The sequence below is a fragment of the Streptomyces aculeolatus genome (assembly GCF_020400605.1).
GTDB classification, from domain to species: Bacteria; Actinomycetota; Actinomycetes; order Streptomycetales; family Streptomycetaceae; genus Streptomyces; species Streptomyces aculeolatus.
This window is the reverse complement of record NZ_JAINRD010000040.1, coordinates 1-42,098: the sequence shown is the minus strand read 5'-3', so window position 1 is coordinate 42,098 and position 42,098 is coordinate 1. Positions and strand designations below refer to the sequence as shown.

The following is a 42,098-nucleotide window of genomic DNA, read 5'->3' as shown; positions in this document are numbered from 1 at the left end:
CGGCCGCCCCCGCCCGCCCGCCCCCCCGGCTCCCCACCCCCCACCCACCCCCCACGGGAAAGGTTCGCCATGCGCAAAGCACGCACAGGAAGGATCACGCTGGCCGCGTCCGTGGCCGCCGCCGCGGCGCTCGTCGCCGTGCCCGGCGGCGCCCACGGCGCGCCGGAGGCGGGCGCCGACCTGCCGTTCGTCTCGATCGAGGCGGAGGCGGCCGACACCAACGGCAGCCCCGTCGGCCCCGACTACACCCAGGGCACCCTGGCCTCGGAGTCCTCCGGTCGCCAGGCGGTGGAACTCGACGCCCAGGGCGAGTACGTCGAGTTCACGCTCACCGCGCCGGCCAACGCCGTCAACGTCGCGTACAGCGTGCCCGACGGCAAGTCCGGCAGCCTGGCCGTCTACGCCAACGGCACCAAGCTGGACGCGCCGCTCGCCGTCACCTCCAAGTACTCCTACATGGACACGCCCTGGATCCCGGGCGCCAAGACCCACCACCTGCTGGACAACTCCCGCGTCCTCCTCGGGCAGGACCTGAAGGCGGGCGACACCGTGCGGCTGCAGGCCGACGACCTCGCCGGCGGCCCGTACACCGTGGACGTCGCCGACTTCGAGCAGGTCGCCGCGCCCGCGGAGCAGCCCGCCGGCTCGGTCTCCGTCGTCGACAAGGGCGCCGACCCGACCGGTGCGGCGGACTCCGCGGAGGCGTTCCGCGCGGCCGTCGCCGAGGCGAAGGGCGGCGGCACGGTGTGGATCCCGCCGGGCGACTTCAAGGTCGGCTCGGAGCTGTCCGGCGTCGAGAACGTCACGCTCAAGGGCGCGGGATCCTGGCACTCCGTGGTCCGCAGCTCCCGCTTCGTCAACCAGTCGGGCTCGGCGGGCAACGCGCACCTCGCCGACTTCGCCGTCATCGGCGAGGTCACCGAGCGCGTCGACGGCAACCCGGACAACTTCGTCAACGGCAGCCTCGGCGCCGGCTCCACCGTCTCCGGGATGTGGCTCCAGCACCTGAAGGTCGGGCTCTGGCTGACCGGCACCAACGACGGCCTGGTGGTCGAGGACAGCCGCTTCCTCGACATGGCGGCCGACGGCCTGAACCTCAACGGCAGCGCCAAGGGCGTGCAGGTGCGCAACAACTTCCTGCGCAACACCGGCGACGACGCGCTCGCCATGTGGTCGCTGAACGCGCCGGACGTGGACTCCACCTTCGCGGACAACACCATCTCGCAGCCCAACCTCGCCAACGGCATCGCGATCTACGGCGGCACCGACATCACCGTCGAGAACAACCGCATCCTGGACACCAACGCCCTGGGCAGCGGCATCGCGATCTCCAACCAGAAGTTCCTGGACCCGTTCCATCCGCTGGCGGGCACCATCACCGTCGCGGGGAACGAGCTGGTGCGTACCGGCGCGATGAACCCCAACTGGAACCACCCGATGGGCGCGCTGCGCGTCGACTCCTACGACAGCGCCATCGAGGCGGACGTGAACATCACGGACACCGTCGTCACCGACAGCCCGTGGAGCGCCTTCGAGTTCGTCTCCGGCGGCGGTACGGGCAAGGCCGTGCAGAACGTCACGATCGACGGCGCCACCGTGGACGGCGTCGGCAGCGTCGTCGTGCAGGCCGAGACCCAGGGCGGGGTGACCGCCGGCAACGTCACCGCGACGGACGTCGGCGTGGCCGGCGTCTACAACTGCCCGTACCCGGAGGGCAGCGGCACCTTCACACTGACCGACGGCGGCGGCAACTCCGGCTGGGACACCGAGTGGGAGGACTGCTCGGCCTGGCCCGGCCAGGACTGACCCGCTCCCCCGGGGCACAGCGCCACCCGCACCGCCGCACGGCAGCAGGAGCACCACACGGCACAGCGGTCCACTCGTCCGGGCTCCCGGCCCACCCCCACGGGCCGGGAGCCCGTCCCCCATGAGAGGAGCACCACCGTGACCACCCGAAGAGCCTTCCTCGCCGGCGCCGCGGGCGCCGGCCTCGCCGCGGCGGGCGGCCTGCCCGCCGGCCGTGCGGCAGCCGCCGCACCCGCCGCCGGGACGCGCGCGGCCGCCGCCGCCGAGCCGTCCCCGTACGTGCACGCCTTCTACTACTCCTGGTACGGAAACCCCGACCACCACGGCTCGTGGGTGCACTGGCAGCAGGGCGGGCACACCCCGCCCGACGACATCGGCGCCGACTTCTACCCCGTCCTCGGCGCGTACGACTCCGGCGACTACGACGGCGCCGTCGCCCAGCACATGGCCTGGGCGCGGCAGGCCGGCATCGGCGTGCTGGCGTACAGCTGGTGGGGCCGCGGCGGCTACGAGGACCGGCTGGCGGCCGGCGTGCTGGACGCGGCGGCGGCCGAGGGGCTGCAGATCGCCTGGCACATCGAGCCCTACTCGGGGCGCGACGGGGCGTCGGTCGTCGACGACGTGGCGTACCTGGAGGAGGCGTACGGCGACCACCCCGCCTACCACCGGGCCGCGGACCGGGGCGGGCGCTGCGCGTACTACGTCTTCAACAGCCTGAACACCACCGACTGGGCGCCCATCGCGGAGATCCGGGACAGCGCCCTGGTGATGGCGCAGACGACGGACGTCTCACGCGTCGAGCACTTCGGCGGCATCTACACCTACGACGCCATCGCCGGCGCGAACGACCCGGACTGGGCGGGCGTCGCGGCGTGGTGCCGCGCGAACGACTACGTGTGGGCGCCGTCCATCGGCCCCGGCTACCTCGACGACCGCGCGGTGCCGGGCAACACCTCGCCGACCGTGGACCGCGCGGACGGCGAGGTGTACGACCGCAGCTGGGGCTACGTGCTGGACCCGGAGAAGGGCGGGCCGGCGGACTGGGTGACGCTCACGTCGTTCAACGAGTGGCACGAGGGCAGCCAGCTGGAGCCGGCCTCCTCCGCGCCGCCGCTGCCGGTCTACGTCACCTTCGAGGGCGCCTACGGGCGTACGGGCGCGGCCGCCGAGACCGCGTACCTGGACCGGACCCGGCACTGGGTGACCGAGTTCGAGGCGGCGTCCGGCCGGGGCTGAGCGCCCCGGGCCCCGGCCGGACCGCCCGGCCGGGGCTCAGGTGTCGATACGCGAACGGTCCAAGGTGGCCGCCGAGTTGGTGATGAACTCCTTGCGGGGGGCGACCTCGTTGCCCATCAGGAGGTTGAACACCTGCTCGGCGGCCTCCAGGTCGCTGATGTTGATCCGCCGCAGCGTGCGGTACCGCGGGTCCATCGTGGTCTCCGCGAGCTGGTCGGCGTCCATCTCGCCGAGGCCCTTGTAGCGCTGGATGGAGTCCTTGAACCGCGTGCCCTTGCGCTGCAGGTCGAGCAGGGTCTCGCGCAGCTCGGTGTCCGAGTACGTGTAGATGTACTTGTCCTGGCCCTTCTTGGGCTGGACCAGCTCGATGCGGTGCAGCGGCGGCACCGCGGAGAAGACCCGGCCCTCCTCGACCATCGGGCGCATGTAGCGCTGGAAGAGCGTGAGCAGCAGGGTGCGGATGTGCGCGCCGTCGACGTCCGCGTCGGCGAGGAAGATCACCTTGCCGTAGCGGGCCTGGTCGATGTCGAACGTCCGCCCCGATCCGGCCCCTATCACCTGGATGATCGCGCTGCACTCGGCGTTCTTCAGCATGTCCGCGACGGACGCCTTCTGCACGTTGAGGATCTTGCCGCGGATCGGCAGCAGGGCCTGGAACTCGGAGTTGCGCGCGAGCTTGGCCGTGCCCAGCGCGGAGTCGCCCTCGACGATGAACAGCTCGGAGCGCTCCACGTCGTCGCTGCGGCAGTCCGCGAGCTTGGCGGGCAGCGAGGAGGACTCCAGCGCCGTCTTGCGGCGCTGCGCCTCCTTGTGCTGCCGGGCGGCGATGCGCGTACGGGCCGCGGCCACGGCCTTCTCCAGCACCGCCCGCGCCTGCTGCTTGGCGTCCCGCTTGGTGGACGTCAGGAACGCCTTCAGCTCCTTGGCGACGACCTGCGCGACGATCCGGGAGGCCGCCGAGGTGCCCAGCACCTCCTTGGTCTGCCCCTCGAACTGCGGCTCCGCGAGCCGGACCGTGACCACCGCGGTCAGGCCCTCCAGCGCGTCGTCCTTGACGACGTCGTCCTCGGCGACGCGCAGCAGCTTCAGGCTGCGCAGGGCGTCGTTGACGGTGCGGGTCAGGGAGCGCTCGAAGCCGGCGACGTGGGTGCCGCCCTTGGGGGTGGCGATGATGTTGACGAACGAGCGGATCGTGGTGTCGTACCCGGTGCCCCAGCGCAGCGCGATGTCGACGCCGAGGTCGCGGGTGACCTCGGTGGGCGTCATGTGCCCGCGGTCGTCGAGCACCGGGACGGTCTCCTTGAACGTCCCCTGGCCCGACAGCCGCAGCACGTCGCAGACCGGGCGGTCGGGGGCCAGGAACTCGCAGAACTCGCTGATGCCGCCGTCGTAGCGGAAGGTCTCGGTGGTGTGCCCGGCCTTGTCGGCGGAGCGCTCGTCGCGCACCACGAGCGTGAGGCCGGGCACGAGGAAGGCGGTCTGCCGGGCGCGCGCGTGCAGGTCGTCGAGCGACAGCTCGGCGTCCTTGAGGAAGATCTGCTTGTCCGGCCAGAAGCGGACGCGGGTGCCGGTCCTGGTCTTGGGGATCTTCTTGCCCTTGACCAGCCCGCTGGACGGCTCGAAGGGGGCGTCGGCGCCCTGGCCCGAGAACTGGCCGGGGACGCCGCGCCGGAAGCTCATCGCGTGCGTCCTGCTGGAGAGGTCGACCTCGACATCGAGCCGGGCGGACAGCGCGTTGACCACGGAGGCGCCGACGCCGTGCAGGCCGCCGGAGGCGGCGTAAGCGCCGCCTCCGAACTTGCCGCCGGCGTGCAGCTTGGTCATGACCACCTCGACGCCGGACAGCCCGGTCTTGGGCTCGACGTCGACGGGGATGCCGCGGCCGTCGTCGCCGACCTGCACGGAGCCGTCGGCGGCGAGCAGGACGTCGATGTTCCGGCAGTACCCGCCCAGGGCCTCGTCGACGGAGTTGTCGATGATCTCCCACAGGCAGTGCATGAGGCCGCGGCTGTCGGTGGAGCCGATGTACATGCCGGGACGCTTGCGGACTGCCTCCAGGCCCTCCAGGACGAGCAGGTGCCGCGCGGTGTAGTTGGAGCCGTCGCGCTCGGCGGCGGCCAGCACGGACGGCACGGACGTGTCGGCGGTCACTCAGTTCGCTCCTCGCTGAATTCGGGCCCGGGTGGCGGTGGCGGGCCTCATCTGCCGGTCAGAGGGTACCGAGGCTCTATAGAGCCGGTACGCAGCCACCCGCATGTGACTCGATACTAGTCCCGCTTCGAGCGCGTGTTCGATCCCTCGGAGGGGTGATTCGTTTATCACGTTCCCTTACGCGCATGAACCATTTAGGCTCCGGGCACGTCCTCATGAACAACCGGCAACCCAGCCGGGGAGGTCAAAAAGGCCCAAAGGCGCTCAATACGGCACAAGCACGACTGGCACTACGGCTCATCCGCCGCCACCTGGCGACATCGGGCCTGGTGACGAAGGCTTTCCCGATCCGGAGCCACGAGCGGGAACGTTTTCGGCCTGGTTGGATGTTGACCCTGGTACGACAGCTCGTCGAGCTAGAGAAGAGGCGACGTGACTACTGTTCTGACTCCCGCAAGCCCGCTGACGGCCGCCGACCGGTGCGACCGCTGCGGAGCCCAGGCCTACCTGCGCGTTGTCCTGACGAGCGGTGGCGACCTGCTCTTCTGTGCGCACCACGGCCGTAAGTTCGAGCCGGAGCTCAAGAAGATCGCTGCCGAGATACAGGACGAGACGGAGCGGCTCCAGGCCACTCCGGCGTCGGCAAACGCCGACGAACGCTGACGCGCCGACGTCAGCCCGACGAGCCTCGTGCGGCCCCCGGGCCGGATTCAGGCGGTCATTCCCACTGGGGATGGCCGCCTCGTCGGTTTCCGGGGCGGTACGGGCCCGTACGGCGGCTTCGCCGCGGCCCTGTCCGGCAGCACGCCGTACGGGCGCCCGGGCGGGCTCTGTGCTCCTCAGGACCCCTTGCCGGGCCTGTGTGCCATGACCGTCTCCACGGCCGCGGAGACCCGCGTGTAGACGCCCGGACGGCCCTTCTCTCCGCAGCCCCCGCCCCACGAGACCAGGCCCACCAGCCGCCCGCGTACGACCAGCGGGCCGCCGCTGTCGCCCTGGCAGGCGTCCGGGCCGCCGCGCATCAGCCCCGCGCAGACCATCGACGCCGCGACGTAGCGGCCCTCGGGACTCCCCGGGTACGCGCGCTCGCAGACGGTGTCCGGCAGCACCTCGACGTCCGCGGCGTGCAGCGTCGTGGGGTAGCGGGCGCTCCCGTCGGTGGCCCCCCAGCCGTAGACGCGGGCCGGCGAGCCCGGCTCGTACGCCGGGTCGTCCGCCTTCTTCGCCAGCTTGAGGAACCGCGCCGCCTCGGCCGGGCGCTTCAGGCGCAGCACGGCGACGTCGCCGGCGTTGGTCCAGCCGTCGTAGTCGGGGTTCACCCACACCCGCTCGATGGCGAGCTCCTTGCCCTCGGTGCTCGCCAGGTCGCCCCGGCCGGCCACGACGCTCAGATCGCCGACCTTGCTCCAGTGCACCCCGAGCGTCTCCTCGGCAAGGCAGTGCGCGGCCGTCAGTACCACCTGCTCGGACACCAGCACACCCGCGCAGAACTGTCCCGACCGCTCCTCGCCGAAGAGCTTCTTGCTGGTCAGCGCGACCGTCCAGGGACTGTCCTCGATGCCCACCGGCTTCCCCCCGACCACCACACCGTCCGCCGCCGCGGGCGGGGCCTGACCGAGCACGGCCGGGGGCAGCAGCACCGCGACGGCGGCGGCGAATATCGAGCGAAGACGCAGGCGCATGGGGTCTCCCTGACGGCGTGAGGCTTGGGCGTCGTGCACTCAGCCTCCGGCAGCGGGGCGCGGGCCGCACTCGGTCACGCCGCGGGCGGGACCCCGGACAACCCGCCCGACCTGCGGCGACGCAGGTCGGGCGGGCGTGGCATCCGAACTACCCGCGGCTCCCGGGAGCCGCCCGGGGGACCGCGGTCACGGCGTCGCCGGTGCGGCCGCCGGGGCGGACGTCACCGCCGGTGCCGCCGTCGCCGCGGGGACCGGCAGGTGGCGCAGCCGTTCGGAGGCGAGGCAGGCACGGGTCAGGATGGTGCGCACCTCGTCGGCGGCGCTGCCGCTGCACCTGGCGATGTAGAAGATCACCACGTTGATGGCGGCCACGGAGCCGGCGTAGATGTACACGTCCTTCGCGGTGCCCGCGTAGATCGACAGCCCGATGCCCCAGCAGGCCACGCTGTAGAAGCCGGCCGTCAGCGTCCAGCTGTAGAGCGCGTCGAGGCCGGCGATCCGGCCCTGCGGCACCGTCCCCAGTTGCCTGGCGCGCGCTTCGGCGATGGCGGCGCGGGCGAAGATCAGGCAGGCGGCGTTGCACAGCGCGGTGGACAGGATGCCGATCGCGGTGCAGATGGGCCACCAGTCGCGGTGGAACAGCGTGGTCGACAGCACCAGCACGGCGGGGATGAGCGTGAACAGCCGCATCGAGACCTCGGCCAGGAGGGCCCGCCGGCTCAGCCGCCCCTGCCCCCGGCCCGCGACCAGCGGGGTGAGGCCGGCGAAGAGGTTCTGGTAGTACCGGGCGCCGGCCAGCAGGAAGCTCATACCGACCAGCCGCACCGGGGCGTTGGCGGAGTTGTCGGGGATGGTGTAGCCGTCCAGCCGCAGCCCGTCGAGCAGCGGAAGCTCCTGTTCGCCCGCGCTGTTGGTGCGCTGCAGCAGGGTGACGTAGTTGTTGCCCCAGTCCCAGTCGAGGTCGCGCAGCCAGTACGTGATGACGACCCAGGCGGCGACGTACCAGGCCGCGGCCGACAGCCAGGAGAAGAACAGCAGCCACCGCACGTGCATGCCGCGGTGCGGGTCGTGGTACAGCGACTGGGTGCGCCGGATCCGCCACATCTGGAGCTGCTGCCGCGGCGCCCCGGCGAGCGGCGTGTACAGCCGGACGAAGCGGGTGCCGGCGCTCTGCGCGCGGGTCGCCTCGACGGCCGCCAGCTCCTCCTCGTAGAAGTGCAGCAACTGGGGATAGAGCCGCTCCCCCGGCGTCGGCCGGAAGAGCAGCAGCCGGTTCTCCGGGACCCGGTCGGTGAGGTCCTCGACGAAGCGGGCCAGCAGGGGCGTCTCCGCGTAGAAGGCGTCGGGTACGGTCACGGCGCTCACGCCGGCCGCGGCCGTCTCGCGGTGCCCGCCGCCGATCGCGACGAGGAGCTGCCCGACGGCGTACAGGTCGGCCTGCCGCGGGTCGACCACCATGGTCTCGCTGCGCACCTCGGGCGCCACGAACGCCGCGTCGGGGCCGCCGGAGCCGGGGACGGTGTGGGAGTACAGGTAGTTGACGCCGAGGTCGATGAGGACGAAGCGGTGGTCCCCCGCGCCCGTACCGCCGCCCGGTCCCGAACCCGGGCCGCTGAGGATGATGTTGGACGGGGAGAGGTCGCCGTGACGCAGGCCGCACCGGTCGAGTTCGTCCAGCACCCCCAGCAGCCGGGGGCCGAGGTCGCGCAGCAGGTCGAGCCGTATGCGCGGGCTGGCCTGCTGGCGGCTCAGATACTCGGCGAGGGTTTCGCCGGGCACGAAGTCCATGAGGATCCACCGCCCGCTGCTCGCCCACGCGCGGGCCAGCGGTAGCGCCTCCGTCACCGCGTCCTCCCCCGCGCGCACGTCGCCGTAGGAGGAGCGGTAGTCGCGGGTGGCCCGGACGATGGTCGGCACCCGCAGGTAGGGGTAGACGATGCACTTGAGGGCGAACGGGATGCGCCGCCCGTGCGCCTGGCGCAGCGGGAGTCCGGTCAGGATGAACGACGTGGTGCCGTGGCGGTGGAAGCGCAGCGTCCCGGCGTCGACGTCGCGCCACGCGTCGAGCGTCGCGGCGTCCCCGTCCGCGCTGCCCTCCACGTCGGGGATCGGGACGTCGGGCGCGTACAGCGTCCGGATCGCCTCCCGCACCGCCGGGTCCTCGACCGCCGGCACGCACAGGGCCGCGCAGTCGTGCGGCGTGCGCTCACCCTGGTCGTAGCGGCGCTGGTAGGAGTGGGCCAGCGACACCAGGGTGAGGAGGAGCAGGCCGAGGTATCCGCCGACCGCCCGGAACTCGCTGCGAAACGGCTCCGGGCGGGTGGCGAATTCCGTACGCCAGCGGGTCAGCTGTTCGATGACCGTTTCCCACGACTGCTCGAACTCGCCGCTGAAACTGTGCGCCTCGAACGGCAGGGCGAAAAGGACCCGGCTCCAGTCCTCCGGGCCCCACTCGCATAACGCGGTCTCTTCCCGGGTCGCCGAACCGGCCGCGCCCTGCGCGGGCACAGCCGGGGATAAGGCGCGGATGATGGCGCGGAGATTACGCGCGCTGCCGGTTGTTGGCATCGTCCTTCGTCACGATGGTCAGTTGGGGTACGGCGCGAATACGGCCGTTCCTTATCAGCTCGGGGTCTTTGCCCTCGACTGCGCAGTACATCACCTCGTACCCGCCGCGGGCACCGCCGAGGATCCGGCCGGGGTCCAGCTCGTGCCGCTTGACCTGCGGCATCCACGACAGCGGCGCGATGTCGAGCACGTACGGGGCGTCCCCAGGCTCGGTCATCCGCCGCTGCAGCATGGTGCGCTCGTCCCGGTAGCCGGTGATGGCCTCGCCGTAGCCCCGGCCGAGTCCGTCGCGGATGCGGTCGAGGTGGCGGATCGCCCAGCGCTGCGAGACCGACAGCTTCTGTGCGGGCGGCTGGATGGGGCGGGTGCTCAGGGACAGCACGTGCGTGCAGCCGTCCGCCAGCGCCAGCTTGTACGGGTGCGGGGTGAGGACGCCGCCGTCGACCGCCCTGGAGCCGCGGAAGTCGGCCGTGCCGCGCAGCGCGACGGGCAGCCAGGCGCTGGCGACGAGGGCGGCGCGCAGGTCCGCGCGCGAGGTGAAGTCGGTGACGGCCTCGGTGCGGATCTCGTCGACGAGGGTGACGGCGACGTGGAGCCTGGTCGGGGAGGCGATGACCTTCTCGTACCCGAGCGGCTTGACGTTGTCGACGACCTCGAACGCGTAGTCCAGGTCCATGATGCGGCCGCGCAGCGCGCGGCGGAAGTCGACGAACGTCCGGGTGGCGAGGTCGTCGTAGTAGATCGAAAGCCAATACCACGTCTCGCCGTTGAGGAAGTAGGCGCTGTTGATGGCACCGGAAGAAGCGGAATATATGGTGTCGAACGCCTGATTGAGCCCGGAGTCCTCAAGGGCGCAGAGCATGGCGGCCGAGACGACTCCGCGGATGCCGCCCCCCTCGACGGCCAGCCCGATCTTGAGGTCGTCCACGGGCTTGTCGTGCGTATGTCCCTTTTCCCGGCGACGGCGTAAGGCAGTCAGCACAGGATGGTCCGCGTGCCACGGCATGGCACTGCTCATGAGTCATGTCCTCCCTGGGCATCCGAGATTGTCATGCCCGGCAAGTGGCGTCAATTCCCGGAGAGTTCACGGATACATACTGCCTTCTGCACGTATCGCGGACACGGCGGGCGGCGGTGTGCGCCGGCGTGCGCCGGGCGGAGAAATACGCCCCCGACCCGCGGCACGGCAGGTCGGGGGCGTGGAAGCCGCTCGGCTCAGTCGAGGTAGTCGCGCAGCACCTGGGAGCGCGACGGGTGGCGCAGCTTCGACATGGTCTTCGACTCGATCTGGCGGATGCGCTCGCGCGTGACGCCGTACACCTTGCCGATCTCGTCCAGGGTCTTGGGCTGCCCGTCGGTGAGCCCGAAGCGCATGGAGACCACGCCCGCCTCACGCTCGGAGAGCGTGTCGAGGACGGAGTGCAGCTGCTCCTGCAGCAGGGTGAAGCTGACCGCGTCGGCCGGGACGACCGCCTCGGAGTCCTCGATGAGGTCGCCGAACTCGCTGTCGCCGTCCTCGCCCAGCGGGGTGTGCAGGGAGATGGGCTCGCGGCCGTACTTCTGGACCTCGATGACCTTCTCCGGGGTCATGTCCAGCTCCTTGGCCAGCTCCTCCGGGGTGGGCTCGCGGCCCAGGTCCTGGAGCATCTGGCGCTGCACGCGGGCCAGCTTGTTGATGACCTCGACCATGTGCACCGGGATGCGGATGGTGCGGGCCTGGTCGGCCATCGCGCGGGTGATCGCCTGCCGGATCCACCAGGTGGCGTACGTGGAGAACTTGTAGCCCTTGGTGTAGTCGAACTTCTCGACGGCGCGGATCAGACCGAGGTTGCCCTCCTGGATGAGGTCCAGGAAGAGCATGCCGCGGCCCGTGTAGCGCTTGGCCAGCGAGACCACGAGGCGGAGGTTGGCCTCCAGCAGGTGGTTCTTGGCGCGGCGGCCGTCCTCGGCGATGATCTCCAGCTCGCGGCGGAGCTTGGGCGCCAGCTTGTCGGCGGCGGCGAGCTTGTCCTCGGCGAAGAGGCCGGCCTCGATGCGCTTGGCGAGCTCCACCTCCTGCTCGGCGTTGAGCAGGGGGACCTTGCCGATCTGCTTCAGGTAGTCCTTGACCGGGTCGGCGGTGGCACCGGCAGCGGCGACCTGCTGGGCGGGGGCGTCGTCCTCGTCCTCGTCGGAGAGCACGAACCCCTCGGCCTCGGCCTCGGCGGGCGGCTCCTCCTTCTCCAGGGAGCCGTCCTCCGGGCCGTCGGGGCCGGACGCGCCGTCCTTGCCCGCGGCCTTCTTGCCGGCCGCCTTCTTGGCCGGGGCCTTCTTCGCCGCGGTCTTCCTGGCGGCCGCCTTCTTGGCGGTGGTCTTCTTGGCGGCGGCCTTCTTCTCCGGCTCGTCCGCCGGGTCGCCCAGGCCCGCGGGCACCGGATCGTCCATGGGGGCCTCCTGGACCGCGTGCGCCGTGGCCGTGGCCGTCGGCTTCTTCGTCGCGGTCTTGGCGGGGACGGCTTGCTTGGCGACCGCCTTGGTGGCGGTCCGTTTCGCCGGGGTCTTCGCCGGCACGCTCTTGCGGGTGCGCTTGGGCGCCTCTGCGGCACTGACCATCAGTGTCACACCCTCCTCTTCGAGGATCTGATTGAGGCTGCGCAGGACGCTCTTCCACTGGGTGGGCGGAATCTGGTCAACCTCAAAGGCACGACGCACGTCATCACCGGCGATCTGCCCTTCGGCCTTCCCCCGCTCGATGAGTGCCATCACGGACTCAGCTTCGGCGATCTCCGGGGGGAGCGTACGGGATGTGCTGGCCGACACGAACAACCTCTCGAAACGATGGGAACGACCGGTGGCGGGGATGGACCACCGGCGTAGAGGCGGAACCGCGATACGTGCGCCACCACCTCTTAGGTCATCGCGCCTTCCCGCACAGCGTTACGCCCAATCCACGTGGCCCAGGTCACAATCTACCGCCACCGGCCGTGCCGCACGAAAGCCGCCCGGGGTCCGCCCGCCCGTCCGGGCGCCCGGAGGGCGTGCGGACGCCCGGGTGGAGCGCGCCGCACGCCCGCTGTCCGGCGGTTGTGCGCCGGGGGCGCGGGGCGCGTGGGGTGGTGGGGGCCGGTGCGGCCTTTCGGGCGCCGCGGACACCCGAGCGGGTGGTCCTGCGGGGTTCCGGGGCCCTCGGGGGCGGGTGGATGGCTGCCGGGGCTCCCCATGGTTGCGGGGCGGGTGTCGCGGTACGTATCCGGGCGGCTGCCCACCGTGCGCTCCCGTGCCCGTCCGGGGGTGTCCCGGGTCCGGGCGGCACCGCGGCGGCCGGCGGGGCCGGGCGGCCTGCGGGGTCGGCCGGCCGGTGTGCGGTCGGCTGGGGGCGGGGCGGCCCGCGGTCGGCAGGGCCCGCCCGCGGGCGGCCGGAGCACGGCGCCGCCGTCCCCTGGTCGGGGCCGGCGGCGGTGTCGGTGCTCGTACCGACGGGGCGCGCGGGGCCGGGGCCTCGCGCCCGTACCCCGCCGTCAGTGCTCGCGCGGCGCCGGCACGACGCGGTCGCCCGCGCCGACCTCCGTGTGCACGCCGAGCAACTGCCGCATGGCCGACTCCGCGGCCGCGCCGTCCCCGCTGCCCAGCGCCTCCACGATGTGCACGTGGTGGGCGACGGCAGCCTCGCTCGGGCGGTCGCAGCCGCCGGCGGGGCCGCCGGAGACCTGCAGGGCTGCGGTGACCACGCCGGCCAGGTGCTCCAGCATCCGGTTCCCGGCGACCTGGAGGACCAGGGCGTGGAACTCGGCGTCGGCGCGGGCGAACGTGACCGTGTCGCCCTGCACCAGCGCGTGGTTCATGATCTCGGCCATGTCGGTCAGGCGCTGCTGGACGGCGCCGCGGCCGTGGCCGGCGGCGAGCCTGGCGGCCAGCGGCTCGATCGTCCAGCGCAGCTCGCACAGCTCCCGGCGCTGGTCCTCGCGCTGCGGGCCGAAGGCCCGCCACTCGATGATGTCCGGGTCGAGCAGGTTCCAGTCGCTGACCGGGCGGACCCGGGTGCCGACGTTGGGGCGGGCGCTGACGAGACCCTTGGCCTCCAGCACGCGCAGGGACTCGCGCACCACGGTGCGGGAGACCTCGAAGCGCTGCCCGATCTCCTCGGGCACGAGCGGACGGTCGGCACCCAGATCGCCCGAGACGATCATCTGGCCGAGCTGCTGGACGAGTTGGCCGTGGAGGCCGCGGCCCCGGCTGGTCGCCGCGCGGCGGCCGACGCGGCCGATCTCCGGCTCCCCGGAGTCCCAGGCGGGCGGGGCGGGGGCGGCGGGCGGCCCGGCGGGGCCGGGGGCGGCTGCCGGGGTGACGGGAGCGGCGGGGGCGGCGGCCGCGTGGCCGTCCGCGTACGGGTAGCGGTCCAGGTCCCCGTGGCTGGCGAAGCCGGACTCGGAGGAACGGGCCGTCATCATGGTCTGCGCAAGGGTACTCACGAAACCTTTGTCGGCGGACGTCCCGGCCGCCTTGAGGGCTTTGGTGAAAAGCACACGAAAGGGTGATCGCCCAGCGCCCCTCCATTGACGCCTTCCGGGCAGCAAAACGGTGGGAAACCGGCTATTCACCTGGCGAGTTGAAAACCTTCCGTACGAAACTCGGACACCCGCTCCGCTCCAGCACGCGCCCCAGGGAACGGGCGCGGCCCGCGGTCAGGACGTAGGCGCCGAGGAGGGCGCCGAGCGACAACACCAGCGCGTGTCCGAAGGGTTGGGCGGGCACCCCGAACACGCCCCCGAGGTGCAGTCCGCTGCCGGGCCGCGGGATGTGCAGTACCCGCATGAGCTGCAGCGGGAGTTCTCCGAGGCGGCGGACGGCACCGGTGTCGGCGAGCGCGTGGATGCCGGGGGCGACGGCGACGGGCACGGTCAGCACGGCGGCCAGCCCCAGCGACGCCGACGTGAACAGACCGGCGGCCAGCACCCCTGTCCAGGCACAGCCCACCGTCACGCCCGCCCAGCTCAGCAGCTGCAGACCGCCGTCCGCGGGCATGTCCACGACGTCGCCGAAGAGCACCAGCAGCGCCGTGGCGTCCGCGAGCAGCACCGCGGTGAAGAGCAGCAGCGCCACGGCCGTGCTCACGGCGAGCTTGGCGAAGAGCAGGCCGAGGCGGCGCGGCACGGCGCCGACGGCCGGGGTGAGCGAAGGGAAGCTGAACTCCTGGCCGAAGGCGTGGGCGCCGAGCAGGCCGGCGCCGATGGCGGCGGGCGGCAGCGGGAGGACCGGTGCCCAGCCGGTGAGCATGCGGACGGCGGGGGCGTCGGAGACGGCCGAGCCGCCGGCGGAGTGCGCGAGGAGCGCGGCGCCGGCGACGGAGACGGCGAGGGTGCCGGCGGCGGCGACGCGGGGCAGGCGGGAGCCGGAGGCGGCGCGGCGCAGCTCGTAGCGCAGGGGGTGGGCGGGGCCGGGGAGCCAGCGGCGGCGGAGCGGGCCGGCGAGGGGGCCGTCGTCGGGGGCGGGGCCGGGGGCGGCGTCGAGGGACGCGAGAGGAGCGGGGATGCGGGTTCCGGCGGGCGGGGTGTCGCCGGCGTCGGCGGGCCCGGCGGCGGTGTCAGTGCCGGGCTCTAGTGTGGCCGTGGCCGTGGCGGCCGGGGTGGCCGCGCCGGTCCCGGGGGCGGCGGTGAGGGCGGACTCGTGGGAGGAGTCGGTGAGTTGGTGGAGCAGGATGCCGTTGCGGTACGCGAGTTCGCCGACGGCCGCGCTGTCGGTCCCGTAGACGGCCAGGGCGCCGCCGTCGCGGCGTACCACCTCGATGCGGCGTTCCGGCGTGCTCGCCTGCCGCGTGAGATAGCTGGCGAACCGCTCGGACTGCGGCGTCCTGATGATGACGCAGGGGCGCAGCCGCAGCCGGGCGAAGTCGTCGGCCTCCTCGTCGGCGACGAGCCGCCCGGCCCGCAGCGTCAGCACCCGGTCGGCGAAGTGGGCGGCGACGCGGGGCTGGGCGGTGGCGAGCACGACGCAGACGCCGGCGGCGGCCAGCTCGCGCAGCAGGGCGTAGTAGAACGCCGCCTCGCGGCGGGGCAGGTCGCGTACGGGGTCGTCGAGCAGGAGGGAGTGCGGCTGGCCGAGGAGCGCGGTGGCGAGGCCGAGGCGGCGGTCCATGCTCAGGGAGAGGGCGTCGAGCCGGTCGTCGGCAAGTGCGTCGAGTCCGACGTGCGTGAGCAGGGCGTCGGCCCGGGCCGCGGGGACGCCCACGGCGGCGGCGAGCATGCGCAGGTGGGCGAGCACGGTGCGGGCGGGGTGGCCTGCGACGTCGCCGAGCACGGCGCCGACCTCGCGGGCGGGGGCGGTGAGCCGGCTGAGCGGGCGGCCGTCGTAGAGCGCGATGCCGCGGCCGCTGTCCAACTGGAGCATGAGGCGCAGCGCGGCGGTCTTGCCGGCGCCGGGTTCGCCGAGCAGCGCGGTGACGGTGCCCGCATCGGCCTCGAACGTGAGGTCGCGCACGGCCGGCGGACGGCCGCCGCGGGGCCTGCTCGTGAGTCCGACGGCCTGGATCACCGCACCTCCCGAAATCGGTTGATATCCGACATATAGGGATGATTGCGCAGGAGGTGCGCCGGGCGCGGGATTTCACTCGGGGCGCGGTGCGGCGTCGCGGATGTGTGCTCGTACGACTCGTATGTCCGGACGTGCGCACCTGGCGGACTGCCCCGAACCGCCTGCCCGGGAGAGGAGGTGGCGAGGGGACGCGAGCGCGGCGGTCAGACCTCGGGGCGCAGCATCGGGGGGTTGAGGATCGTGGCGCCGCCGGCCTGGAAGAGCTGCGCGGGACGGCCGCCCTGGCGGGTGGTCGTGCCACCGGTGGGCAGCAGGAAGCCGGGGGTGCCGGTGACCTTGCGGTGGAAGTTGCGCGGGTCGAGGGCGACACCCCACACCGCCTCGTAGACCCGGCGCAGCTCCCCGACCGTGAACTCCTGCGGGCAGAACGCCGTGGCCAGCGACGAGTACTCGATCTTCGACCGGGCCCGCTCCACGCCGTCGGCCAGGATCCGGCGGTGGTCGAAGGCCAGCGGCGGGTGCTCCTCGTCGTCGTCTGCGGGCCCGACGAGGGTCTCGACGGGTGCCCAGCGGGCGCCGCCGACGTCGCCGCCGGGGCGCGGCGCGGGGAGGTCCGGGGCCAGCACCAGGTGGGCGACGCTCACCACGCGCATCCGCGGGTCGCGCTTGGGATCGCCGTAGGTGGCGAGCTGTTCGAGGTGCGCGGCGTGCGCGGGAGTGTCCTCCTCCACCGGGCCGTGCGCGTGCAGGCCGGTCTCCTCGGCGAGTTCGCGGGCTGCCGCCTCGCTCAGGTCCTCCTCCTCGCGTACGAAGCCGCCGGGCAGCGCCCACCGGCCCTGGAAGGGGGCCTCGCCGCGGCGGACGATCAGGGCGCTCAGAGCGTGCCGGCGCACGGTGAGCACGACCAGGTCGACGGTCACGGCGAACGGCGGGTAGGCGGACGGCTCGTAGGGGGGCATGGCGGGGATCTTAGTCGTCTGCCTGACGATAATCAGGACTTCACGGGAGACGGGCCGGACGGACGGGGGCGGCTGTTCAGGAACCGAGTTGGAGCCCGGGGGCGGCCTCTTCCACGACGGCCAGACCGAGGCGGCTGACCCGTACGGCGAAGGGCTCGCCGGCCAGCCGCCAGCCCGTGAGCTGCACCGCGCCCAGCGGGGCGGTGCTCGGCGGGCGGGCGGAGACCGTGCCGGCCGGGACGTCGGGGACGACGCCGGCGAGCGCGGTGAGAACGTGCACGGCAGCGGCGGCCGCGACGGCGGACGGGCGGCAGGCGGCCGGGTGCGGAAGCGGGGCGCCGCCCGCGGTGCGCTGGTCGCCCGCGTACATCTCGGGGAGGCGGTGGCCGAAGTGGCCGGCGGCGTCCAGGAGTCCGCGCAGGAGGGCACCGGCCTCCTTCTCGTACCCGGCGGTGAAGAGGCCGGTGACGGCGGCCGCGGTCTCGTGGACGTGGACGGCGCCGGCGCGGTGGCCGAACGGGTTGAAGCCGGGCTCGGCGGCGCCGAGGCTGCGCAGGCCCCAGCCGGAGTCGAGGGCGGGGCCGCCGAGGAGGCGGGCCAGCTGGCCCGTCTGCGCCTTGTCGAGGAGGCCGGGCGCGCTGTCGGCGGCCGGGTGGCCGGCGGGGTCGCCGGTGGCGGTGGCGTCGGCGGGGCCGGGGCCGGGGGGTGCTGCGGGGCCGGGGGCGCCGACGAGGACGTCCGCCATGGCGGGCAGGAGGTGCGCGGCGGGGCTGCCCAGGTGGGTGAGCGGACGGCCGTCGGGGGAGAGCGCCGCCGCGGGCCTGCCGCCGGAGACGTCATCCGTCCAGAAGTCGGCGCGGAAGCGCTCGCGCAGCCCGGCGGCCCACTGCCGCCACTCGGCGGCACCGGTGCGGCCGCAGGCGTCGAGGAGTTCGGCGCCGAGGAGCGCGGCGCGGTGGGCGTGGGCCTGGGTCTCGCAGCGGTACGGGCCGCCGGGGGCGGGGTCGGGGACGTAGCCGCGGCCGTCCGCGGCGGCGCGCAGCCAGGCGAGGCAGCGCTCGGCGGCGGGCAGCAGCCCGTCGAGGTCCCGCTCCGGCAGCCCCCAGTGGCGGGCCTCCGCGAGCACGGCGGGGAAGAGGAGGGTGGCCTCGACCCCCGTGGCGGCCGGGGGCAGATGAGGGCCGGAGTCCCGCAGGGTGCCGGGCAGCCGGCCGGGGCCGGGAGCCTCCGCGGCGGGGGCCGCCGGCCAGGTGCGGGCGACGGCACGCAGGGTGCCGGCGGCCAGCCGCGTACCCAGCGGAAGGAGCATGCGGGCGGCCCAGAGCGCGTCGGCGGGAGCCAGCGCGCAGCGCCACGGCACCCCGGCGACGAGGTGGAGGTCGGCCGGCTCCGCGGGGTCACGCAGCAGCAGGGTCCGCAGGTCGTCGAGGGCGGTGTCCAGCAGCGGGGCGACCCCCGGGTCGTCGCCGGCCGCGGCGGCCGCCGGGGACCACGGCACGGGAGGCAGCTCCCGCGGCCCGGCCTGGTCCGTGCCGATCCGCAACTCCAGCGTGCGCGACCCGCCAGGGGCCAACTCCAGCTGCCACCGCAGCAGCCCGGCCGCGGCGATCACGTCGTCGGGCGGCGGCTCCGCACTCACCAGCGCCCCCACTCCGGGGGTCCCGCCCCCGCCCCCTCCCCCTCCGCCGTTTGCTTCCGTGCCGCGCGTACCGCCGCCGGTCGCGCCGCCGACGTGTGCGGTGCCGCCGCGGGCCGGGTCCGCGGTGGCTGTTCCCGCTCCCCCGCCGTCCCCGGGGCCGGTGTCCGGTTCCCGGCCGGCGTCCGCGGAGGCCGGGAGCGGGCGCCAGCGCAGGCCCGACTCATGGACGCTGGCCGGGACTTCGCGGCGGTCGTGGCCGGCGGCCACCGCGCCCAGCTCGGCCAGGTCCGTGCCCAGCTCGGCCTCCAGCGTCAGCCGCAGCACGCGCGTGGCGCTGCTGTGCAGCGTGATGCGCTCGACGCCGGCGGCGTGCCGCACCCGCTCCACGACCACGGCGGGGTCCGGCCCCGACTCCGCGCCGGTGCGCACGGTGCCCACGAAGCGCACCCGGTCCGCCCCCGCGGGCCGCCCCTGCACGGGCAGCGGCTCGACGCCGCCCACCCTCAGCCGCAGCCGCCCGACCAGCCGGCGCCCCGCCCGGTAGAACCCTTCGAGTCCGTGGCCGTCGAGCTGGCCGTGGCGGGCGGAGACGGCGAACGCCGGCATGGCGACGCAGACGAGCGCGTCGTGCGCGGGGCTCGGGACGGGTGGCCGCTGGTGCGGCGGCTTGAGGTTGGGAGACACGCGGCAGTCCTCTCGGGAAGCCGTGGACGGACGAGGCGGCGACCGGCCGCCGCCGTGAGAACGCCCCCGGGCCCCTCCAGGTCACGCCGCAGGACCCGCGGCTGCCCGTACCGCTCTCTCATCCCGCCATCGCTACTCCTTGCTCCGCACGTCGCGGCGCCGGGCGGTGCGGCGCGACGTGCGGCGGCCGGGCGGTCGGCGGGAGCCGCGGTTCGACGGCTGCGCCGGCGGCAGGCACAGCGGCCGCGCCCGCGGCCCGGCCGGCGCCGCCGCGGACGGCAGCGACCCCGGCAGCGCGGGCTGCACCGGCTGGGCGGCCTCCTCGGCGCGGCGCTGCCGGCGCAGGGAGCGCCGCAACGGCTCCGGGTCCAGGCCCTCGTTGACCGCCTGGTGGAGCAGCCGCGCGAACAGGTACTCCGGGTCGGACTCCAGCGCGCAGCCGAAGGCGACCCTGGCCGCCGCCTCGTCGCCGCTCGACCAGGCCACCCAGCCGGCGAGCGACAGCGGCGCCGCGGCGTGCTCGACATACGCACCGACGCAGCGGCGCGCCAGCGCCCGCCACAGCCGCAGCGCGCCCGTCGCTTCCGTTCCCTCCATCCGCTCGGCGGCGCGGTCGCGGGTGAGCCGGTCCTGGAGGCCGACGACGAGGGCGGCGCACTCGTCGTCGGTGAGCAGCGCGTCGTCCCGCGCGTCGGTGTCCGCCGCCGCCTCCCCCGCGGGCGGCGGAGCAGCGGTGAACCGGGCGATCAGCCGGTCGGTGAGCGCCACGGTCTCGGCGCGCACGGTCTCGCGGCCGGCCTGCTCCAGGATCCGCGGCACGAGCGCGCCGCCGGCCGCGTCGAGCGCGCGCGTCTGCCGGTCCGCGTCCGGGTGCCGGGGCGCGAGCCTGCCCGCGATCGCGCGCAGCGATCCGGGCCGCTGCACTCCCGCGTAGGCCGCGGCGGCCGCCATGGCGGAGCTGCCGGGCGGGGCCAGCTCCGTGCCCTGCGGCGGGCAGCAGCGCTCATCCGGGCAGAGGTAGGACCAGAAGCGTCCCGCGGAGATGCACAACGCCTCCACCACCGGCACCTCCAGGCGCCCGCAGGCGACGCGGAGGCGCTGGGCGAACGGCCGCAGCCGCTCCATCACCTCCCGCGGCTGCTCGCCCGCTCCGGGGTCCTGGCAGAGGAAGACGACGATGCCGTCCGGTTTGTCGCCCCGCTTCGCGCTGCCGTCGATGAGGCATTCCGCGAGCTGCGCGGCCACGTCCGGCCAGCCGTCGCGGTCCGGCGGGATGCCGAGCCGCAGCCGGCCGCCGAACCGCCCCCGCTCCCCGTGCAGCGCGGCGAGGACGACGCTGTCGTCCGGGTGGAAACCCATCAGGTACGGCAGGGCGTCCGCCAGCTCCGCGGGGCTGCCCAGCACGACCTGCGTTTCGTTGTGCGATGTCATGGCACGAGGGTTTCGTGTCGCCGGGAGATTCGCGACCCCTGTGGACAACCCCTGACCGGGCCATGCCATCACCCTCCCGGACCTGGGGAATCCGGCCAACCCGCGGGTTGGCCGGTTCGGTTCGGGCGCGGCGCCCGGGCGGCCTCTACGGTGACGCGAGGAAGGCGACGTACGCCGACACGAAGGGGCAACGCGCCATGGCATCCGACGCGCACGACAGCAACCTCGCTCCCCCGTCGCCGGAGGAGGTCGGCTCCGCATACGACAGGTTCGGCCCGCTGTACGACCTGACGCAGGGCACGTCCGCCATCCACGTGGGCCGCTGGTCGGCCGGTGGGACGGGCCTTCCCGCGACCACCCTCGGGGAACTGGCCGACCGGGCGATGGACCGGCAGACCGACTACTACATCGAGGCCCTGGCACCCGGCTCGACCGACCACGTCCTCGACGTCGGCAGCGGCACCGGCGGCCCCGCCGTGCGGCTGGCGGAGCGCACCGAAGCACGGGTCACGGGGATCACCGTCAGCGAGACGCAGGTCGCCCGCGCCCGGGAGCGGGCCACGGCCGCGTCGCTCGCGGACCGCGTGACGTTCGCCCTCGCCGACGTGCTGGAACTCCCCTACGAGGACGCTTCGTTCGACGTGGCGTGGGCGATCGACTCCTTCGCCCACATCGCCGACCGTCTGGGCGGACTGCGCCAGGTGTGGCGCGTGCTGCCGCGCGGCGGGCGGTTGCTGATGACGGAGTTCACCCGCCGCGGCGAACCGTCGCGCGCGCAGTTGGACACCTTCCGGCAGGTGTGGACGTCACCCCCGCCGCTGCCCCTGGCGGAGGGGGTGCGACTGGCGTGCGAGGCGGGCTTCGAGCTGGTCCGGCTGGAGAACCAGACCCACGACGTCCTCATGAACGCCGAGGTCATGACGGTCCTCTACCGGGACCACCACGACGAGATCCGGGAGCGCTACGGGCTGGAGACGACGGCTGCGATGGACGCGTCGATTCCGCTGTTCCGCACCTTCGTCCGCGACCACCTCGGCTACTTCCTCTACGTCCTGCGCAAGCCGTAGTCCGCCGCGCCCCGGGGTCCGCCGTGCCGGTCCCCCGCCGTCTCAGCCGCCGGCCGCGAGGACCAGCGGCAGCACCGCCTCGGCGCCGGCCCGGCGCAGCAGCCGGGCCGCGACGGCGAGGGTCCAGCCGGAGTCGGTGCAGTCGTCGACGAGGAGGACCGGCCCCGGCGTCTCGGCCAGTGCGGCGGCGAGGTCGCCGGAGACGGTGAAGGTGCCGGTCAGCGTGGCCAGCCGCTGTGCCGAGTTGCTGCGGCGCGCGGCGTGGCCGCCGTCCGGGTCCGCGTACGACAGTGTGCCGAGGTACGGCAGGCGCCCGACGGTCGCGATTCCCCGGGCGAGCGAGTCGACCAGCAGCGGCCGGGTCGTGGACGGCACGGCGACGACGCCCACCGGCCGCGCCGGGGCGTCCGCCCCGCCCGCCGCCCAGCCGCCCGGGGAGCGCGCCCAGTCGGCGAGGACGTCGACCGCGGCCCGCAGCACGTCGTCGGGGACGGGCGTGTCGGGGGCGTTCTGCGCGAGGAGCGGCCGCAGCCGGTTGCCCCAGCCGATGTCGGAGAGCCGCCCGAGGGCCCGGCCGGTGGCGGCCTGCTCGCCGGGCGGGATACGGCCCTTGAGGTCGATGCCGAGCGCTGCCATGCCGGTCGGCCACATGCGGCGCGGCTCGACCTCGGTCCCCGGCCGGTCCAGCTCCTTCTCCGCACCGGTCAGTGCCTCGGTCGAGACGCCCGCGTCGATCCACGCGCCGGCGCAGTTGTCGCAGCGTCCGCAGGGCGCCGCCCCTTCGTCGTCCAACTGCCCGCGCAGGAACTCCATGCGGCAGCCCGTCGTGCTCACGTAGTCCCGCATGGCCTGCTGTTCTGCGGTGCGCTGCCGCGCCACCCAGGCGTACCGCTCGGTGTCGTACTGCCATTCCCGGCCGGTGGCCGTCCAGCCGCCCTTGACCCGCCGGACCGCCCCGTCGACGTCGAGGACCTTGAGCATCGTCTCCAGCCGCGTACGCCTGAGGTCGACGGCGGCCTCCAGGGCGGGGACGGACAGCGGGCGGCCGGCGGCCGCCAGCGCGGCGAGGGTCTGGCGGACCAGCGCTTCGGGCGGGAAGGCGGTGTCGGCGAAGTAGCGCCAGATGGCCTCGTCCTCGCGGCCGGGCAGCAGCAGCACGTCGGCGTGGTCGACGCCGCGGCCGGCGCGGCCCACCTGCTGGTAGTACGCGATCGGGGACGACGGCGAGCCGAGGTGGACGACGAAGCCGAGGTCCGGCTTGTCGAAGCCCATGCCCAGCGCGGACGTCGCGACCAGCGCCTTGACCCGGTTCGCCAGCAGGTCCTCCTCCGCCTGCAGCCGGTCGGCGTTCTCCGTGCGCCCCGTGTACGAGGCGACGGGGAAGCCGCGCTGCCGCAGGAACGCGGCGGCTTCCTCGGCGGCGGCGACGGTGAGTGCGTAGACGATCCCGGAGCCCGGCAGCTCGCCCAGGTGCTCCGCGAGCCAGGCGAGGCGGTGCGCCGCGTCGGGCAGCCGGACCACGCCGAGCCGCAGGCTCTCCCGGTCCAGCGGGCCGCGCAGCACCAGGGCTTCTCCGCCGCCGGTGCCGAGCTGCTCGGCGACGTCGGCGGTCACGCGCGCGTTCGCCGTCGCGGTCGTCGCCAGCACGGGCACGCCCGCGGGCAGGTCGGCAAGCATGGCGCGCAGCCGCCGGTAGTCGGGGCGGAAGTCGTGGCCCCAGTCGGAGATGCAGTGCGCCTCGTCGACGACGAGCAGGCCGGTCGTGGCGGCCAGCTCGGGCAGCAGCCGCTCGCGGAAGTCCACGGAGTTCAGCCGCTCGGGGCTGACGAGGAGCACGTCGGTCTCCCCGCGCTCGACCTCCTCGTGGATGGCGCCCCACTCCTCCGGGTTGGCCGAGTTGATCGTGCGGGCGCGGATGCCGGCCCGCGCGGCGGCCTCGACCTGGTTGCGCATCAGCGCGAGCAGCGGCGAGACGATCACCGTGGGTCCCGCGCCACGGCGCCGCAGCAGCGCCGTGGCCACGAAATACACCGCCGACTTGCCCCAGCCGGTGCGCTGCACCACCAGAGCGCGGCGGCGCTCGCGCACCAGGGCGGCCACGGCCTGCCACTGGTCCTCCCGCAGCCGGGCCGGGCCGCCGGGGTCGCCGACGAGCCCGGCGAGAACGGCGTCGGCTTCGGCGCGCAGCTCCTGATCGTCCATGCCCCCATGCAACCCGATGGCACCGACAGTCAGCCACCTCACGCACGGTGATTGCTGCGGAAAGGCAGTTGGACACCGGTTGGACACCGGCCCGGCCGCGACCGGCGGGGCCGACCGAAGCGGCACGAATGCGGCACAAAAGCGGCCCCGAAGCAGCCAGGAACCGGCCCGCCGACAGCCCGCCCACGACCTGCCAACGGCCCGCGCCGGAGCCGCCCGGCGGCCGGAGAAGATGGAACTGTCGACAATGCCGCATTGCCGCAGGCCAGTTCGGCGAGGAGAATTGAGGTTCGCTCCCAGCGCCGGCCCGGTCCCCCGGGCTGTTCGACGCTGCGCGCTCACGCCCGTTCACCCCCGCCGCGCGTTCCGTACGCCCCCAGCCCCAGGGAGGGCCCTTGGTCTTCGGCCCCGCCACCGGCGACACCGGCCCGTCCGGCCGCATCCTCGAACCTGCCGAGTGGGCGGCGGCCGGCATCCCGCTGCTGCGCAACCCCCGCGAGATCGTCACCGGCCTGCACTCCCGTCACCGGCCCGCGCCGCAGACGGCGGTGATCGCCGTGCTCGACCCCGACGAGCGGCTGCGCGCGAGCGCGTCGCTGACGCGGCGCGAGACGGGTCTCCCGGAGGCCGTCGCGGACGGCTGGGACCTGCGCAACGCGCTGCTGGCCCGGCTCCGCCGGGTCATCCCGCACGACCTGCGCCGCCGCTTCCCGGTCCGTACGGCGGTGCTGCTGTACTGCCGCGGCGGGGACGCGGGCTGGACGGAGGAGGACGGCGCGTGGATGTGGGGGCTGCGGGACGCCTGCACGTTGCACGGGCTGCGCTGCGGCGCGTACATCACGCTCACCGGGGGCGGCTGGCAGGTGCTGGGCGAGGGCCGGGGCGGGCGCCGCCCGTACGCGGGCGGCCCGCCGGCGGACGCGGAGTTCACCGCGGTCGAGCCCGCGGAACAGGCGGGCACGGCACCGGGTCCGCGCACGCTGCAGCCGCCGCCCGCGGCACCGCAGGCGGCGGAGGCGGAACCGACCATCTCCTGGGCGGTCTGAACCGCCCGCGCCCCGCCCGCGAGCGGGGCGCGGTCCTCAGACCGAGACGCCCAGGATTCCGTTGATGTAGTCCGCGTCGCCGCACAGGATCAGCAGCGCCGCCGCGCGCGTCATGGCCGCAGGCAGCGCCGTGGCCGTCGCGTCGTCGCCACCGCCGTTGACGGCGACGACGACGACCGGCCGCCGGGCCAGCCGTTCCGAGGCCGCGGCGGAGGCGTAGAAGACGTCGTCCCCCGCGGCTTCCTGGGCCCAGTAGCCGTCCTCGCCGAACGACAGCTCGTGCGTCGCCCAGGGGTGAAGCTCACCGGTGGTGAGGACCAGGATCTCGGCCGGCGCGCGGCCGGACTCCAGCAGCAGGTCGACGGCTTCGTCGGCGGCGTCGACGGCACCGTCGGGCGTCGCGGGGATCAGTTGGAGCTGCGGACCGGCAGCGGGCCTGCCCTGGCCGGCGGCGGGCGCGGGACGGGCACCGGGAGCGGTGGCTCCGGGCGCGGTGGCACCGGGGCCGCGGCCGCCGGGGCCGGAACGGGAGCCGCCACGCGGCCGTGCGGGTCGGGGACCTGGGATGGGGCGAGGGGGCGCACTGCGGCCCGTGACGCTCTCGTGGGTGGGAGAGTCCTCGGCAGGGAGAGGCATGGGCGCATGTCTATCAAACAGCTCTGACAAGCACATCAGCGGGTGGGCCACTGAATGGCCCGGCCGCCCTGCGCGCCGCGCCCGCGGCGGGGTCCGCGACCCCGACTCCCGGGCGCCCGGCGTCAGATGTCCAGCCCCAGTTGCCCGGCCGCCTCCAGCTCCGCGGCCTCGGGTGCGAGCCGCGGCCGCTTCAGGTGCTGCCACTTCGCCAGCGCGTCCATGTACGCCCAGGAGAGCCGGTGCTGGGCGGTGGGCCCGTACTCCTGGAGGGCGGCGCGGTGCACGGGCGAGGGATAGCCGGCGTTGTCGCCGAACGCGTACGGCTCGTACTCCGCGCGCTCGGCGCCCAGTTCTGCCATGCGGGCGTCGCGGTACACCTTGGCGAGCACGGACGCGGCGGCGACCGCGACGCACGACTGGTCGCCCTTGATGACCGTACGGGCCCGCCAGGGCGCCCCGAGGTAGTCGTGCTTGCCGTCGAGGATGACGGCGTCCGGCCGTACGGGCAGCGCCTCCAGCGCCCGGCCGGCGGCGAGCCGCAGGCACGCCGTCATCCCCAGTTCGTCGATCTCCTGCGACGAGGCGTGGCCCAGCGCGTGCGCGGTGACCCAGCCCGTCAGCTCGGCGGACAGCTCCTCGCGCCGCTTGACGGTCAACAGCTTGGAGTCCGTGAGGCCTTCGGGGGCGCGGCGCAGGCCGGTGACGGCCGCGCACACGGTGACCGGCCCCGCCCACGCACCCCGGCCCACCTCGTCGACGCCCGCGACGATCTTGGCGCCGGTGGTGGCGCGAAGGGAGCGCTCGACGCGGTGGGTGGGCGGCTCGTAGGGACTCACAATGCCAGCTTACGACCCGGGCCCGGGCGCCTCACGCCCACCCGTGCGGTCCCCGCACGCCGCCCCGCCGTCACTCCGCGTGCAGCAGCGGCACCATCACCTGGTCGACCATCTCGTCCATGTCCTGTTCGCTGAGGTCCCGGCCGGTGGTCTTGTGGCGGTACATCATCATCGCCGGGAGCACGTCCAGCACCAGGTCCCCGTTCACCTCCGGGCGCACGTCCCCGCGTTCGACGCCCCGGCGCAGCAGTTCCGCGATGAGCGCCTTGCCCGGGTCGATGATCTGCCCCATGACCACCTCGTGGAACTGCTCGGCCTGCTCGCGGTCGCACTCGTCGAGCACGGCGCGCAGCGCCTGCCCGCCGCTGGAGTACATGCGATCGCGCAGCGCACGGCAGAACTCGGTGAGGTCGGCGCGCAGGCTGCCGCGGTCCGGCTGCGTCTCCAGCGGCGGCACCCCGGCCCGCAGCGCGTCCTGGACGAGCTCCGACTTGGAGGCCCACCGCCGGTAGACGGCGGCCTTCCCGGTCTGTGCGCGGGCGGCGACGCCCTCGATCGTCAGTCCCTTCCAGCCGGCGACGCCGAGCTGTTCGAGGGCGGCTTCCAGGATGGCGCGTTCGAGTACGTCGCCCCGGCGGCGTACTCCGCCCGCCTGGCTCTGGCTGGTCTCGGTGCACGCTCCGGGAGCGGTCCGGCGCGAACTACCCATATCGGTCTCTCCATTAGCGGCCATAGTGAACGCTTGCGTTCCCTCGCGGGTGCGCCTACGCTCAGCTCATCAGTGAACGCTACCGTTCACTATTTCACATGTATGGGGAACATGGTGACAACCTCTCAACTAGCGAACGGGCGGGAGACGGGCAAGGCTCCTCGTGGTGACCAGCGCAACATGGCGCTCGTCATCATCGCCGCCTGTCAGCTGATGGTCGTGCTCGACGCGACGATCGTGAACATCGCCCTCCCACACATCCAGAGCGATCTGGACTTCTCCACCACCGGCCTGACCTGGGTCGTCAGCGCGTACACCCTGACCTTCGGCGGCCTGCTGCTCCTCGGCGGCCGAGCCGGGGACATCCTCGGCCGCCGTCGCGTCTTCTCCTTCGGCATCGGACTGTTCATCGTCGCCTCCCTGCTCGGCGGCTTCGCGCAGGAGCCGTGGCAGCTGCTCCTGGCCCGCGCACTGCAGGGCGTCGGCGGCGCCATCGCCTCACCCACCTCGCTCGCGCTCGTCACCACCACGTTCCCCGAGGGTCCCGAGCGCAACCGGGCGTTCGGGGTGTTCGCGGCGGTCTCCGCGGGCGGCGGCGCCATCGGCCTGCTCGCCGGCGGCATGCTGACCGAGTGGCTCGACTGGCGCTGGGTGCTCTTCGTCAACGTCCCCATCGGCGTGCTGATCATCGCCGCCGTCCCCCTGTACATCAACGAGTCGGAGCGGCACCCCGGACGCTTCGATATCTCCGGCGCGCTGACGTCGACCCTCGGCATGGCCGCGCTCGTCTACGGGTTCATCCGCGCCGCCGAGGAGGGCTGGCGCGACAGCCTGACCATAGGCTCGTTCGCGGCGGCGGTGATCCTGCTCGTCGCGTTCGTCTTCGTCGAGCGCAGCGCGAAGGACCCCATCACGCCGCTGAAGATGTTCGCCGACCGCAACCGCTCCGGCACGTACGTGATCATGCTGAGCCTGGCCGCAGCCATGTTCGGCATCTTCTTCTACCTCGTGCTGTTCGCGCAGAACGTCCTCGGCTACAGCCCGATCAAGGCGGGCGTGGCGTTCCTGCCGATCACGGTGGCGATCGTCGTCAGCGCGGGCCTCGCGCAGCGGTTCCTGCCGGTGCTCGGGCCCAAGCCGTTCATGGTCGGCGGCTCGCTCATCACCGCGGTCGGCATGGGGTGGCTGGTGTTCCTGGACACCGACAGCACGTTCATGGGCGGGGTGTTCGGGCCCGAGATCGTCTTCGGCTTCGGCATGGGCATGAACTTCGTGACGCTCACCATCACCGCCGTCTCCGGCGTCGCGCTGGAGGAGGCGGGCGCCGCCTCCGGCCTGCTCAACGCCACCCAGCAGGTGGGCGGCTCGCTCGGCCTGTCCATCCTGACCACCGTGTTCGGCACGGCCAGCAGGGACGAGGCGAAGGAGCAGATCCCGTCATTCATGGCGCAGGCCACGCCCGACCAGAAGGCGGTCTTCGAGAAGACCGGCGAGCTGCCCCCGCCGTGGGGGCAGAAGGTCCTCGCGGAGGGCATGTCCATGGGGTTCGTCGCGGCCACGGTCATGGTGCTGCTCGCCGTGGTCGTCGCCGTGGTCGCCATCAAGGTGCGCAAGACCGACCTGGAGGCGCTGTCCGGCGCGGCGGGACCGGGCGTCGCCTGACGCGGCGCCCCCGAAAGCCGGTGGCCCCGCCAGTAGCGGGGCGGGGCCACCGGGTCGTCCCGTCCCCGGTCCGTCAGGCGTCCGCGGCCGCCGGCACCCACGCCGGCAGCGGCTCCACGTGCCGTACCCACGCGGCCGGCGGCGCCCCGGCCGCCGAACCCGCGAGCACTCCGCCGACTATCGCGCAGGTCGTGTCCACATCCCCGCCGGCCTGCGCGGTCGCCCAGAAGGCGCCCGCGAAGTCGCCGAGGTGCCGGGCGGCCGACCACAGCGCGAACGGCACGGTGTCGTGCGCGCTGGTACGGCGGCCGTTGCCCAGTACGGCAGCGACCGTGGCGACGTCGTCGTAGTCGAGCATGTCCCGTGCGCGGCGCAGCCCTTGGGCGACGGCGCTGCGCGGCACGAGCGCGATCACCTGGTCGAGCAGCGCGGCGCCGGAGGCCGGCCGGGGCGCACCGGGCATGGGGTCCGCCGTGGCGCCCGGGGCGCCGTCGGGGCCTTCGGGCCCGTCGGCGGCCAGCGCCGCCGCCGCGGCCACCGCCATGCAGCCGGCGACGGCCTCGCGGTGCTGGTGCGTGACGTACGACGAGACCTCCGCCTGCCGTACCGCCTCCTCGGCGTCCCCCGCGTACCAGGCGCCCAGCGGCGCCACCCGCATCGCCGCCCCGTTGCCCCAGGAGCCCTGCCCGTCGAAGAGGGCCGCGGCGAGGCGGCGCCAGTCCTCGCCGTCGCGCACCTGCCGCAGGATCCGGTTCACCGCGCGCCCGTAGCCGCGGGGCCCGCCGGCGTTCTGCCGGCCGGCGAAGGACGCCGCCAGCGCGTCCTGCTCGACGCGGCCGTGCGCGGCGAGCACCGCCACCACCGACGCCGCCATCTCCGTGTCGTCGGTCCACCGCCACGGCGCGGGCGGCAGCTCGCGGCGGGCCAGGAGCGGGAAGGTGCCGGGCTCGGTGTACCGGGCGCCGAGCGCGTCGCCGACGGCCAGCCCGCGCAGGCTCGCGAGAGCACGCGCCAGGCTCGCGTCACGCCCGCGCGCCCCCGGATCGCCGGGCACGCGGGCACTCCGGCCCGGGCCGGCCGCCGTGGCCGTGACCGGGGCCGGTTCCTGGGCGTCGTCCCGCGGCGCGGACGGGTCCGGCGGCGGGGCGGAAGCGGAGTCCGGTGTCATCTCGGGCACAGCGTAGCGGCCGGGCGGGCGGGCGGTCAGACGGTCCAGGAGGTCTCCAGATCCACTACGTCCCCCGCCAGCGCCGCCACGTCCGCCGCGGTCTGCGCGCGCAGCGCCAGCCGCTCCACCCGCTCCTCGCGGTACTTGCCGTGTTCGGCCTCCGCCCACCACAGCGACAGCACCAGGAACTCCCCCTCCCCGGACTGCCCCAGCACCCCCCGCAGCATCCCCGGGGACCCCGCCATCGCCGGGTTCCACACCTTCTCCTGCATCAGCGTGAAGTGCTCCACCCGCTCCTCGCGCACCCGGCAGTGTGCGAGCCGCATCACGTCCGCGCCGTCGAACCGCGGCTCGAAGCCCACCTTCACGTCCATCCGGTGCTCGAAGAGGCGGACCCGCATGTCGCGGAACGTGCCGAGCTGGGCCGCCGCGAGCCGGTCGTGGGAGCGGGCCATGAACGAGTCGTACAGCGCCCTGCTCTCCCAGAAGGCGATGAGGTGCACCACACCCTCGCGCGCGCGGCTCCAGCCCCCGCCCTGCCCGAGGAAGCCCGGTTCACCGGGCAGCCCCGCCCACTTCCGCTGCCCCCGCTCGAAACCCCGGCGGTCCACCACGGTGCAGCGAATCCACTTGACCAGCACCGCGCCATCGTACGGCCTGGCTCAGCGGCGATCACCGGCGTGCGAGCGGCAGTTCACGCCCCCTGGCCGCCGGTCACCGCCGCGACGACCTCCACCTCCAGCAGCGCGCCGTCCCGGAAGAGCCGGGAGACCTCGACGGTGGTGCTGGACGGCGGCGGGCCGGGGAAGTACCCGCGGCGCACCTCGGCGTACTCGGCGAGCAGACCCATGTCGGTGACGAACGAACGGATGTTCACGACGTCCGCGAACGTGCCGCCGTGCGCGGCGAGGACCACCCCCAGGCTCTCCATCACGTGCCGGGCCTGCGCGCGCATGTCCCCGGGCCCGACGACCCGCCCGTCGGCGTCCAGGGCGACCTGCCCGGAGACGAACAGCAGCGCGGCGTCGCCGCCGAGACCGAGGCGTACGACGTGGGAGAAGTGGCCGGCGGGCGGCGGGACTGCGGCGGGGTTGTCGAAGGTCTTCTGCAGCGTCATGGCCGGTACGCTAGGCGCCCACGAGCCATCCGACCAACGAATGTCTCGCATGCATAGGATGCGTGAACCGCATGCCTCACTCCGGGAGCGCCGCATGGACACCGCCTGGCTGGAGGTCTTCCGCGCCGTCGCCCGCCACGGTTCCTTCACCGCCGCGGGCACCGAGCTGGGCTTCACCCAGTCCGCCGTCTCCCGGCAGATCGCCGCGCTGGAGGCGGAGTTCGGCGCCCCGCTCTTCGACCGGCTGCCGCGGGGCGTACGGCTGACCCAGCAGGGGCGCCGCGCCCTCGGCCACGCCGAAGCCGCCCTCGACCGCCTCTCCGACGCCCGCCGCGACCTCGCCGCCCTCGACCGGCTGGCGGCCGGCCGGCTTCGGCTGGGCTCCTTCGCCACCGCGGACGCCGCTCTCGTACCGCGTGCGCTGGCGGCGTTCGCCGCCGACCATCCCGGCGTGCACGTGACGCACGTCGAGGGGTACAGCCGCGACCACGTCGCCGCGCTGGCCGCCGGCGCGCTGGACCTGGCAGTGGTGTCGGGCTACCCGGAGCAGGTGGCGGCGTACGAGGCGGTGGAGCTGACGCACCTGCTCGACGACCCGGTGCTCGTCGCCCTGCCGGCCGGCCACCGGCTGGCCGGCGGCATCCGCCCGCTGCGGCTGGCGGACCTGGCCGGCGAGAGCTGGGTCGCGGGCAGCCACACGCCGGAGGAGACGCTGATCAGCGCCTGCCTGCGGCAGGGCTTCCGGCCGCGTATCGCCTACGTCGCCCGGGAGTGGACCGCGAAGTTCGGCTTCGTGGCGGCCGGCCTCGGCCTCACCCTCGTCCCCGCTCTCGCCGCCGGCGCCCTCCCCCGGGGCGTGGCCCTGGCGGCCCTCCACCCCGACGACGCCCCGACGCGCACCCTGCACACGGCCATCCCCCGCACCACGGCCCACCCCCCGTCGGTCACCGGCTTCCTCCCCTACCTGCGCCGGGCCGCCGGGGAGGTGACGGGCTGACAGGGGCTACCGCGGGCCCTGCCGCGGCGGCGGGCCGGTGAACGCGCGCAGCCGTCGGCCGGAGGCCGTCCCGGCGAGTTCCACCATCCGCGGGTCCCCGTCCGTGAGGGCGCTCCTCGCCGTGCCGCACCAGTCCTCGCGGTCGAGAAGAGCCAGATAGCCGTCCCTGTGGGTCTGCCACCTCCCGATCGGCCCGACCGAACCCGCGTCGCCGTCCCCGCCCAGGCTGCCGGCGAGCAACGCGGCGACGAAGTACCGGCCCACGGACGGCCCTACGCGCTCCAGGTGCCGCAGATGCCCGCCGAGCACCGCTTCGGCGTGCGGGTAGCGCGAGAGGGTCATGCCCATGCCCTGGCTGTACGTCAGCAGGTGGAGCAGCCTGCCGGTGTGGTCGACGATCTCGTCGTCCACGGTGGACTCGGCGATGGCTTCGTGCAGGGCGGCAGTCTCGGCGACCTGGCCGACGAAGTAGGCGTTGAGGAAATCACCGTCGCAGGCCTTGCGGAGGAGCCAGGGCCGGGCGCGTGGATCGCCGAGCCGGCAGAGGGCCTCGACGACGTAGACCCGGCCCCATCCGGCGACCCGATCGGCGAGCCAGAGCAGGGAGTCGGTGCCTCCGGGCAGTTTCTCCAGGGCCCGTGCGGCCAGTGGGCCGAAGCGGTTGGAGAGCAGGCCGATGGTGTGGATCAGCGGGATGTCGTCGACCGTCCCCAGTGCCTCGACCAGGGCGAGCCCGATGGTGACGGAGCACCTGTCAGGCGAATGCCGCACGAGCCACCGGCCCGTCCGGAGGGCGCGTTCGCGATCGGGCGCCCGGTGGGCAGCCGCGGTGATGTGCTCGTTGCTGTGGATGGGGATGTAGAGGTCGTGAAAGACGTCGACGAGGTCGTTCGGTTCGGTGGAATCCCGCGCGAAGTGATCGTCCAGGACGGACGCCGCGTCCAGCCCGATCCGGTTTCGGTCCTCGGGCGCTGCCCGGCGGGGCCGACGGCGGTGCGACCGATCGTCCGGATACGGTTCCCCGTCACGCGGGAGTGGCCGGCCGGGTGCGGACTTGTGCAATGCCAGCGCATGGTCGAAAAGCGCCTGGGCTCCGGGAGACTTCGTCCCGGTCGTCTCGCTCATCGGCGGACGGTGAGCTCGTTTCTCTCGATCACGGCGAGGAGGATCCCACGCCGAAACGGACGCCACAAGCGCTTATTTCCCTCACGGTCGGACCTCGACCACGCCTCGGTGCTGGGCCGGCTCCGGAGTGACCACGCGCAGCACAAGATGATTCAGGTCAGGCGGCACGCGATGATGTTCCCCGGGCCGGAGTCGCTTGTCTCGCCATTTCCGCACGGCGATTCCGTGGCCGGACCATCCGCCTGGAGCCCGACGCCCCCGCGATACGGCCAGGCCCGGCGCCGGAGCCGGGCCCACCGGCCCGTTCCGACGGGGTCACCGGGCAGTGCGCGGAAGCTGTTTCGGCGTACGGGTGGTCGGTGTCGGATGCAGCACCCCGCTGGCCCCAGTGGCGCCCCTCCATGGGAAGTCAGGGAGCGCTGCGAGGGATCGTCCGGCAGCCTGCAGCGATGCCGGGATCGCCGACGGGGTGCCTACCAGTGCGCCGTCGGGTCGAGACGCCGGAGAGGGCGCCGACCGATGGTCGGCGCCCTCTCAGCAGCAGATGCTCACTTTCGCGTCAGACGGGTCAGCTGCAGCCGCTGGTCGAGCCGCAGCCCTCGCAGATGTAGCAGCTTCCCGCCCGCTGCATCTTCGTGCCGCACGAGAAGCACAGCGGTGCGTCCGCCTGGATGCCGAGCTGCATCTCCACCAGCTCCGCCGAGGTGTGCGCCTCCTGCGGGGCCGGCTTGGCCTGCTCCATCGTCACCGGCGGTGTCGGGAGGGGGGCCGGCTCGCGGGGGGCGGACTGGGCCAGGCCCTCGACGTCCAGTTCCTCGTCCGTCGGCTCGTACGAGCCCGTCTCCAGGTGCCGCTCGCGCTCCTCCGCCGAGTGGATGCCCAGCGCCGAGCGGGTCTCGAACGGCAGGAAGTCCAGCGCCAGGCGGCGGAAGATGTAGTCGACGATCGACTGCGCCATCCGCACGTCCGGGTCGTCCGTCATACCGGCCGGCTCGAAGCGCATGTTCGTGAACTTCGAGACGTACGTCTCCAGCGGCACCCCGTACTGCAGGCCCACCGAGACGGCGATCGAGAAGGCGTCCATCATGCCCGCGAGCGTCGAGCCCTGCTTCGACATCTTCAGGAACACCTCGCCCAGCCCGTCGTCCGGGTAGGAGTTGGCGGTCATGTAGCCCTCGGCGCCGCCGACGGTGAAGGACGTGGTGATGCCCGGGCGGCCCTTGGGGAGGCGGCGGCGCACCGGGCGGTACTCGACGACCTTCTCCACGGCCTCGCGGATCGTCTCCTCCGCCTTGTCGGCGACCTTGTCGGCCTCCTTCTTCTTCGCCGACAGCGGCTGGCCGACCTTGCAGTTGTCGCGGTAGATGGCGAGGGCCTTGAGCCCCAGCTTCCAGCCCTCGTAGTAGACCTCTTCGATCTCCTCGACGGTGGCCTTCTCCGGCATGTTGACGGTCTTGGAGATGGCGCCCGAGAGGAAGGGCTGCGTGGCGGCCATCATCCGGACGTGCCCCATCGGGGAGATGGCCCGGTCGCCCATGGCGCAGTCGAAGATCTCGTAGTGCTCCAGCCGCAGCCCGGGCGCGTCGATGACGCTGCCGTGCTCGGCGATGTGCGCCACGATCGCCTCGATCTGCTCCTCCTGGTACCCCAGGCGCTTCAGCGCCATCGGCACCGTCTGGTTGACGATCTGCATCGAGCCGCCGCCGACCAGCTTCTTGAACTTCACGAGTGCCAGGTCCGGCTCGATGCCCGTCGTGTCGCACGACATCGCCAGGCCGATGGTCCCCGTGGGGGCCAGCACCGACGCCTGGGCGTTGCGGTAGCCGTGCTTGTCGCCGAGGCGGACGACGTCCTGCCAGGCCTCGGTGGCGGCGGCCCAGACGGGGGTGTCCAGGTCGTCCATGCGCTTGGCCTCGCCGTTGGCGTCGGCGTGCTGCTGCATGACGCGCTTGTGGGCGGTGGCGTTGCGGGCGTAGCCGTCGTACGCGCCGACGGCGGCGGCCAGTTGCGCGGAGCGCTTGTAGGCGGTGCCGGTCATCAGGGAGGTGATGGCGCCGGCGAGGGCGCGGCCGCCGTCCGAGTCGTAGGCGTGTCCGGTGGCCATGAGCAGCGCGCCGAGGTTGGCGTAGCCGATGCCGAGCTGGCGGAAGGCGCGGGTGTTCTCGGCGATCTTCTGGGTGGGGAAGTCGGCGAAGGAGATGGAGATGTCCATCGCCGTGATGACCAGCTCGACGACCTTGGTGAAGCGCTCGACCTCGAAGCTCTGCCGGCCGTCGGCGTCCTGCTTGAGGAACTTCATCAGGTTCAGCGAGGCGAGGTTGCACGAGGTGTTGTCCAGGTGCATGTACTCGCTGCACGGGTTGGAGGCGGTGATGCGGCCCGACTCCGGCGCGGTATGCCAGTGGTTGATGGTGTCGTCGTACTGGATGCCGGGGTCGGCGCAGGCCCAGGCGGCCTCGGCCATCTGCCGGAACAGCTTCTTCGCGCCGATCTCCTCGATGACCTCGCCGGTCATACGGGCCCGCAGGCCGAACTGCGCGTCGTTCTCGACGGCCTTCATGAAGTCGTCGGTGACGCGCACGGAGTTGTTGGCGTTCTGGTACTGCACGGAGGTGATGTCGTCGCCGCCGAGGTCCATGTCGAAGCCCGCGTCGCGCAGGGCGCGGATCTTCTCCTCCTCCGAGACCTTGGTCTGGATGAACGCCTCGATGTCGGGGTGGTCGACGTCGAGCACGACCATCTTCGCCGCGCGCCGGGTGGCGCCGCCGGACTTGATGGTGCCGGCGGAGGCGTCGGCGCCGCGCATGAAGGAGACGGGTCCCGAGGCGTTGCCGCCGGAGGAGAGCAGTTCCTTGCTGGAGCGGATGCGGGAGAGGTTGAGGCCGGCGCCGGAGCCGCCCTTGAAGATCATCCCCTCTTCCTTGTACCAGTCGAGGATCGACTCCATGGAGTCGTCGACGGAGAGGATGAAGCAGGCGCTGACCTGCTGGGGCTGCGGGGTCCCCACGTTGAACCACACCGGCGAGTTGAAGCTGAAGATCTGGTGCAGCAGGGCGTACGCCAGCTCGTGCTCGAAGATCTCGGCGTCCGCGGGCGAGGCGAAGTACTTGTGGTCCTCGCCGGCCTTGCGGTACGTCTTCACGATCCGGTCGACGACCTGCTTGAGGGTGGTCTCCCGCTTGGGGGTGCCCACCGCACCGCGGAAGTACTTGCTCGTGACGATGTTGACGGCGTTGGCCTCCCAGAACTCGGGAAACTCCACGCCGCGCTGCTCGAAGTTGACCGAACCGTCGCGCCAGTTGGTCATGACGACGTCACGGCGCGCCCACTCCACCTCGTCGTACGGGTGCAGACCGGGGGTGGTGTGGATTCGCTCGATGCGCAGGCCCTTGTTCCCCTTGGCGCCGCCCTTGCGGGAACTACGCGCCGGGCCGCTCGTCGTCTCTGTCATGCCGCCTCCCTATACGGGCGTGAACGCCCTGATGTGCCCGCGTCTTCCCGGGCACGGTTCCTGTTCTTGATCTGCTTGTTCCGCAGGCGGACGGCACGCTGCGGCGCGCACCGGCCGGGTGTGGATGACGGGGTGGCCCGCGGTGGGCGTCAGCCGGCCGCTCTGCCGGGTGACGGGACTCCGGGGGCCTCGCCGCGGCCGGGACTGCGGCCGGGGCCGGGCGCGCCGGGGTCGCCCGGCGCGGGAGGTGGGGCCTGGTCGTCCTGTCCGTCCGGGCCGCCGCTGTCGGCGGGGGGCCTGTCCGCGGTCCGCAACTGCGTGATGGCGTCCTCGAAGTCCTCAAGGGAGTCGAAGGCGCGGTAGACGGAGGCGAACCGCAGGTAGGCGACGAGATCGAGGTCCTGCAGCGGGCCCAGCATGGCGAGCCCGACGTCGTGGCTGGAGACCTCGGCGCTGCCGGTGGCCCGGATCGCCTCCTCGACCCGCTGGCCGAGCTGGGCCAGCGCGTCTTCGGTGACGGGGCGGCCCTGGCAGGCCTTGCGGACGCCCGTGATCACCTTGGCGCGGCTGAAGGGCTCGGTGACCCCGCTGCGCTTGATGACCATCAGGGACGCGGTCTCCACCGTGGTGAAGCGGCGCGAGCAGTCGGGGCACTGCCGGCGGCGGCGGATTGCTGCGCCGTCGTCGGTGGTGCGACTGTCGACCACCCGGCTGTCGGGGTGCCTGCAGAAGGGGCAGTGCATCGTTCTCCACCCTCCCCTTCTCGCGCACGGCACGTCGGTCCGGCGACCCCCCGCGGCCCGCCGGAGCAGGCTCCAAGCATATGGGATGCCCTTCCGCTGAGAGGAAGGGGGACCACAACTTGTGGGCTGCTGACACCCATCTAACCACTAGATCTGGGGTTTGGCTGCCATTGAGGGCCGAGAGCGTGTTGCCGCGCCGCGCGATCGGGCAGGACACGGGGCAGGACGCCGGACGGGACACCGGCGGGGCCCTGCGGGGTATCCGCAGCCTACGTGAGCGCACGGACGGAGACACCGGCGGGGAGAGGGTGACAAACTGGACGACACCCCTCCGAGGGCACAGGCCGACACGGAGCGGGCGGCGGGCTGCGGACAGCCATCAGGCCAGCGCTTTACACCCAGTTGATGGATCACGGAAGTGAAACCGAATTTTTTCACTCGAACGTGTGTTTGGCGCAACCTTTCGAAAGGAACTACCGTTGGTCCTACGAGAGAGAGACCCGTCTCGAGAGGGGCCCGCCGACGTGACCACTACCGCAGACACCACAGCCATCGCCGCCCACGAACGGCCCCAGCAGGCAGCAGAGCCGCAGCTCACGCCGCCTTCCGGGGACGGCCGTGAGGGCGAGGCGCAGCCACCCAAGCGCTCCATGCCCGGGCGCCCGCCGGGCATCAGGGCCGACAGTTCGGGCCTGACCGAGCGGCAGCGCCGGGTCATCGAGGTCATCCGCGACTCGGTGCAGCGCCGTGGCTACCCGCCGTCGATGCGCGAGATCGGCCAGGCCGTCGGCCTCTCGTCCACCTCGTCCGTCGCGCATCAGCTGATGGCCCTGGAGCGCAAGGGCTTCCTGCGCCGCGACCCGCACCGGCCGCGGGCGTACGAGGTGCGCGGGGCGGACACGCCCAGCACGCAGGCCGCCACCGACACCACGGGCAAGCCCGCCGCGTCGTACGTGCCGCTGGTGGGCAGGATCGCCGCCGGTGGCCCGATCCTGGCCGAGGAGTCGGTCGAGGACGTGTTCCCGCTGCCGCGGCAGCTCGTCGGCGACGGCGAACTGTTCGTGCTGAAGGTCGTCGGCGACTCGATGATCGACGCGGCGATCTGCGACGGTGACTGGGTCGCGGTGCGCCGCCAGCCGGTCGCCGAGAACGGCGACATCGTCGCCGCGATGCTGGACGGCGAGGCCACGGTCAAGCGGTTCAAGCGCGAGGACGGCCACGTGTGGCTGCTCCCGCACAACGCGGCGTACCAGCCGATTCCCGGCGACGAGGCGACCATCCTCGGCAAGGTCGTCGCGGTCCTGCGCCGGGTCTGAGACCCGGCGCGGCATATCCGGCCCGGGACCTGGCCCCGGGCCGCCGCCTTGCGCGGCGAGGAGTGTCGCGAACCGGCCGCGGCGGCGGCCGGACACGCGGGTACGGCGGAGGCTCGGCCTCCCCTACGGCCCGATTACACGTAGCGGGGTTCGGGCGGCGAGGACACCGCCCCCGGCCCGCGGCGGACCCGCGTCACTCCGGACTGCTCACCCTGCCGGGCCAGGCTCGTACGGCAGCACAGAGCCACCCCTTCCGCGCCGCCCTCGCGTCCGTCCTGCCGGCGACGTACGCCGACGCGCCCCGGGCCCCGGGTGATGGCCGTTTCCGGCGCCGTGGACCCCGCGTCGCAGGCCCTCCGCGCCGTCAGTCCTCCAGCAGGTCTTCCGTGTCCTCGCCCTCCGCCTCCAGGGCTTCCCGTACGACGCGGATCGCCAGCCCCTCCCCGTAGCCCCGGCGGGCCAGCATGCCCGCCAGGCGCCGGATCCGCTTCTCGCGGTCCAGGCCCCGGGTGGCCCGGAGCCTGCGGGCGACCAGCTCGCGGGCCTTCTCCTCCTCGGTGTCCGCATCGAGCCGGCCCACCGCCTCGTCGACCACCGTGGATTCGACGCCGCGGGTGCGCAGTTCGCGCGCGAGCGCGCGCCGGGCGAGGCCCCGGCCGTGGTGCCGGGACTCCACCCACGCGCCGGCGAACGCGGCGTCGTCGATCAGCCCGGCCGCTTCCAGGCGGTCGAGCACGGCCTCCGCCGCCTCGGCGTCGACGTCCCGCTTGGCCAGCGCGTCCGCGAGCTGCTTACGGGTGCGCGGCGACCCGGTGAGCAGGCGCAGGCAGATCGCCCGCGCGCGCTCCTCCGGGCTGAGCGACGACTCCCGCACCCTGCCCCCGGACGGCCGGGCGGCGCCTTCGGCCGGGCCGTCCCCGAACGGCGGGCGGCTGTCGTCCGGGGGCGGGAGCGGCCAGTCGGTGCGCCGGGCCACGGGTCAGCTCTTGGCCGCGGCCTTGGCCGCCTTCGCGGTCTTGGCCGGCGGCGGCACCGTCTTCTTCGCCGGGGCGGCACCGTCCTCGGCCGCAGGGCCGCCCGCCGCGTCCGCGGCCGGCTCGCTCTCCGTGCTCTCCGTCTTCGGGCCGATGCCCAGCTTTTCCTTGATCCGCCTCTCGATCTCGTCGGCCAGGTCGGGGTTGTCCTTCAGGAACGTCCGCGCGTTCTCCTTGCCCTGGCCGAGCTGGTCGCCCTCGTGCGTGTACCAGGCGCCGGACTTGCGGATGAAGCCGTGCTCCACACCCATGTCGATCAGGCCGCCCTCGCGGCTGATGCCCTGGCCGTAGAGGATGTCGAACTCGGCCTGCTTGAAGGGCGGCGCGACCTTGTTCTTCACGACCTTGACGCGCGTGCGGTTGCCGACGGGCTCCGTGCCGTCCTTGAGCGTCTCGATGCGCCGGATGTCCAGGCGCACCGAGGCGTAGAACTTCAGCGCCTTGCCACCGGTCGTGGTCTCGGGCGAGCCGAACATCACGCCGATCTTCTCGCGCAGCTGGTTGATGAAGATCGCGGTGGTCTTCGACTGGTTCAGCGCGCTGGTGATCTTCCGCAGGGCCTGGCTCATCAGGCGGGCCTGCAGGCCGACGTGGGAGTCGCCCATCTCGCCCTCGATCTCCGCGCGCGGGACGAGGGCCGCGACGGAGTCGATGACGATCAGGTCGAGCGCACCGGAGCGGACGAGCATGTCCGCGATCTCCAGCGCCTGTTCGCCGTTGTCCGGCTGGGAGAGGATGAGGGAGTCGATGTCGACTCCGAGCTTCTTCGCGTACTCCGGGTCGAGGGCGTGCTCCGCGTCGACGAACGCGACCGTGCCGCCGGCCCGCTGCGCGTTGGCCACCGCGTGCAGCGTCAGGGTCGTCTTGCCGGAGGACTCGGGGCCGTACACCTCCACCACGCGGCCGCGCGGCAGTCCGCCCACACCGAGCGCCACGTCGAGCGCGGTCGACCCGGTGGGGATGACTTCCACGGGCTCATTCGGCCGCTCGCCGAGGCGCATCACGGCACCCTTGCCGAATTGCCGTTCAATCTGGGCGAGTGCGGCGTCGAGCGCCTTCTCGCGGTCAGTCGCTGCCATGGGTTCCACCCGGGATGTCTGAGTCGATCGCTTCACGTCGACGACGCTAGCGCCTGCCACTGACAACGCGCCTCGCGTCGAGCCGGCCTGTGGAAAACCCCGGCCGAACCACCATGGGAACCTATGTTCGATTTTCCTGTCAACCCGCACCTCCGGACCCATCCGCCCCGCGCGCCTCCCGGCGCCCAGCGCAGGGCCGCGGCCTCAAATCCGGTCGCCTTCCCGCGCCGGCTCTGCGTACGTTCCCCCGCATGGCTGACGACTGCTTCGCACATCCGCGGCTCGCCGCGATCTACGCCCCGCTCCACCCGGACCGCGGCGATCTCGACGCATACCTGCGGATCGCGGACGAGCACGGCGCACGCAGGGTGCTGGACATCGGCTGCGGCACCGGGGTGTTCGCACTCCTCCTGGCCGACCGCGGAATCGAGGTCGTCGGCGTGGACCCCGCCCAGGCGTCCATCGATGTCGCCCGGGCCAAACCCGGCAGCGGGCGGGTCCGCTGGATCTGCGGTGACGCGACGGACCTCCCGCCGCTGCGGGCCGACCTCGCGACGATGACGGGGAACGTCGCCCAGGCCATCGCCGATCCGCAGCCCTGGCGGCAGACGCTGCGGGGGACGCACGCAGCGCTGCGGCCCGGCGGGCACCTGGTGTTCGAGACCCGTGATCCCGCCCGCCGCGGCTGGGCGGAGTGGACCCGCGAGAAGTCCCGCCGGGTGACGGAGATCCCGGGCGCGGGCCCCGTGGAGAGCTGGGTCGAGCTGACCGACGTGAGCCTGCCGCTGGTGACCTTCCGGTGGACCTACGTGTTCGCGACGGACGGCCTAGTGCTGACCTCGGATTCGACGCTGCGCTTCCGCGAGCGGGACGAGGTCGAGCAGGACCTGGTCGCGCACGGCTTCGAGGTGCGGGAAGTACGCGACGCCCCCGACCGGCCGGGGAGGGAGTTCGTGTTCCTGGCACGGCGCCCGTGACCGCCGGAGGCGTGGCGTGCTGACGCCGGCAGCACAGGGGCGCCTCTCGCGCTCTAGAGTCTGTCTTCGATCTCGCGTCGTTCGCCCGAAGGGCGGGCGGCGCGGCGTCTGGTGCGTGCGATCGCAAGGCGGAGGGCCGACCGCATAGTGGGCCTATTCGGTCGATCCCGACAACGCAGCGAGCGTGCGTGCCAGGCTCCCCCACAGCGCGCTGCGCGCACGTGGGCGGTGCCCCCAGCCGCAGACGCGAGGTCGAAGACAGACCCTAGG

At 73.4% G+C, this 42,098-nt stretch carries 30 protein-coding genes and 1 pseudogene; 9 read left to right on the top strand and 22 right to left on the bottom strand.

The genetic code is table 11. From position 1 onward, the window contains the following. Positions 1–69 precede the first annotated feature (69 nt). Together LG396_RS37505 and LG396_RS37500 are read left to right on the top strand one after the other, a co-directional pair. Positions 70–1,794, top strand: a pseudogene (locus LG396_RS37505) (glycosyl hydrolase family 28-related protein); the annotation flags it as partial. A gap of 150 nt (positions 1,795–1,944) precedes the next feature. Then, a complete protein-coding gene (locus LG396_RS37500) occupies positions 1,945–3,042 on the top strand; it encodes a glycoside hydrolase family 71/99 protein (protein ID WP_225798124.1) in 1,098 nt (365 codons plus the stop codon). Between the two features lie 36 nt (positions 3,043–3,078). Here LG396_RS37500 and LG396_RS37495 read toward each other — a convergent pair whose 3' ends face one another. Further along, positions 3,079–5,193, bottom strand: a complete 2,115-nt coding sequence (locus LG396_RS37495; RefSeq protein ID WP_037745202.1) for a DNA gyrase/topoisomerase IV subunit B — start codon at positions 5,191–5,193, stop codon at positions 3,079–3,081. Positions 5,194–5,625: 432 nt separating this feature from the next. Here LG396_RS37495 and LG396_RS37490 point away from each other — a divergent pair, with 432 nt between their 5' ends. Then, entirely contained in the window at positions 5,626–5,856 is a 231-nt protein-coding gene (locus LG396_RS37490; RefSeq protein WP_018838129.1) for a DUF7455 domain-containing protein, read from the top strand. A gap of 176 nt (positions 5,857–6,032) precedes the next feature. Here the strand turns inward: LG396_RS37490 and LG396_RS37485 are convergent, their stop codons facing one another. The 9 genes from LG396_RS37485 to LG396_RS37445 form a co-directional block, all read right to left on the bottom strand. Then, positions 6,033–6,875: a S1 family peptidase gene (locus tag LG396_RS37485; RefSeq protein ID WP_225798123.1), complete on the bottom strand. Its 843-nt coding sequence runs from the start codon at positions 6,873–6,875 to the stop codon at positions 6,033–6,035. A gap of 186 nt (positions 6,876–7,061) precedes the next feature. Beyond that, a complete protein-coding gene (locus LG396_RS37480) occupies positions 7,062–9,383 on the bottom strand; it encodes a protein kinase family protein (RefSeq protein ID WP_225798122.1) in 2,322 nt (773 codons plus the stop codon). Positions 9,384–9,417: 34 nt separating this feature from the next. Then, positions 9,418–10,371 carry a patatin-like phospholipase family protein gene (locus LG396_RS37475; protein ID WP_225798121.1) on the bottom strand — a complete coding sequence of 318 codons (954 nt, stop codon included), beginning with the start codon at positions 10,369–10,371 and terminating at the stop codon, positions 9,418–9,420. Positions 10,372–10,658: 287 nt separating this feature from the next. Beyond that, positions 10,659–12,248: an RNA polymerase sigma factor gene (locus tag LG396_RS37470; protein WP_078536593.1), complete on the bottom strand. Its 1,590-nt coding sequence runs from the start codon at positions 12,246–12,248 to the stop codon at positions 10,659–10,661. A gap of 692 nt (positions 12,249–12,940) precedes the next feature. Further along, the gene (locus tag LG396_RS37465) at positions 12,941–13,945 is read right to left on the bottom strand and encodes a FadR/GntR family transcriptional regulator (RefSeq protein ID WP_308190162.1); all 1,005 of its coding nucleotides are present in this window, start codon (positions 13,943–13,945) and stop codon (positions 12,941–12,943) included. A gap of 67 nt (positions 13,946–14,012) precedes the next feature. Continuing rightward, the gene (locus LG396_RS37460; protein WP_225798119.1) at positions 14,013–15,950 is read right to left on the bottom strand and encodes an ATP-binding cassette domain-containing protein; all 1,938 of its coding nucleotides are present in this window, start codon (positions 15,948–15,950) and stop codon (positions 14,013–14,015) included. A 203-nt stretch (positions 15,951–16,153) separates the two neighbouring features. Next, positions 16,154–16,909: an NUDIX hydrolase gene (locus LG396_RS37455; protein WP_018838123.1), complete on the bottom strand. Its 756-nt coding sequence runs from the start codon at positions 16,907–16,909 to the stop codon at positions 16,154–16,156. A gap of 76 nt (positions 16,910–16,985) precedes the next feature. Further along, complete coding sequence (locus tag LG396_RS37450) at positions 16,986–19,154, bottom strand: glycogen debranching N-terminal domain-containing protein (RefSeq protein ID WP_225798126.1); 2,169 nt, start codon at positions 19,152–19,154, stop codon at positions 16,986–16,988. Positions 19,155–19,364: 210 nt separating this feature from the next. Next, positions 19,365–20,663: a DUF4192 domain-containing protein gene (locus LG396_RS37445; RefSeq protein WP_225798118.1), complete on the bottom strand. Its 1,299-nt coding sequence runs from the start codon at positions 20,661–20,663 to the stop codon at positions 19,365–19,367. A 197-nt stretch (positions 20,664–20,860) separates the two neighbouring features. Here LG396_RS37445 and LG396_RS37440 point away from each other — a divergent pair, with 197 nt between their 5' ends. Next, positions 20,861–21,730: an SAM-dependent methyltransferase gene (locus LG396_RS37440; RefSeq protein WP_225798117.1), complete on the top strand. Its 870-nt coding sequence runs from the start codon at positions 20,861–20,863 to the stop codon at positions 21,728–21,730. A 42-nt stretch (positions 21,731–21,772) separates the two neighbouring features. Here the strand turns inward: LG396_RS37440 and LG396_RS37435 are convergent, their stop codons facing one another. Beyond that, positions 21,773–23,932, bottom strand: coding sequence for a RecQ family ATP-dependent DNA helicase (locus LG396_RS37435; RefSeq protein WP_225798116.1), 2,160 nt, complete (start codon positions 23,930–23,932; stop codon positions 21,773–21,775). Between the two features lie 395 nt (positions 23,933–24,327). Between LG396_RS37435 and LG396_RS37430 the strand changes: the two genes are divergently transcribed. Beyond that, entirely contained in the window at positions 24,328–24,978 is a 651-nt protein-coding gene (locus tag LG396_RS37430; RefSeq protein WP_018853429.1) for a hypothetical protein, read from the top strand. 36 nt (positions 24,979–25,014) lie between these two features. On the opposite strand, the gene LG396_RS37425 is transcribed toward LG396_RS37430, so the two are convergent. The 3 genes from LG396_RS37425 to LG396_RS37415 form a co-directional block, all read right to left on the bottom strand. Beyond that, a complete protein-coding gene (locus tag LG396_RS37425; RefSeq protein WP_225798115.1) occupies positions 25,015–25,614 on the bottom strand; it encodes a hypothetical protein in 600 nt (199 codons plus the stop codon). Positions 25,615–25,736: 122 nt separating this feature from the next. Beyond that, complete coding sequence (gene rnhB, locus LG396_RS37420) at positions 25,737–26,450, bottom strand: ribonuclease HII (protein ID WP_225798114.1); 714 nt, start codon at positions 26,448–26,450, stop codon at positions 25,737–25,739. 70 nt (positions 26,451–26,520) lie between these two features. Continuing rightward, complete coding sequence (locus LG396_RS37415) at positions 26,521–27,159, bottom strand: TetR/AcrR family transcriptional regulator (RefSeq protein WP_100300951.1); 639 nt, start codon at positions 27,157–27,159, stop codon at positions 26,521–26,523. Between the two features lie 114 nt (positions 27,160–27,273). On the opposite strand from LG396_RS37415, the gene LG396_RS37410 reads away from it, so the two are divergent. Further along, on the top strand, positions 27,274–28,821 hold the full coding sequence (locus LG396_RS37410) for an MFS transporter (protein WP_026277009.1): 1,548 nt from the start codon (positions 27,274–27,276) through the stop codon (positions 28,819–28,821). Between the two features lie 73 nt (positions 28,822–28,894). Here the strand turns inward: LG396_RS37410 and LG396_RS37405 are convergent, their stop codons facing one another. The 3 genes from LG396_RS37405 to LG396_RS37395 are packed head-to-tail and all read right to left on the bottom strand — an operon-like array spanning position 28,895 to position 31,106. Then, positions 28,895–29,989 (bottom strand): ADP-ribosylglycohydrolase family protein, encoded by a 1,095-nt coding sequence (locus LG396_RS37405; RefSeq protein WP_225798113.1) that lies wholly within the window; start codon positions 29,987–29,989, stop codon positions 28,895–28,897. Positions 29,990–30,024: 35 nt separating this feature from the next. Further along, positions 30,025–30,630: a YdbC family protein gene (locus LG396_RS37400; protein ID WP_018853431.1), complete on the bottom strand. Its 606-nt coding sequence runs from the start codon at positions 30,628–30,630 to the stop codon at positions 30,025–30,027. Between the two features lie 53 nt (positions 30,631–30,683). Beyond that, positions 30,684–31,106: a RidA family protein gene (locus LG396_RS37395; RefSeq protein WP_225798112.1), complete on the bottom strand. Its 423-nt coding sequence runs from the start codon at positions 31,104–31,106 to the stop codon at positions 30,684–30,686. A 94-nt stretch (positions 31,107–31,200) separates the two neighbouring features. On the opposite strand from LG396_RS37395, the gene LG396_RS37390 reads away from it, so the two are divergent. Then, complete coding sequence (locus LG396_RS37390) at positions 31,201–32,103, top strand: LysR family transcriptional regulator (protein WP_225798111.1); 903 nt, start codon at positions 31,201–31,203, stop codon at positions 32,101–32,103. A 6-nt stretch (positions 32,104–32,109) separates the two neighbouring features. Here the strand turns inward: LG396_RS37390 and LG396_RS37385 are convergent, their stop codons facing one another. The 3 genes from LG396_RS37385 to nrdR form a co-directional block, all read right to left on the bottom strand. Next, positions 32,110–33,228 (bottom strand): hypothetical protein, encoded by a 1,119-nt coding sequence (locus LG396_RS37385; protein WP_225798110.1) that lies wholly within the window; start codon positions 33,226–33,228, stop codon positions 32,110–32,112. A 568-nt stretch (positions 33,229–33,796) separates the two neighbouring features. Continuing rightward, positions 33,797–36,679, bottom strand: a complete 2,883-nt coding sequence (locus LG396_RS37380; RefSeq protein WP_225798109.1) for a vitamin B12-dependent ribonucleotide reductase — start codon at positions 36,677–36,679, stop codon at positions 33,797–33,799. Positions 36,680–36,828: 149 nt separating this feature from the next. Next, the gene (nrdR, locus tag LG396_RS37375; RefSeq protein WP_018838106.1) at positions 36,829–37,422 is read right to left on the bottom strand and encodes a transcriptional regulator NrdR; all 594 of its coding nucleotides are present in this window, start codon (positions 37,420–37,422) and stop codon (positions 36,829–36,831) included. Positions 37,423–37,946: 524 nt separating this feature from the next. Here nrdR and lexA point away from each other — a divergent pair. Beyond that, positions 37,947–38,738 carry a transcriptional repressor LexA gene (gene lexA / locus LG396_RS37370; RefSeq protein ID WP_026276438.1) on the top strand — a complete coding sequence of 264 codons (792 nt, stop codon included), beginning with the start codon at positions 37,947–37,949 and terminating at the stop codon, positions 38,736–38,738. Between the two features lie 364 nt (positions 38,739–39,102). Here lexA and recX read toward each other — a convergent pair whose 3' ends face one another. Both recX and recA read right to left on the bottom strand, forming a co-directional pair. Beyond that, positions 39,103–39,714: a recombination regulator RecX gene (recX, locus tag LG396_RS37365; protein ID WP_225798108.1), complete on the bottom strand. Its 612-nt coding sequence runs from the start codon at positions 39,712–39,714 to the stop codon at positions 39,103–39,105. 3 nt (positions 39,715–39,717) lie between these two features. Continuing rightward, the gene (gene recA / locus LG396_RS37360; protein ID WP_037745238.1) at positions 39,718–40,851 is read right to left on the bottom strand and encodes a recombinase RecA; all 1,134 of its coding nucleotides are present in this window, start codon (positions 40,849–40,851) and stop codon (positions 39,718–39,720) included. 251 nt (positions 40,852–41,102) lie between these two features. On the opposite strand from recA, the gene LG396_RS37355 reads away from it, so the two are divergent. Beyond that, on the top strand, positions 41,103–41,828 hold the full coding sequence (locus tag LG396_RS37355; RefSeq protein ID WP_225798107.1) for a class I SAM-dependent methyltransferase: 726 nt from the start codon (positions 41,103–41,105) through the stop codon (positions 41,826–41,828). Positions 41,829–42,098 lie beyond the last annotated feature (270 nt).

Bases quoted from the DNA above. Each gene is read 5' to 3' on its own strand.
- LG396_RS37485 (WP_225798123.1), bottom strand. From the start codon at position 6,875: ATGCGCCTGCGTCTTCGCTCGATATTCGCCGCCGCCGTCGCGGTGCTG.
- LG396_RS37455 (WP_018838123.1), bottom strand. From the start codon at position 16,909: ATGCCCCCCTACGAGCCGTCCGCCTACCCGCCGTTCGCCGTGACCGTC.
- LG396_RS37450 (WP_225798126.1), bottom strand. From the start codon at position 19,154: ATGCCGGCGTTCGCCGTCTCCGCCCGCCACGGCCAGCTCGACGGCCAC.
- LG396_RS37445 (WP_225798118.1), bottom strand. From the start codon at position 20,663: ATGACATCGCACAACGAAACGCAGGTCGTGCTGGGCAGCCCCGCGGAG.
- LG396_RS37440 (WP_225798117.1), top strand. From the start codon at position 20,861: ATGGCATCCGACGCGCACGACAGCAACCTCGCTCCCCCGTCGCCGGAG.
- LG396_RS37435 (WP_225798116.1), bottom strand. From the start codon at position 23,932: ATGGACGATCAGGAGCTGCGCGCCGAAGCCGACGCCGTTCTCGCCGGG.
- LG396_RS37425 (WP_225798115.1), bottom strand. From the start codon at position 25,614: ATGCCTCTCCCTGCCGAGGACTCTCCCACCCACGAGAGCGTCACGGGC.
- LG396_RS37415 (WP_100300951.1), bottom strand. From the start codon at position 27,159: ATGGGTAGTTCGCGCCGGACCGCTCCCGGAGCGTGCACCGAGACCAGC.
- LG396_RS37405 (WP_225798113.1), bottom strand. From the start codon at position 29,989: ATGACACCGGACTCCGCTTCCGCCCCGCCGCCGGACCCGTCCGCGCCG.
- LG396_RS37395 (WP_225798112.1), bottom strand. From the start codon at position 31,106: ATGACGCTGCAGAAGACCTTCGACAACCCCGCCGCAGTCCCGCCGCCC.
- LG396_RS37390 (WP_225798111.1), top strand. From the start codon at position 31,201: ATGGACACCGCCTGGCTGGAGGTCTTCCGCGCCGTCGCCCGCCACGGT.
- LG396_RS37385 (WP_225798110.1), bottom strand. From the start codon at position 33,228: ATGAGCGAGACGACCGGGACGAAGTCTCCCGGAGCCCAGGCGCTTTTC.
- LG396_RS37380 (WP_225798109.1), bottom strand. From the start codon at position 36,679: ATGACAGAGACGACGAGCGGCCCGGCGCGTAGTTCCCGCAAGGGCGGC.
- nrdR (WP_018838106.1), bottom strand. From the start codon at position 37,422: ATGCACTGCCCCTTCTGCAGGCACCCCGACAGCCGGGTGGTCGACAGT.
- recA (WP_037745238.1), bottom strand. From the start codon at position 40,851: ATGGCAGCGACTGACCGCGAGAAGGCGCTCGACGCCGCACTCGCCCAG.
- LG396_RS37355 (WP_225798107.1), top strand. From the start codon at position 41,103: ATGGCTGACGACTGCTTCGCACATCCGCGGCTCGCCGCGATCTACGCC.